We start from the raw sequence: 46,454 nt of genomic DNA, 5'->3' as shown, positions 1-46,454 counted from the left end.
TCCGTGACCGGCCGCCCGCCCATGATCGGATAGATGTCCGAAGCTAGATAGTTTTCGACCTGGTTGACCCGCGACGGCGATCGCGAAGGCTTCCAATGTACAAGCCACGCTTCGGCCGCCTCCCTAAATGTCACGTAGGGTTTGACTTCTGTCTTGCGTCGCTCCTGCACCGGATCCACACCACCCGACAACACCTTGCGCGCCTGTGCGTGACGTTCGCGCGCCTCAGCCAGTGAGACGTCAGGGTACATGCCTAGGGACATGAGCTTCTCGCGGCCAGCAAAGCGATATTTCATTCGCCAGCATTTCGAGCCACTCGGTGTGAGCAGCAGATATAGGCCGCGTCCGTCAAACAGTTTTCTGGCTTTTCCAGCCGATCTGGCGTTGCGAATTGTGATATTGGTTAGCCGCATTTTTGGGGGTATCTTCTTTATGAAAAGCACTTCGACACTACCGCTACCCCCACGCGCACCCCCAAAAAGGGCACGCTGCGAAGGTATCTCCCGGGACCCCGCCGGATAAAAAAAGCGCGACAAACGCAATAAAATCAGGAAGTTGGATTCGCCACCCGTACTTCCTTAGACGGGCTTGTATGCCCTTGAAAAGGTGCTCTTCCTTCTTCTTGGGGATGCACACGAAGAACTCCGTAATCAGCCGCCGCCCCGCTTCCGCATCATAAGAACCGAAGACACAAGCAACGAGATCGAAAACCCACTGCGCGCCAGCCTCTCCGAACGTTGGCGAGCCGGGAGCGTCAACGATCTTCAGCTGCTTGAAGATCGAAAGCGCTTGCTCGGCTTGCTCCGGAAAAATCGGCGGCGGGATGATAGACCGCCCTGCCTTGATTCGCTCGCCCCAGTCGAGGCATGAGGTACTCCATTCAGGCATCGCGCAATACCGGCGAGAACGTATGCAGTCGAGCCTTCGCCTTGAGATACGCGGCGTGCGCGTCATCCTTGGACGAATAGAGTCCGAGACTCATCTTCTTTCCCACGTGCTCGATCTGCGCTTGCCACTTTGCCCGCTGCGAATGCCAATAAACGCCCTTGAGGCCGCTGCGCGCCTTCGTCTTCGTCGATGTGTTCTGAGCATTTTGCGCAGTACTGCACTCACGCAAATTGGACCATCGGTTGTCGCTTCGATCACCATTCCGGTGATCAATAAGGTCTGCAGGCCAGCGGTTGGTCATGTATAGCCACGCAAGCCGATGAGCAAAATAGAAACGACCGTCGATCTTGATTCGTCGATAGCCACGTTCCAGCATTCCCGCGTTCGCCCCCTTACGAGCGGCTCCTACAGCGCGCCGCCAAGTGAAGGCGCCCGTGTCGGCGTCGTAATGCAACACATCTCGCAGGCGGTCTGCGGTAATATCGGCGTCAGCCATGAAGACTCCTTGGTAGTCTGAATGGACAGAAGCCCGGCAAGCGCGTCAACGCTTCCGGGCTTCGTTCTTTGTGACTCGGGGCTTACTTGCGGTTGTTCACAATCAGTTTCGGCGCAGCCAACGACGCAAATTTGCTCGCAGCCTTCTGAGCCGCTTCCGCCTTTGCATCCTTTTTCCCGCCCTCGCCGAGCTTCTGATGCATGAAAGGCATCAGAACTTGCGCGGCCGTCACGCGAAGACGCGGCTCCGTCCGGCCGTCGTTCATGGCGGCCAGAAGAAACTGCTTCGGATCTGAAAAGTGAGTCATCGCGGTCAGGTCGAACCCAGCCGCGAGCGCTGCGCTCGCCACAGCTTCGTCGGCTTTCGCCCTTGCGTCTTCTTGCAACGCAAGGGCGTCATCCTGGGTCGCCGCAGCCGCTTTCGGCGTGCGCGCAGCCCTCGCCGCAGGCTTTTTGCGGTGTTCGGTCAGGTACGCGACCACGGCAACGTCTTTAACAAGCCGAGAGCCTGCGGCAGATGCCGTCTTAACGCTGTAACCGGCCGCGACAGCCGCGTTCTTATTGGACTTGCCGGCCAAAACAGCGTCGGCAAACAGCCGTTTCTTTGCTGTTAAAGCCATTAACAAAACTCCAAAACGGGGAAATTTTCTCTGAACGACGGAACGGGCGGTCTAGCAGATTTTACCTGCTGAACTTCTTACCCACCCCCACCCTTACAATCGGTACGATCTACAATCCAGCACCGCATTGGTGCGTTTCGCGCGCAGCATCAGCCCCGCGCCTCCTGACTCTGCTTCTCGCCGCTGTGGTGCCGCGCGCACAGCGACTGCCACCGCGCACTGTCCCAGAAGACCTTCATGTCGCCGCGATGCGGGTCCATGTGGTCGACGACTGATGCGTACGGCAACGCGATGCGGCGCTCAGCACACGCAAGGATGATCGCCTCGATGCTCGTCGCCGCGATACCTGCATCACGCAGGCAGAACGCGCAAAAGGGGTGAACGGCAAGGAACGCCGCACGCGCCTTCTGCCACTTGAAGCCGTAGCCGCGCTGCGCGCTGCTCGTCTTGTCCGTGCGCCATGAGCCCGGCTGCATCGTTGCTACTCGCGGGCTAGCCTGCTGCAGGCGCGGCTTGAGAGTTTGCAGTTTCGACATTAGCAAGTTGCAACACTGAGGTTCATGAACTAGCCTCGAACGAGGCTACGTGTCAGTAATAATGGTCAACTTGAAAACCGGAGTTGACTATGACGATGACTACTTACACGCATCTGGTGTGCGAATGCGGCCACCGCGGAACGCTGAAACTGCGCGAAAACGATCAGCCCTATTCAAAGGAGTGGAGCCAAGAAACCTATATCGACGGCGATCACCGCCAACAATACTCCGGGACGAACTCCACGTTCCATGCAGCCGAACAGACTTGTCCCGCCTGTGGGCGATAACGCAAAAAGCCCGCGCGGCGCGAACCGAGCGGGCTTTTCTTTGGGCGAGCGAACGCCCCACGCGCGAAATAGTACGATACGACGGACGGGTTTACAACCCCTTCGTGCAAATAAGCCCCTTCCCGATTAATGCCGGCCGCATCAGAGCTTTCGCTTCCATATAGTCGCGGTCCTGCGTCGCCGGACTACGCGGATTCTGGAACACAACCGCGCCCGCGACGAAGTTGCGCACGGCGGTCATCACAGCGATGCGATGCGCAAGCGACAGCTTCTGGATGATCGGATCGACAGCTTTGCCGGTTGCTGCGCGCAGCTGATTGTCTACCAGATCGCTGAGCTCGGAGTGATCCATCCACTGTCGACTGATTTTGAAGTCGCGGCACGTAGAATCCGCCCGGCCATATCCGAGCGCTGGCTCATAGGCCTGACTCCACTCGTACCATTCCGTCAGCACAGCGTCGATCTCGTCCGCAGCAATGGCGCTCGTCGTCATGTTGGTCCTCTTTCCGTATTGTTCGCAGCGGTGTCCGTGATTCTTGCCAATGGCGCAGATGGTTTGCATGGAGCCGATGAATTCGAAAGTTCGTTGGTGCGGGCAGCCCTTGCAGGTGCTGCCCTCCTTGTCTATCAGTTGCCGAAGCGGATCGCGGAATGCGCGCGGCGCGCGCGGTATCACTCGGCCACCTCGTACCGAGTCGCATAGAACGCCGATTCGTCTGACGCGCGCTGAGCGGTGGTTCGTCTAAAGCCAAGGCGAGGCCGCTGAGTCAGCGCTTGCTCGAGGGACCAAAACGAGTCGATCCGAGCGGAGATCACGTAGTGTGGGATACCCGTGATTTCCGACCATTCAGCAAGCGTCCGTCTTTCGCCGCCAAACGTAATGACGCGGTTATCTCTCTTGTTTCTCGCTTGCTCGACCCGATCTGCCCATTTGCAATTCGTCTTGTCGTATCGACCATTGACGTCGATTCGCTCAAGCGTCAACCCGTCGGGCCTCTCGCCCATATCGCGCAGGAATGCGGAGAACGACTCTTTCCATTCGTCGCAAACCGTTATGCCTCGTCCGCCATAATCACGAAATGCCTTGTTGGATTTCGAGTAGCACCTGGCTCGCATATCAACCCAGGACTTCCATGTCCCAGATTCGCTGCACCCATGAATGGTCTTCGCCATAGCAACCAATTGTCGCTGGAGACATCCGCATGAGCTTGTATTGCCACGTTTCACGCGTGTGCCGTCTGCCACAAGTTCGTTCCCACAATCGCACGCCCAAAGCCAGTTGGCCTTTCCGTTTTTTGCCGTGCCAACGCGTCTAAGCGCGACCAAGCGCGCGAAACGGCGGCCAGTCAGATCATCAAATGCAGGCATCGGGCACCTCATATCCAAATTTTTCGGCAACCCTCAATCTGCAGATCGCAACCTTCGGCGATTCGTCGGTGCACATGCCGTGAAAGTCGGGATTGAGATGCGCCTCCGCAAGCCATTCGAGCTTTCCGTCTTCGCGCAGACGCGGGTATGTCAGGTAGCGCTGACGTTCGGCGATTGGCGCGGTTATATGCCAGTTCTCAGACGGCTGGTACTGGAGATAGCCGACGTGCTGCACGTCGATCTGACACCAGTCAGCCCCGCATGCGTGCTTAACTTCGGCCTGCATGCCTTCGGCTCTCGCGACCCAATAGTCGAGCTGCGCGCCGGTCAATTGATCGACGTTCATGCCCAATCCCTCATTTCGATGCCAAGCACCAGCTTGAACGCTTCAGGCAGGTTGACGGAGACGGGCGTTTCTTCTTCTATCGGCACACCACTGATCGGACGCAAACATTCGTCGGCGATGGTTCCATCCTTGGCACTGATAATCCTTGGACACCCCGGAATCAACCCGACCAGCGGCCGCGACGATTCAAAATGCCACGCCCACATGCCTTCGATCATCCCCGCAGCCTCGACGACCTCAACCACCGCGCCGATGTTTTGTTGGAACTCTGAACTAACGACATAAGCAAGATCACCAGGTTTGCAACGAAGGTTCATACATGCCTCCAAGTTTTTCCCGATTTGATTGCTCCGATTTGTGATTGAGCAACGCCAAAACTCTTGGCGATTGTCCGCTGGGGGACGCCTTTCATCAGCAATTGGCGAATTTGCGGAATATCAACCGTCCGCAACTTCGCACTACCTTGCCTCTCACCCTTCGCGCCTCGATCGCGCTCGACGCGGTCTTGCGCGTTATCGAAATGCGAGCCCAAGACCAGATGGTGAGGATTCACACACGAGGGGTTATCGCAGGTGTGTCGCACGACTGCGCCCTTAATGTCCTCCAACCCAAGACCGTGTGCATTTGCATACGCGAGCCTATGCGCGCGCACAGTCTTCCCGTCGATTCTTACTTCGCCGTACCCATCTGGTCTAAGCGACTTACTCCATGGTTTGCAGCTCATGCTGTCGCTCCTTTCGATGTCGGCGCGTCCGGCGACATCCAGATGTAATCGGTGCAGTCTCGAAATTCGGCTAGCGACTTCCAGTTCTCTGCGTACAGGCAATCGACCCAGGCGTATTCCCGATCGACCCATGCTTTTTTCGGGATCGAGCCGCGATAGCCTTCAGGAATAAATGCCAGGGCCATGCACATGTATTCCGCGCCGCTACGGTCGAGATGCCGGACGCGGCGCAGGCCGTGCACCATCGTGTCTTTCGGCGTCTTCTGCGTCATGTAGGTGTAGCGGCCGCGCATGCCCTGCTCAGTCACAAGACCAACGACGGGTATCCGCACCGTCAACTTCTTGGGCTCCATCGTGTTCATGCTGCTGCTTCCTCCGTCAAACCCATCTTTGCGGCGCGCACTGGCTCCCACCGTTCATATGCGCGATCCCACGTTGCGAACTTGAGGTCGCGCGGCGCGCTGCCTTGATCGATCCACGCGTGACAGGCCATGCAGCCCGGCACGGTGAACTCGTGCTTTGCCTTGATGCCCAGACCTTTGCCGTGACGCGCCTGGTTGCTGTGCGCCGGCACAACGGTCTGCGCGCCGATGCAGACGCCCGCTACGCGCAGATAGCACGGCTCGCCGCGGCACGCCGCCAGATATTTCGAGCCCTCAGCGGCGGTCGGCTTCTTCACGCGCGACTTCATTGCCGAGCGGCGCAGCGAGGTCGACCGATCGGCAAGCGGCCATGCGGGGCGCTTCATCGGCGTCTTGCGCACGATGGCCGTGCGCCTCATAGCTGCACCGCGACCGGCGCGCTGATAACGCCGAGCACTGACACGTCGAGAACCGGTATATCGCCAGACAGACCGACAAGACACCGTGCGGGATACACCGTCATGCGAAGCCCACGAGCAATCGCGTGCTCGAGCGTGGCGCCAGGCGAGTTTTCCCAGCCCGGCAGCAGCGCGATGCCGTCGCAGTCGACGAGCTGCTTGATGTCCGCACGCATGCACGACAGCCAATCAGGGTTTGGGCCAACATCGATTTCTGCCGGGCTGATTACGCGGAAGCCCAAGGCACGAAGACGCGCCGCTTCGGCGTGGAACGCAGGGAAGTTCAGTTCCGGATAGCCCGACATCGGGCCTGCGATATAGAGCTTCACGCCGCCTCCTGCGAATACACGTGAGACTGATAACGCCCGCGCGCCGGCCGCTTCGCTTTCTGCGTCGGCAAGTTTTGTCCTGTGACCTGAGCCATTGCGACGGCAAAGACATTGCCGATGCACTTGCCTTCCTTGATGCGCTTGTTCACATACCTGGTGCGGTTGTATTCGTAGCGCGCCTTTGCATCGGGCTTGATCGCGTCTTCACCACGACCCCACATGAAAACAGGCATATACGGGCCGCCCGGGAATGAGCGCCTCCACGATTCGATATGTGACAGACCCTCGTGATGTGCATACCGCAGGAGATGACCGGCATGGTTGACGCTACATCCGAAAAGGCGCGCAACGTCTGGCGATGCAAATTTGTAGCCCGCCACCATGCGTGCCTTCAGCGCCTTATAGGTTGCTGAGCGAGCCATCGCCGCCTTGTTTTTTCGACGACCGAGCCCAAGATCCTGCGCGCGTACGAGGATGGCCCGCTCCGTTCGATTTGGCAAAAGATGCAGGCATTCCTTCACGAGTTTGTCGCAGCCCCAGATCTCTTTGACGAGGTCGTCTTCCGCCGTCGTCCAATGCAGTTTCCGTTTCATCAGATTTCCTTCACCGAGATGTTGTGCACCGCGAGCATCTGCTTACGCTTTTGGATGTAGGTGCGGTTCTTACGCGTCGCGACAGACTTCACGTCTTCGACGACTTCCTTGTCGGCATCGACATCGAAATAGACGAAGTCGGCGACATACTTCGATGCCCGCTCCCATGAACCGTCGTCGCGCTGCGCTCGAGCGGTGAGGACATACGGGACCTGCAAGCGCAGATCGCGGATGCGGCCGGCGGCTTGCAACTGAATCAGGTGGAACCAGCGCGAACGCTCTTTCTCGCTGTCGAACTTGATGCCGTTGTGCTCGCACTTTGAGTTGCGGTACTTCGGCGGCTTCTTCGACTGCATGTGAAGCATCAGTTCGCGCGACGGCTCGAACCGCGCGCCGCAACTCGCGATCGTTTTGCCAAACGGGTCAAGCGGGTCGTCCAGCGCACTTGACTGCGGCGGATTGCCGGTGCGCTTGTAGATCTCGCGCTGGGCGTGCGTCATCTGAGGTAGAACGCTGTCGTCGCGCACGCGCGCGGTGCCGACGTTTTTCGTTCCTTCAGGCACGTACATCGGCCAGGGTGCGGAGCGCTTCGTCATGCGGCACCCATGCGTTTAGCATCGAGCTGCAGGAGCGTCGCGGCCTCGTCGCCTCCGGCGTGACCGACAGCCTTCGCGATGAGAACGTGCAGACCACGGATGCCGTCTTCGGTCGTGAGGCCGCCTTCGCGTTCGAGTCGAGTCTGTGCGATCGCACGGCGCGCGCGCTCGATCTGCTCGGTGCGCAGCGCTTCGCTCATCTCGAGGCGCGGCACATCGCTCTTCGAGATCCATTGACGCGGCATGAGCGATTTGCAGATGTCGCGGAATTCCGGAAGCGTCGGCGGGAAGGTCTTGTGCTTTTCGGAGCACTTCGCGAGCGCCTTCAGAACGATCGGCTGCGGGAATTCGCGAAGGCCATTCAGCCACACTTGCCGCGCCGACGACATGCCAACGTCTTCGCCGTTTTCGACCTGCCCGATCCGGTATTTGTCGAGCACCGCGTTTCCATACATGCCATGCAGGAGCATGAAGAGGCGGCGAATCTGCACTTCGTCGATTGCGTCAGACATCGATGTACTCCATCGGGACGTTGCTTGTCGGGAAGATCGCGGCAGCGGCGGCAGTGCGATCGTTTTTGCTCGTGGCGCCGCGTTTGTTCAGCCCAGCCCAATCGGCGCGAATGGCTTCCATGAACGCTTCGTCCCAATCGGCGTACGTGTAGCCCTTGGCTCGACATTTGCCGACGAACGAATCGAAATGCGCTTGCAGGTTGCGATGGCCTTTTTCGGCTGCCCACTGCATGACGCGCTCAGAGATCGCGAATTGAGGCGAGATAGTCGTCTTCGCCGGAGCACGTTTGCGGGTGCGCGCGGGATGCGCAGCATCCTGTACTTGGTTAATTGACGGTTCAAGGACGGTTAAGGACGGATTGGGTGTCACCGTGACACCCCGTTCGCACTCCGCTGACACCCCGTTCGATCGTGGCTGACACCCCGTTGCTTCGTCGGTGACACCCCGTTCATCTTCACGACCTGTCACGCTGACACCCCGTTTTTTGCTCATGACCATGTCGTAGACGACGGGTCGGCGATCACCACGCGAGATGTAGGCGGCAACAATTTTTTGGTTGCCTTTGACGATCAATCCCATCTCTTCGAGCAGATCCAGCTTGCGTCGAATAGTGCTTTCCGACAGCCCTGTGTCATCCGAAAGCGTCGCCGCCGAAGGAAATGCAGCCTTGCCGCTGTTGTCCGCGTAGTTCGCAAGACAAAGCAAAACGTGGCGAGCATGCGCATCCGTCACGTCCTGCTGTTCGATGGCCCATGCCATTGCTTGAATACTCATGCTCGCCCCAATACCTAGTTTCAGTCAGCCAACCGTGCTCATTTGCGCCGACACCGGCGTATAATCGAGCCCAGATTCAGCTACCTTCAGCCCGGCCGACGCCGGGCTTTTTTTCGCCTGAACTAGCTCCGACAGCGTGGCTCGAACGTCGGTCAACGTCGCCGACATGTCATTGATTTGTATCTTGGTGACGTTCACTTTCTTGAGGTCGAACACCTTCAGGCAACGAACGAAAAGATCGAGAGTCCGCGCACTGGCAATCACGCCATTCCCATGCTGCAAATAGATTGCACGCGAAATCTTATTCATCGACTCAAAGTCCGAATGGACCAGGGTTCGATAAGACTGCTTCACGAATTCGACGTCTTCGCCGATCAACATGCGGTAGATAGCAGCCGCTTGAACGGATGCAGAACTCCACATGCGCACGTTCGTTGGGCAAAACGCCATCAGGTCGAGATGGAGAGGCTTGACCAAGTCGACATAAGGCGCGACGACAGCGTCTGTCAGACCCGCGTTTTGGCTTCCGTTCCTGATTTTTGCGAGAAGACGCGCAACGGCGACGAGCTTCGTCGTCTCACCTAGGGTGTCTGAAGTCGTTCGCACTGCGCCTTTATCGATGACCATGAACGTGGCTTCGTCCATGCCGGTGGTGACATTCATCATCACGACCTCATCGTCCGGCAACTGGCTGATGAACGTCAGACGGTGTTGCCCGTCGAGCAAGCGGCCGGTCGTCGAGAAGGCAATCCCCTGATGCGTCGTGAGCCACTCTCCACGCTCCCAGGCGCCACGAAGATTCTCGACAACCATCGGACGCAAGCGGCGATTGTCGGTGTTCTTTTCTAGCCACAAGCGAGCTTGTGCAGGACTTACAGCAAGCAGTTGAGTCTTCATTGATTCGCTACCTTCAAGGTTGAAATCGACGTCCGGTCGATCGCGGTTCGCAGGTCATTCATGGCCTGTCGTTCTTCTGGTAAGAAGTCGGTTCGCGCTTCGATCGCTTTCATCGCGAGACGCGCATACATGCAGATCTGTGATTCGGTCTGAAGCTTTTTGAGTTCGGCGCGAATTGCGTCTGCCTTCGGACCGGTTTGTGGACGGCCAGCCGGTTTGTGCTTCTTTGCTTCGCGCAGCATGAATGCGGTGGTCACCTCGCCGGCGGACTGCTTTGCCGTCTCGACGGCCGTTTCGAAGTGAGTGTCAGACATTGACGCCAGCGATTGCCAACGGGACGACTGGTCGCGGGTGATGCCGATGTCGTTTAATGTCGAAGCGTTCGACATTTCAGCCGGCTTACCTTTGGCGGCACGTTCTCCGTTTTCCGCAGACTGCCGAAGCATCTCGCCAGCCTTGCGCTCGGCGCGGACCTTGATCTCGGTCGCCATCTGGATCAGGTCTTGATCCTTCGCTTGACGCGCGTAGGCGGCCATCGCTTCCGCCTTGTCGCGGATGTCTTTCACTTCATCGATGCGCTGGCATTCGGCCAGGGCGTTACGGGCTTGTTCGTATCGGACGAGTTGCATGGATTCGCTCACAGGTCGTGATCGTGACCGCACGGCAGAGAGCCGTCGGCGTTTTGCTTCGCACCGCAACCTATGCATATAGGCACCGGTTGCTCTTCGAAAACTGCCTCGTCAACCTCGCGGTCAAGCAGGTCGTACGCAGCGACCGATTCCGGAAAAGCCATGGGAATAAAATCAGGATTCATTCGCCCTTCTCCGTTTGCATTCGCGCCAGATCCTTGATCACCTCTTCGCTGAGGCCGCCGAAGGTCACCTTGCCGCGCAGCACGAACTCGCCAAATTCCAGAATCGCCGGCACAGAGATTTCTGATTGTTTGGCGCGCTCATCGACGACGACCTCGCGCACGGCCGCCGTGATCTTCTTTTGCAGATCGGCGCTCATCACGACGCCTTCCGATCGGCGATACTCGGGACCGATGCCTTGGTCGGCTCCGGCGCGCTGTAGATCATGTAAGTGAGCGCCAGCATTTCCTGAACACTGCGGTGAATCTCATGCGCGATACCGTCGAGGTCCGCGCGCTCGTTCTGATCGACCCGGCCGTCTTCGGTCGCCTTTCGATGGCAGGTCGCCAGCTCACCGACGCGCTCGACGATGCGCAGGAATTTGTCTTGGATCTGCTCGTTGTCGAGTTGATCTTCGGCCTGCGGCAATGGGATGAACATGCCGCCCGACTGGCGAGCCACTTCCTCTGCGAAAAGCGTCGTATCGCTCACCAGCTGCATCTGAATTGCCATGTCCAGATGAACGCGCTGCGGAGGCGAGCCCTTCTCGTGGACGCGATTGTCCAAGGCAGAAAGCGTGATGCCCAAGGCGTCGGCCATGTCGCTGCGGCCGCCAGCGGCGTTGATCATCTGCAGGAAAATCTGTTTGAAGCCCACGATTTCATACCTCAGTTAGTGGTTCACCCGGATTGCCAGTTGCCGGATACTCTTTCCAACAACAAAAACAACACGCCACGGGTAGAACTAAAAAATGGAAAGCAGCCCTTTCAACGACGTCTGCGGAATTGCTTCGGGTCGTAGTACGTCTTTTTCGGATCGAGGCGCGGGGATTCGCCTCGCATCCGAATTCTTTCTCTTCGATGAAGACCTGCAAGCTCTAAGCAGTCCTTCAGAAACCTTATCCAGCGTGGCTTTCGGCGGAAGTCGAGAACACTCATCAGTTACCTCGCTGCTGCTTCTGGCTTCGCTGTCGCCGCTTTTAGCGCCGTGAATTCGCGCAGCAGGCTCTCGCGAATCTCAGTGAGTCGAACTGGACTCGCGCCGCTCACCGCTGCTTGGCACAGCGCTTCCTCTATTCGCTTCACCTGCGCTGCGCTAGTTACTTGCACCGCTCTCTCCTTTTACTGGTTGGGTCTCAAGCCTCTGGCAGAATCGGGCTGCCACGCCACGAAGACAGCTTTGAACCTGAGACTCCAAACTATGAAACTGCGCGAGCGAATCGCTTTTGTGCTCTGGAAAGACCGACTAGAAATAACGTCAGACGCCGGAGACTGGGTAATGCACTACTCGGTACTTGGGCGAATCAAAAAACTCTGGCGATCAATCTGGCGGTCGAATCACTGGTTCGTCACTGGAACCTTCTCCGCTTTCTGCGCCGTCATCACCACACTGCTCACCAATGCTATTACTGGTCAGCACGGTGACGCGCCCAAGTCCGGAGAGAACAATGAATTTCACGCCGGGGCAGTGAGATTGGAATGCCGCCCGCAGCGCGGCGACCTGCTCCTTTGCCAGCGCTACGTCGGTCGAGACGATAACCGTGTCTCCAGCACTGATTCGAACGCCGCGAGCGATCATCACCCGGACAAGCAATCGACGACGAAGCCATGAAGCCGCCCTTTTCATAACCATCACGCAGCCTCTGCTGTTTGTGCTTTGTCTGTGCTGCGAAGAAAGCCCCAGTCGACGCGAGCATTGAGATGCTCGCAACGCACGCCGGTAAGGCGCTCGACCGTTGGGCAGTGCTCTGCCGGCACCCGCGCCTGTCGGCGCCACTCTTGAATGACTTGGTAACCGGAAAGGTGCAGCGCGCGCGCCATCGCCGACATCGAACCAAAGTGCTCGATTGCTTTTTCAAGTGCTGGGTTCAAGGTGGGCTCGATGGGAGAGTTCATGCACAACATACTATACAAGAATCTCTTGTGTTGCAAGCATATCTTGCATCGACACTAGAAAAACTTGCGGCTAACATCCCGCCATGAACATCCACGAAAAAATCAAACATCTACGCACCGAGGCGAAGCTCTCACAGAAAGAGCTCGGGGCCGCCCTTGGCGTCTCGTACCAGACAGTGCAGCAGTGGGAAAACGGCAAGTCAGGTCCCAGGCGTGAGCGTATGGAGGAAGTAGCGAAAGCGCTGAATACGAGCGCGGAATACCTTTTGTTCGGACCATCGATCTCAGACGCAGGCGCGGATACTTCATCGCCTGGAACAAACGAGACCACAAACGTCCCGGTTCCTCTACAGTATTCTGTAGACGTTAAGAACTTCCGCCGCGTATATGTAGTTGGCCGGGCGCAGGGCGGATTACCTGAGAGAATTTGGACGGACGGGGACTACCCAGTGGGAGCTACAGACGAATACGCGGAGATCGCCACAACGGATCCGCATGCCTTTCTTTCACCCATCCTCGGAACATCAATGGTTCCGAAGTTCAATCCTGGTGATTTTGTTTTTGTCGAGCCAGGGACGCCAATCGAAGTCGAGGACGACGTGCTGGTTCGCCTAGGCACTGGCGAAACGATGATCAAGCGCTTGATTTCGAAGCGTGGAGGGATTCAGTTAGGGTCATACAATGAGCCAGGCACCATGCTTTTTAAGCCCGAGGAGATCACTTGGATGTATTACATCGCGCACTACGTGCCAGCCCGAAAAATCAAACAGCGGATGTGATGAGGCGAGCAATGTTTACAAGGTTTGCGGTGGGGACGATCGCAGCACTAGCGTCAACGTGTTTGTTGGCGTCTTGTATGGCTGACACGGCACAGCGGATCGCCGAACGGCCGCCGATCATCACAAAAACATCGCCGCGACAGGTAGATGCTGTGAGCGGTTGTTTAGAAAATCGCTTTCTGTCCTTTGGAAGCGACCTTAGGGTAATTCGCGGAGAAAACCGCGCCGACCTGCTTTTTGCAATCCCGCAGATGGGCGCAGACCGTTACCCATGGAAGGTGTCCGTGAGGAAGACGGGCGGCGGAGCAACCACCGAGGCGCGCCGATCCGACATTCCTTTCCCGCGCCTGCCAGAAGCGGAAATGCGCGAGGCCATCGAGGACTGTGCCGCTTGACCCGTCTTCGGCGAGCAGAAGTACGTTGATGTGGTGCGGCGGTGTCTCTAGTCGCCTAACTATGAGGGGTTGATATGCACCGTATGGACGAAGGCGACGACGGCGCCCTTGATCAACCAGTAATTGACGCTGGAATTTTCGCAAGATTTGCCGGCGTCAAAGGGATAACCCTAAAGTGTCACAGCTGCGGTCAAGAAGATAAAGGTTGGACGGTCTACAACACGAGCGGCATTCCACCCTCCCTAATCGGAACGCGTCGTAGGCAGATGCTGATCTCGCCACCAGTGATTCAGGTGATTCCCGTGCACTGTAACAACTGCGGCTATGTTCGCGAGTACGACCGGGATGTGATCGTCCGATGGGTTCTGGAGAATTCGAATGGCTAACCCCTATCTGGCATTCAAGGACGGGAATAGAATCGGAGGGAACGACGGCGAACCTCCAAATACGGAAATGGACATCTCCCAACGACTGATCGCGATCGAAACCGTAATGCCGACACTGGCTACCAAGGCTGACCTCGACGTGGGGATGGCCGAGATACGTGCTGATGTCGCTGACATTCGCGTAGACATTCACAAAGCGATCACGGAAAACGCCCGCTGGACCCATACGGCGACAATCGGGATGTTCACAGCGTTTGTACTTGGTGTGCTCGGCCTCTTGTTCACGATTTGGAATGCGACAAAGCAGTCAAAGGAATCCGGCCCAGGTCCCTCGCAGCCACCGATCATAATCAACGTTCCTGCGCCGGCTGCTATTCCTGCGCAAGTACCGCCTTCGAAGTAGCAGCGCCTTTCTTAAACCCTCTTCGCGGCGTTTTCTGCAGCCTCAGTCTTGCCTTCATCGAAACGTCTCCTACACTTGAATCGGCCATAGCTCAACTTCAGTCGTCCACACGACTTGAGGCCATCCCGCACCACTCTCCCCGGTGCGGGATTTTTTTTGCGTGTGCTCTCCTGCGCTGGCAACTCCGTCTCAGGCTCACAACAGCACGCACATCGGGCAAAACGCCGACGTCGAATAAATCCGCCGGCAAATGCAAGATTGTCTTGCATCACAAGAACGTCTTGTGTATTATCCATCTCATGCACTCACCCACCGATCTCGGGAGACGAACATGGGAAAGCTCGCAGCATTAGTAAGCGCCGGTCTCGTCGTTGGCATCCTCGCGACGGCGGGTGGTCTTTGGCTCTTGACCTCTAACCGGGGATAGACGATGGAACGCGCAATCAACGACAACGCTCTGCTCGACATTGCTCGACTGAGCCGCGTTGATCAGATCTACAAGACGATCGGCATGGGCTCGGCCGTCGCAATCTCGATTGGGATGGTTTGGTTCCTCTGTGTCGCAGTTCCGGCCGGCGCGCTCTGGAAATGAGCCTGCTGAAGATCTGGGGTGTCGTCCTCATCGTCGCGGCCGTGTTCCTGGTCATAGATTCCGAGACGTCTCACCGCAAAGCTGAAATGGAACGCTGCGCGCATACGCGCTGCATCTGATAACGCATCCCGAAAAGGCTCACCCTCATGTCCACTTTGCCGATAGTAGTCCTCACCGTTTGGTCGCTTGCCGCAATTATTGCCCTTCTCTTCAATCGCGGCGCCGCTGCTTTCGAAAAGCAGCAGAAGTGGCTTGACTCGGTGCAGATCCAGCGGCCCATCTCGAACTGAATTCCAACCCCCCGCGTGCCGGCGCGTAATCCGGCCGTATCTAGGAGATCGACATGAGCAAGTGGTTCGAAATGAAGGTCGAGACTTGGCAAGTCGTTCTCGTCGAAGTTGAAGACACCGAGGGAGAAGAAGAAGCGATGACGGCTGCTCATGACGAGTTTATGGGCGGCAAAGACGGCCAGATCACTGACGCCATCGAGATCGCCGACGACAACCTCGCATCCGCAAAGAGAAACGCTGACGAAGTGTTGCCTCTCGATTAAAACGGCCGCACGTCCGCCACGTGCATTACACGAGGAGCACCAGAAATGAAGAAGCAAATCGCATTGGCAGTCGTCGCAGCAGCATTCGCATCGTTGTTCAATGTCGCGCACGCCACCGGCGTCGAGGGTGGCATCGTCGTCGGCGCCGGCGCATCGGCATTCGGCGGCAGCGTGTCGGGCTCGGCTGCCAGCATCAGCAACGGCAACGCAGTGACGGCCGCGCAGGTCGGCGGCACGGGCGCTTCGTATCAGAACGCGTTCAACAACACGGGCGGCACGGCAACGATTGGCGGTGGCGTGAATAGCGTCGGCGCGACGGTGGTCACCAACACGACGCAGTTTTCGAACTCAGGTGTAACGGGTTCGGCGGTCGGCAATGCCCCGACGAACGTCGGCAACAGCATCGCGAATGGCGGCGCGGCATACGGCAATACGACGACCGCAGCACAAGGCAGTGGGCAGTTCGCGACCGGCGCTATCGGTGCAGTCGGTGCAATTGGCGGTATCGCAGGAATCAGCTTCATCCACTAAGCGCGGAACATCGGACAACAAGATGCGGGCCGGATGGAACCCGGCCCGCTTCCCGGAGCCACAAATGAAAACGAAATTCATCGCCCTCATAGCGCTCTTCGCGGTTGCACCCGCGATGGCTCAAGTGTCGGGCAACGCAGAGAACACGTCAACCACGTCTTCCGTGGCCGGCGCGACGAATCAAGGCAACGCTCAACAGATCACCTTCAACAGCCCGAACAAGGTCGAGTACAGCGGCAGCTATACGGCGCGCACGACCGGCAATGCGGTCCTCCCTGGCTTCGCAGGCTCGTTCTCTGGTGACTATTGCGGCGGAACGGCTGGCCTTGCCGCTGGCGGACCGGGTTTCGCGGTAAGCGTTGGCGCGCCAAAGATCGACGAGGCGTGCGTGATGCTCCGCACCTTCGAACGCGTGCAGCAAGCCGCGGTATCTGATCCCGAAAACGCAAAAGAACTCCGATCGGCAGCGCTGGACATCCTCGCTTCCATCGACCCGAAAGTCCGCTCGATCTTCGTGAAGCACAAGCTGCTGAAGGGCGAGACGGAAACGACAACGACGAACGCCGATGGCCAGCAAGTCTATGCGGTAGCGCAGCCTGAGTCGACGCGCACTGCATCAGGTAACTGAACAGGAGACGCCGTGAGCACGCTTAAGCCCTACTCCGTCGAGATCAGCATCGTGACCGTCGTAATGGCGACTGATTCGACGCACGCCATGCAGGTCGCTGAGGAAACCGCGCGCGAATCGCTCGGCGACGTGAGCCATACCGACTACGACTATGGATTCGGCCGCGAGATCAAAAGCGAATCGCAGCTTTCGTCGATCGGTTGGGACGGTGATTGCCTGCCCTACGGCGGCGATGGTCGCACGCGGCTTTCGATGATCCTCGGAAACCTGCAGGCGGATGCCGAGGCTGAGCGCGACACGAAGACCATCGACATGTTCGAGGAGAAGAAAGCGTGAGCACGAAACACACTCGCGGCCCATGGATGCTGCTGCCCGATGAAGCCGATAAGCCGTATGTGCGCATTCGCGGCAGCATCGCCGGCACGCGGTTCAAGATCGCCAACGTCCTGAAGCCGATCTATGAAGGGGCGCCCGATTGGGAAGTGGAAGAAACGCGCGCGAATGTCGCTCTCGTCGCCGCTGCGCCTGACCTTCTTGAATTCGCCGAACTGGTGCTTCGTGGCATCGACTCCGGCCATATCAAGGCTGCGCCATTTCTCGATATGAACGCCCTTGTTGGCGATAGCATCCCAATGCGGACGATCGGCGAAGCAGCGCGCGCTGTTATTGCCAAAGCAACCGGAGAGGCACTGTGAGCAGAAGCGGATACAGCGACGATTGCGACGGCTGGGCGCTCATTCGTTGGCGTGGCGCAGTGAACTCGGCAATCAGAGGCGAACGCGGTCAAGCATTTCTGCGCGAGCTCGCGGCAGCGCTCGACGCCATGCCGGAAAAGCGGCTCATCGCCGACGAACTTCAGACGGCAGATGGCGAGTTCTGCACGATCGGCGTGCTCGGCGCCGCGCGCGGCATCGACATGTCGAAGCTCGATCCATATGACCGCCAGTCTGTCGCGGAGGCATTCAATATCGCGCCCGCCCTCGCCGCTGAGATCGTCTTCGAGAACGACGAAGGTCTCTATCCGTGGGATTGGGTAGACGTCGAAGTGTGCGGTCCTTTGCGGCGCTGGGATCAGCGAATCAAATCGGTACGCGTGCCTATACAGCGCGCCGAAGAGCAGCGCTGGCATCGCATGCGCCAATGGGTCGAAAGCCATATCCAGGCAACCGGAGAGAAAGCATAAGACCACCGGGCGCGTATCGCACCCGCGCCCATCAAGGAGAAGAACGTGAGTATGTCGTCGCATCAATCACCGGTCATGATTTCTGACGAGTGGCTAACGCCACCCGAAATCATGGCGAAGCTTGGCGCGTTCGATCTTGATCCGTGCTCGCCGTTGAATCGACCGTGGGATACCGCACGGCGCCACTTTACTGTGGCCGACGACGGCTTGGGCAAGGAATGGTTCGGCCGCGTCTGGATGAACCCGCCGTTCGGACGCGAGGCTACACGCTGGATGAAGAAGATGGCAGATCACGGGAATGGTATCGCGCTGATTCCAGCGCGGACCGAGACGGCGATGTTTTACGAAAGCGTCTGGTCGCGCGCTGACGCGGTGCTGTTCATCAAGGGGCGGCCGCACTTTCACCGCGTAGACGGAACTCGGGCGAGCTTCAACAGCGGCGCGCCGATCTGTTTGGTGGCCTATGGTCAGCGAAATCATGCGGAGTTGCTGAAGAGCGGTCTCGGCGTAGTTGTCGCTGTTCCGCGAAACGCGGCTTGATACGCGCCCATAAAGGAGAAGAACGTGAGATTCGAACGAGGAAGTAATGAATGAGCTGGCTCTTTTCGCGGGCGCTGGTGGAGGAATACTCGGCGGCCATCTGCTTGGATGGCGAACCGTCTGCGCAGTTGAACGTGATGCCTACGCCGCACAGGTTTTGGCACAACGGCAAAACGATGGAGTACTCCGGCCTTTCCCGATTTGGTCTGACGTCACGACTTTTGACGGAACAGCATGGCGCGGAATTGTTGAGGTCATATCTGGCGGCTTTCCGTGCCAAGACATCAGCATCGCCGGAAATGGAGCCGGGCTCGACGGAGCCCGAAGCGGACTTTGGGTCGAAATGGCGCGGATCGTTTGCGAAGTACAGCCAGGCGTCGTGCTCGTGGAAAACAGTCCAATGCTCACTTCTCGCGGACTTGGACGAGTTCTCGGAGACTTGGCCGAGATGGGGTTCGATGCTGAGTGGGGTGTCATATCTGCGGCCGATGTCGGCGCACCACATCTTCGAGAGCGCATCTGGATTGTGGCCTACGCCCGTGGCGAGCGATACCGGATCGCGGCAAAAGCGCTATGCGCAAGGTGGAATGCCTCTAAGCCTCGCGGTGAAGCTTTGGCCTACGCCGACGGCGATGACCAGGACGGGAGGCGCAGCGCTGTGCAAATGGGGCGGCTCGCGATCGAGAGAGAAGCTCCGAACGATGGTGACGCCGGAAGAGTTGAATGGCCCGTTGAACCCGCAGTGGGTCGAATGGCTAATGGGGTGGCCCATCGGGTGGACCGACTTACAGCCCTTGGCAATGGACAAGTACCGCGAGTGGCTGCAGCAGCATTCACCCTGCTCGCCCGATGACACCTAAGGAGAACAAGATGAGCACGAAGACGCAGAGCACGCGCAATCATTGCGGAGATGAATAAATGACGGTTGTATTGGATTTTGATGCGGGCGTGATAGTCGGAGCGCTTGGCGTGATCTTTATTGCATTAGTGACGTGGGCTTGCGCTCACTTCTTTAGCTAAGGATTTGAAATGACAAATGCACTTACCTTGTGGCGAGCAATAGCAGAAGAAGCAGAATGCGTTGTTCAGCGCGGCACTAAGTATCTGATGCTGACCGAAGAAATGTGCGTCCGGCTTGGGACTGCACTTGAAGATATGAGCGACAAGCAAGAGGCGGCACAGCCGATTAGCGATGCCATGATGGATTTAGTAGACCGGCTCGGCAGCGAGGCTAAGAACGTCGATCCGCGCGCGTGGGATCACATGCTTGTATATGTCCCGAAAGCGGAAACGAAATCGCCTGACGGCATCAGCTACGAACACCTGTTCGAACTGGCGAACATGTGCGGTCTTATCGGCGCGTACAGCGTAAAGGAAGTGAACGACAAGGTCGTCGGATATGCGCGGGTCGTTCTCAACGACAGCGCCGTACAGGAAGCATTCGTTCGAGCAAACCGACGTGCACTTGTCACATCTCCCGACAAGGATTTGAAATGACTAAAGAGCAGAAATATGCGTTGCGAATGGCAATAGCGGCTTTCCAAATCGCTGATATGCGCAAATACATTCCGCATATCGAGTCCATCCTTGCCGAGACGAGCGACAAGCAAGAGGCTCCGTATAGCGCGCCATTCACAACGGACGTTCCGCATTGCTGCGGTGATCCTGAGAACTGCAACGATCCGTGTGGACCATTCGAAACGAGCGACAAGCAAGAGGCGGATGATAACGAGATTGCGTGCTCTTCGTGCGGTCTTACGATGAGGGAAGCCCGAATTATTGTCGCCCACCCCATCGCATCCGCTGATGATGCATTACGGCAAGCAAGGATTGAAGCGTTGAAAGAAGCGCGGGATTTAGTTAGCAACGATACCGCCGCTTATCACATTCTTTGCAAGCGCATCGACGCCGCCATCGCAGCTAACCGCGCATCTGAGGAAGGGGAGAAATCGTGAAGAGATACACATTTACCGTCGATGTGACTTCCGTTAGCGGCTATCAAGTTTATTACGTAGACGCGGACAACGAGGATGATGCGCGCACAGAAGTTCAACAAGGCGGCGGTGTTTTTGTATTCGAAGAATTCAGCGTTGAAGACCTTGGAACGTTCGAGCTATCTGACGTTTCAGACATTCCGGAAGACGAGAGCGCATCCACCGACACGAAGGAGAAGACGTGAGCGATAGATACACAGACCCAGCAACATGTTGGTTCAGCAAAGAACAAGCACTTAAAGAACTTGTTGACCTTGGATTCGCTTTTTCCGCAATTGCAGACATGTTGCCAAAAGGCTCCTACGAACGCGAAATGGCAATGAATGCTAGCCGTGGGGTTGATCGCAGAATAGATTATCTGCACGACTCTTTGGTTAAGCTTTTGAATCGCATCGACACGAAGGAGAAGTAGATGAGCGACCGATGCGGAAACATGAATATTTGGAGGCAGTGATGCGCGGATATATCGCAGAGTTCGGCGGCAAGTATTGCATCTGGAGCGAAGACAAACCGCAGACCGAACTGATGGACGAGCCGGATCTCATCGACTCGCTTCGTGCCGACTTGCAGAGGGACGGTATAGATCTCGACATGGCCTTGCACGACTCGCGCATGGCGCGCGTTCGCCAGTATGGCTGCAGCGGCGGTTTGTACGGCCCGACGAAAGCCGACCTGCTCGCGGACAACCGCGCTGGTCCAGACGGATCGCACGTCGCTACCGAAGAAGAAATGGTGCGGCTTTACACGATGAAGGACAGCAGCATGGAATGATCCGCAACATCGAAGAATTCATGCGCGTGGCGCGCGCGTATCTCGGAGTCGAGAAATGGCGAAGCTAGTCTCCCTTGAGCAGTGGGCAGAACTGCTGTTCGGAAAAGAGAAGCCGCATCGGAACACGCTGCGCAACTGGCGTAAAAATGGCCGTATCGTGCCGCAGCCCATCAAATGCGGCGCCAAGTATTTTGTCGAACCGACCGCCGTTTATTACGACGACGCAGGCGAGATGCAACGGAGATTTGGGAATGGCCGCAAGGCGTCGTGAAGCAAAGCGCCGGCACTGGCCCGCGAACCTGTATCAGAACAGCACGGGCTATTTCTACTGGCGCAATCCTGACACCAAGAAGGATTACGGTATTGGCCGCGATCAGGCGAAGGCGTTTGGCGAAGCGCGCGCCGCCAACGCAGAGCTCGAACAGAGTCGAGGCCATCGATCGATCGTGCAGCGCATGACTGCACCGGATGACAGGACGCTGCGCGCCTGGTCGGCAGAGTACGCTGTGATCTATGCGGAGACTCGCAATCCGACACCGAGCACGATGAAGACTGTTCGCGCCGGCATCCGAGCCGTTTGCACCGCGCCGTTCGTCGATAGGCTTCTGAGAGAAGTGAAAACAAGCGAGGTCGCCGACTTTATCCTGACCGCTACCACGGCACGCGGCGCGCCTATGGCCGCTCTGATACGCAAGACCATGCACGACATGTTTCGCGAGGCTGAGACGAAAGGCTTGATCGATGGAGGGAAGAATCCTGTTTCCGTCACGCGGCGGCCCGACATTGAAGTCGTGAGATCGCGGCTCACCCTGGAGAACTTCCTCGCCATCTATAAGCAAGCGCAGAAGTCGCCTGATCCGTGGATCGCGCGAAGCATGGAGTTGGCACTCATCACTGCGCAGCGCCGGGAGGATGTCTCGAAGATGCAGTTTGCCGAGGCGAAAGATGGATTCTTAGCGGTCGTTCAGACCAAGGGACGAGGATCTGTGCGGCTGCGCATTCCGCTGTCGCTTCGACTAGGGGCGATCAAACTGTCGCTTGACGACGTGGTGAAGCGGTGCAGAGACGACGCCGTATCCGCGTACATGCTGCATTACACCGAGACGCGCGGCGGCCAGAGAAGAAGCGCCCGCGTAACAGCTGAAAAACTCACACGAGCATTTGCAGACACCCGCAACTCGACACCGGGTTTAACGTGGGAGGATGGTCGCACACCGGCCTCGTTCCACGAGATTCGGAGTCTTGCGGCACGTCTCTATACCGAGCAGTACGATGCGAAATTCGCTCAGGCGCTCCTCGGTCACAAGTCGGCGGAAATGACGTCTTTGTACCGCGACGTGCGCGGCGCGGAATGGACTGAATTGAAAATTGCCATATAAATACAAATAGACGGATAGTAGACGATTCTAGACGGTGGGCCGCCAGCAAAGGCTTAGCGGGCCGCAACGATTACATGGCATGTAATCATTCACAAGACTTGCGCTTCAATCGCCGCCTTATCGATGACCGACCACACCCGCTCGATACGCTCATCGCGAAACCGATAAAACACGTTCTCGCGAAAGCACACGCGCCGGCCGTTCACGGGCACGCCGAGGAACGTCCCTTTCGGCGAGCAATCGAACAGCAGGCGCGCCGCCACCGTCTGCGCATCCTCAATGAGCAGTTCGATATTGAAATGCAGATCGGGAATCTGCTCGTAATCTCGCTCCAGCATGCCGATATAGCCCGCCAGCGTGCCTGGCACGTCGTTATACGACACCTCGTCGTGAACGAACTGCCCGAGCTTCGTCCAGTCCTTGTCGTTCAGGCAGGCAATGTAGTCGCGGTAAATGAGTGAGAGCATGGGTCGGGCTCCTTGGGGTTGCTGGCAAAGATAACATCGGCTCCTTGCGGCCGTGTTTCGATGCGCGGTGTTTTACGCACTAGGCAAACTTAGCGACGTTTTGTAAAGTCAGCCGAACGCGCATCTCCCTTCAAACTCATCGAGAAACCCGTCCATGACTCAACTCGCATCGAAATCGCTCGGCGGCAAGACCGCGCTCGTCACCGGCTCGACGAGCGGCATCGGCTTAGGCATTGCCACGGCGCTTGCGCAAGCCGGCGCGAATCTCGTGCTCAACGGCTTCGGCGATGTGAACGGCGCCCTCGCGCAGATCGAAGCCATCGGCGTGAAAGCGGTGCATCACGACGCCGATATGACCAAGCCCGCCGAAATCGAAGCCATGCTAGCCTTCGCCAACGAAACCTTCGGCGCGGTCGATATTCTCGTGAACAACGCGGGCATCCAGCATGTCGCGACCATCGACCAGTTCCCGGTGGAACGCTGGGACGCGATCATCGCCATCAATCTCAGCTCGGCGTTTCACACCATGCGCGTCGCGCTGCCCGGCATGCGCGAGCGCGGCTGGGGACGCGTCATCAACATCGCTTCGGTGCACGGACTCGTCGGGTCGGTCGGCAAGTCCGCTTATGTGGCGGCCAAGCACGGCATCCTCGGACTCACGAAGGTCGCCGCGCTCGAAAACGCGCGCAGCGGCGTGACGGTCAACGCCATCTGCCCCGGCTTCGTGCATACGCCGCTCGTGCAGAAGCAGATCGACGATCTCGCCGCACGCGAATCGCTCTCGCCTGACGACGCCCGCGCGAAGTTGCTCGGCGAGAAGCAGCCGTCGGCGCAATTCGTGACGACGGAGCAGATCGGCGATCTCGCCGTGTTCCTCTGCTCCGACGCCGCGAGCGAAATGCGCGGTTCGGAGTTGAAGATCGACGGCGGCTGGAGCGCGCAATAAAGCGCCCGGCGAAGCGGCGCCGATATCGGCACGAAACGCATGCCTCGTCACGCGCACGACGCGCCAATGCGTGCTATCGACGAAGCAGTGAACCGCGTATGACGATCATCATGGAAGTGGCGAAAGCCAGCAGCGAGCAGGCGGATGGATCGCGCAAGTGAATCAGGCAGTCTCGCATCTCGACGATTCGACCCAGCAGAACGCGGCGCTGGTCGAACAGGCGGCGGTGACGGCCAAGCGCCCGGCGAAGCGGGCGGTGGTGCTGGAGGAAGCGGTAAGATTGTTCACGGTCGCCGGCCCAAAAGCGACGGCTTGAGTCGGAGTTGGACCGCGAAGGCTTCCGCGCTTGATAATATCGGGCATTGTCAACAAGGAGTGCCCCACATGACCGCAGAAGCCAACCGGCAAGAAGAAGCGCGCGCGATGGAACGCATCGTCAACGCGACGCGCCAGGTTCAATCCGCCTTTCTTGCCTTGCAGAAGCAGTTCGCGCCCGAAGGCGACGGCCGCCCGACGCAACTCGCGCTGACGGCCTTCGACGCCGCCCTGCAAGAGCTCGAAGAGGCGCAAGCCGCATTCGACACCATGCTCAACGACTTGTTCGACGGCAACCGCTAAGGCGGCGGCAGGCTTCAGCCGTTGCGCAACGCCGGCGCGTCCTCTTCGGGCGCGGACGGTCCTTCGAGCGCGGCTTCGCCATCCGAGGGATCGAGTCCGGTCCATGAGACGCCATCGGTCGATTGACGGCGCGCCGCCGCCACGCATGCCTCGACCAGTTCCTTGAACGACACCGCCGCCGAACTCGTGCGCACCAGCGCTTCGCCCTGCAGCGGACTTTCGGGGAACACGAGTCCCACGATCAGCTCGGCTGCCGGCGCACGCTGATGCAGGCGGCGCAAGAGATTGCGCAGATATGGCGGCGACTCGGCGGCATCGAACGAGACCACGCAGATGATCGACACGCCGTGCAGGTTCACTTCGCCGAAGCGTCCGCGCGAGAAGCGTTCGTAGCCCGCCAGATCGGCGCCCAGCCCGTGCTTCCTAAAGAGTTGCACCGCGATTGTCGCGGCCAGATCGTCCAGTTCGCTGCGCCCTGCAATGCACAACACCGACGCCGTGTGACCTTCCGCTTGCGCATCGAAATGCGGCGGCGGCGCTTCGTAGGCGAGCGGCACCGCTTCGTCCGGCGACTCCAGACTCGCGGGCGGATCTTCGCGATGAGGCGGCGGCAGCACGGCGGTATCGTCGGTTTCCTCCAGCCCTTCGATGATGTCGAGCGCCGACTCGTTGATGCGCCGCAACTGATCCACCGTCACCACGCCGCGCAGCACGTCGTTATGCGCGAGCCGCAAGCCCTCGAGCGCGACTTCGTCGTAGTAAGCGATCAGCGAGCGTTCCGTCAGCAGCGATTCCGCTTGCGCCAGCGCTTCGTCGGGATCGTTGGCAAGCAGGCGCTGATAAAAATTTTCCGCAGGGGTGAGCGCAGGCCGGTCGCCAAACAGCACATCGAGAAATTCGAGGCGATCCACATGGCGCCCGAGAATCACGAGGCACAGCGTGAGCGGCGTCGACAGCACGAGACCTATTGGCCCCCAGATCCAGCTCCAGAAGATTGCCGCGACGATCACCGCGAACGGCGAAAGCCCGGTGCTGTGACCATACAGGAGCGGCTCGACGATCTGTCCCGCCACGATGTCGGTCACGCCGAACAATACGATGGTCCAGATCAGCATGGTCCAGCCGGGGCCAACCGCCGCCGCGAACACCACCGCGACGAGCGCGGCGATCCACGTCCCGACATACGGCACGAAGCGCAGAAGCGCCGTCATCACGCCGAACAGCAATGCGCCCGGCACGCCGATAACCGCGAGCCCAATCGAAATGATGATGCCCACGCTCACGTTGATGCCGAGCTGCGCCAGAAAATAGCGCGAAAGGCGGCGCGCGGCTTCGTCCATCGCGGTGGTTGCCCGATGCAGATCGCGCGAGCCGAATAGGCGTATCAGCCGGTCGCGCAGATCTTCACGCTGCAACAGGATGAACACGGCGACCACCAGCACGATGCCCGTCGTTTCAAGCGGACTGATGACCGGCGAGAGAAAGCGCTGCGCCAGTTCCAGCGGCGACGGCGATGGTTCGTGCACTTCCACCGGCATCGGCTGATCGATCGGCGAGGCGGCGGGATTGTTTTCGGCGGTGCGCTGCTCCTGCTCGCGCGCGGGCGAAATGCGTTTGAGCGCACGCGATGCGCGCCCGAGAAATTCGTCGGCGCGACCGACTGTCAGGCGCTGCACGGAGTCGATCTTGCGTTCTACCGCAACCTGATACTTCGGCAGATCGCCCGCAAGTTGCGCGACCTGCGCGCCGATCAGCGCGCCGACAGCCGTCAGCACCGACAACGCCAGCAACACCGCGACGATCACCGATGGCACTTGCCCGAAGCGAATGCGCCGCAACATATCGACGAAAGGCGCGAGCAGAAAGCTCAGCAGAATCGCGAGGATGATCGGAATAAGTACCGCGCGCCCGAAGTACAAAGCGCATATGACGATGACACCAGTCACCAGCGACGCCAGCGCGCGCAGGCCAGGCGCGTCGGGCGGCAGTATTTTGGCGGGTGGACGGCGCGAGCCGGGTGCGGGAGGCATTTGAATTATTCGCTCGCTCGTGAGGAGGGAAAAGCGTCATCGGCGCAACGGACGTGTCACGCATTTGTCCGCATGAAGCAAGCGTCATGCCGCAATTCGGGTCAAAGGTGAGGGTTTGCGGGGCACCGCTTGGCGGCGCTATGAGGATCATCGAAACAATCAGTTGGCGACGCGGGCACGCAGCGTGCGAAATTGTTGGCCCACTGTCACGCCCATGCGGCACTTTCACGGATAAATCATGGGAGTCGATTCGCCCTGCATCAGCATCTGCAAGTTCGATGAAAAGACGGGCTTCTGCATTGGTTGCCTGCGCACGAAGGAAGAATGCAAGGAATGGAAGAAGATGAAGGACAAGCATCGCGTGCGGATAATCGATGAGCGCGGCCAGCGCAAAGCCAAACTCAAGAAACACAAGAAATAGCGCGCGCTTGAGACAAACGCTGGACTGGTCGACGGTAGGGAGATCAGCGTTTGTGGCACGGCGCGGGTCTAAACTCAAGCAATGCGGACCGCTTCGCGCCGCCACCTCGGGAGTTTTGTCATGAACGTTCGCCTTTGTGTTTTTACGGGCTTGTTGGTCGCGGCGTCGAGCGCGTTTGCGCAGTTGCATCCGCCGAGTGCGGAAACGGATATGAGCGCGCCTCAGAACAACCCCAAGCTCATGCCGGATGCGCCGCTTGGAAGCCAGTACCCGACGCACGGGAATGCGCAGGCGGGAGAGTTGAATTTGAATCCGAGCGATCCGCGAGCGCAACTAGTCAATGGACTGCCTAACAACGCGAATAGTGGCGGGTATGGGTCGCCGCTGGCGGGGAACAAGGCGAATGTGCCGCCCCAGAATTAAGGTTGCGCGTGGCCCGCGGCGCCTGGTGCGCGTAGCAGTCTCGTCAACAATGAGCGCGCTTGCCCGGTAACTATTCCAAATCGCAGCTGATACGACCGTTCGCTTCGTTGGCTCGGCCACACGGCGCAAGGCGCTGTGTTTATCGCGTGCTGATGGCACTGTCCTTGCATAGGAAGCTAGCAACTCAACCAACGCGCGAACGGGGCGACTTATGCAAATTCTGGTGTTGGACGACGATCGCGATTTCGCGGCAGGCATTGCTTCGCTGATCGGCAAACTGGGGCATCAGGTTCAGCTTGCTCACGATTGCGGCGTCGCACGCGAACTTGCGCATGCACATACCTTCGATGTGATCCTCGCGGATGTCGAGCTACCCGATGGCGACGGCCGTGAAATGTGTGAGGGCTTGCGGGCCGAAGGCGCTTCTCACGATGCATACATGATCGCGATGACAGGGCGCACGGAATTGGGCGACAACGACTTTCCGTCGTTCGATGGCTATATGCATAAGCCGGTGACGTTTAGTGGTCTCGAACGAGCGCTGGAGGAGTGGCAGGCTGCAGCGGGGCTGGATTGATAGCGTAGGCGCGGCGGCGCGATGCTGAACAGAACGCGCACTCGCCATAAACGAACATCTATCCGACAGTTCCGGCATAGTCGCGAAGACGTTGCTATCGGTCGTGCAGCGGCATAGATCGACTTGCGCTTTAGGCGCTCGTTACTAGCTTAGGGCTCGGCTCATTTCGCTCAGCGGCATATGTTGGATGCTGTCCAGGAGCCGAATTTCACCGGCGCTAGGCTGAGCAACAATGTTGACCTCTGCGCGCGTTCGTCCAATGGCGCCGGGCAGTTCAGCGAGCATCTTTTCCAAGTCCTTCTCCGCGCCCGACGCACGCATTCCGAGTTCCTCAGCAAACGCCAGCACATTTGCACGCGATATCTCGGCAAAGCGCCTTGCGTTGCCGATGGGCATGGAGAGCTCCACATGAGGCCAGCGCTCGCCGTGTTCATGGTGCGAGGGCGTGTTATAGACGACTGTACTGACGAGATCATAGAAGGGTGCAAGTGCGTAGCCGGAAGAACGCGAGAAAAACGAAACGTTCTTCAGATGTGCATCCGCATTGCCCACGAGGACGTTGAACACAGTCCATCTAAAAAGCGCGAGTCGGGCCAATGCTTTCGTTCCGAGCAGGGACACACATTCTCCAAGCGCTTTGGCGCTGGCGTTGTTGTATTTGAACGCTTTATCCTTGTTAAGCAGTTGGGTCGCATCGAGCGTGTGAATTCGCGACATTGGTGCGCTCGCGACGTCACGATCAAAGCGGTCGATGACGTAACACGCCGAAGGCACGCGCAGAAAATGGGTATTGGGTATGGGCAAGCTCAACTGGCGCGCCAGCCGCGCGCAAAAGAACTCGTTGATGGCCGAATGAGGATAGCCGGCCATCCGCATATCCGGCTTGAGTAGATGCATGGAAGGCTCGGCGCCCACTGGCTCGAACAACTCATGTTTAGGGTGCTCCCCCGTCAGAATGATGAGCAGCTTTTGCTGAGCACCTGCCGCCGACATTCGCTTCGGCGAAGTCGCAGTCAGCGCGTGTGTCGGCATTGCCTGAATGCGCCTCTCGAGTTCTTCCAGCGCCAGCGGGGCCCGGTCAGCTCTAGGCTCGGTTTCACCCTCGGCCATTAGCGAAAGCGCACCGGCGGTTTCGCGACCGTAATAAGCGAGTAATCCCCATGCGTCGCTGGCATCCATCGACGCTTCCTTTGCGAGCGCCTCGCGCATGGCTTCTTCTGGAAGCAGGTTGTCGAAGAACCATTGCACAGGGCGCTTTGACGAGCCATCGACGACGCAGTCGCTGCTTAAAGGTAAAGCCGGCGATAGAGGAAAGGCATCCTTCGCTGCGACCCAGTGAGGATCATAGCCAAAGCTCCAGACACCGTTTTCATCGATTAGCGTACCAACGCGTCGCCCGTTGGCATAAGCAATCAAAGTTCGAGACGTCACGATCAGGTTGCCTCAGGTGGAGTGTTTCGGCGCGACCGGCGTCGCTTCAATGCGGATTCGAGGCTTTCTTTTGTAAATGTCGTGCCGGGCGTTTCCAGGTAGAGATGCATGCCGAGTTCACTCAGCAACTGAAGCACCTTCCCGACCTGAGCCGTTTCCTTCCCCAACTCAATTTGAGTGATGAATTTGGGCGATAGGCCAGTCGCCGTTGCCAACTCGTCGCGCTTGAAACCTTGCGCGATGCGTACGGCCCGCACTAGCGCACCTAATGCGACAACATCCGTTATTTGGTTGCGTTGTTCAGTCATGGCTGGCCCTCTCGTTCCCGCTCGGGAACATTATGCCACGCTGGCCTCAAACAGGCTGCCTTGGTATCCGCTCGGGAACGAAGGCCCTCAACAACTTATAAAAATCGCATCTCGTACCCGCTCGGGAACGCAGGTTACGGCGATGCATGCATTTCCGATATAAGTCGCACGATTTTGCAAATAGGAAACAGCTTGCACAAGCGTGAATCCCAGCCTCTAAAATACCTCACCGTTCTCCAAACAAGAACAGTGATTTGAATCTATCTGGTATTCAACTCAGCAGGGCAAATCCCCATACTTGGTTCGTACACGGAGAGACCCTCCGTAAAGGTCAGCAAAACGCGCCTCCGCGTTAGAAGACTGTCAAGAACCCAACATAAGGACTGAAGCCCGCCATGAAGCTCTATCACCATCCCCTCTCCGGCCACTCCCACCGGGCGCGGCTTTTCTTGCACCTTCCTGCCCTCGATCACGAAGAAGAAGACGTCGACCTCGCCGCCAACGCGCACAAGTCGCCTGAATTCCTGCGCCTGAATCGCTTCGGCCAAATCCCGGTGCTTACCGACGGCGATCACGTCATCGCCGATTCGAACGCCATCCTCGTCTACCTCGCGAAGAAAAGCGGCGATGCCCGCTGGCTCCCCGAAACGCCCCTCGAAGCGGCCCAGGTGCAACGCTGGCTCTCCGTTGCCGCAGGCCAGATCGCCTACGGCGCATGCGCGGCGCGTCTCGTCACCGTGTTCGGCCGGAAGTTCGATACCGAAGAAGTCATCGGCCGGGCGCACGCTTCGCTCGAAGTCATCGACGAAGAATTGCAGTCGCGCGACTGGATCGCCGATATCGGCAGCTCGCATCCGACCATCGCGGATGTCGCGCTCTACAGCTACATCTCCAGCGCGCCCGAAGGCAACGTCGATTTGTCCGGTTATTGCCATGTGAACGCGTGGCTGGCGCGCGTGGAAGCGCTGCCCGGATTCATCGAGTTCCAAAAGACGGCGGCCGGGCTGCGGGCCTGAGACGATCATGTCCTTCTCCAGTCCCGTCACGATGGACGCGCCGTGGCATCGCGGCGAAATCACGCTGCAGAAAACCGCGGGCGTCTACGAGCGCATGCAGGAACAAGGGCGGCGCGTGGTGCGCAGCTTCATGCCGGAGCAGCATCGGCAATTCTTCGCGCAGCTGCCGTTCATCGTCACGGGCGCGGTCGATCGAAACGGCGACGCCTGGGCCACGCTCCTCGCGGGCCGACCCGGTTTTCTGCAAACGCCTGACGCGACGACTCTCGCCGTCAGGCATCCGCGCGACAAGAACGATCCCGCCGATGCCGGCATGAACGATGGCGCATCGGTCGGCATGCTCGGCATCGAACTGCATACGCGGCGGCGTAATCGCATGAACGGCGTAATACATCGCCATGGCGACCGCGCGTTCGAAGTGGCCGTCGAGCAGAGCTTCGGCAATTGCCCGCAATACATTCAACTGCGCGATTTCGCATTCGTGCGCGAGCCTTCCGAGCCTTCGAGCTCGAAGCCGGTCGAAGAAGATCCGCCCTCGCCACGCACAAGGGCGATGATCGAACGCGCCGACACCTTCTTCGTGGCATCGTATTTCGACCGCGAAGACGGGCATCGTCAAGTGGATGTGTCGCATCGCGGCGGCAAGGCGGGTTTCGTGCGCATCTCCGACGATGGCGTGCTCACCATTCCCGACTTCGCGGGCAACCTCTTCTTCAACACGCTCGGCAATATTCTTGTGAACGGACGCGCCGGTCTGCTCTTCACGGACTTCGAAAGCGGCACGCTGCTGCAACTTACGGGCGACGCCGAAGTGCTCACCGATTCACCCGAAATCGCCGCGTTTCAAGGCGCGGAAAGGCTGTGGCGCTTCACGCCGCGTCGTGTCGTGCTGCGCGAGAATGCGCTGCCCTTGCGCTGGGCGCTGCGCCGCGAAGGCTTTTCGCCCAATGCGCTGATGACGGGCGACTGGGCGGAGGCATCCGAACGCATGAAGGCGGCCGCGCTCGCCAACGCGTGGCGGCCGTTCAGGGTGAGCCGCATCGTCGATGAAAGCGATGTCATCCGCTCTTTCCATCTGCAACCGGCGGATGGCGCGGGCATCGTGGCGCACGCGGCCGGCCAGCATTTGCCGATTCGCGCGCATCTTCCCGGCGAAGCGAAGCCGCTGATCCGCACGTACACGCTGTCGGTGGCGCCATCGGACGGGATGTATCGCATCAGCGTGAAGCGCGAAGGACGCGTGTCCGCGCATCTGCACGACACATTGAAAGTGGGCGATGTCGTCGAGGCGCGCGCGCCGGCGGGCAACTTCACCATCGACGCGCTGGAGCGACGCCCGGCCGTGCTGATCGCGGCGGGCGTCGGCATAACGCCGATGATCGCGATGCTGCGGCACGTCGTCTACGAAGGCCTGCGCAAGCGCCGCATCCGCCCGACGTGGCTGATCGTATCGGCGCGAACGCTCGCCAATCGCGCGTTCGCCGCCGAGATCGATGCACTCGTGCAAAGCGCGGGCGGCGCGGTGCGCGTGATTCGCGTGCTGAGCGACCCGCAAGGCGCGACCTTCAAGGAAGATTACGAGGTCTCGGGGCGGATCGATATCGACTTGTTGACGAGCTTTCTGCCGTTCAACGACTACGACTTCTATCTGTGCGGACCGGGCGCGTTCATGCAATCGCTCTACGATGACTTGCGCGCGCTCAACGTGGCCGACACGCGCGTCCATGCCGAAGCCTTCGGTCCCGCATCGCTGCGACGCACGGCCGATCGCGGTATCGAGACGAAGCCGATGCCGCCAGCGGCCACGCAAGCCGTATCGGTGAGTTTCCTCAAGTCGGACAAGCGCGTGCAATGGTCGCCCGAAAGCGGCTCGTTGCTCGATCTGGCCGAAGCAAACGGCGTCGACGCGGAGTTCAACTGTCGCCGCGGAACGTGCGGCACGTGCAGGACGCGCATCAGGGAAGGCGCGGTGACCTATGCAAGCGAGCCCGCGTTTCATGTCGGCGACGACGAAGCCTTGATCTGCTGCGCGCTTCCCGCGGAACAAAGCGCGCCGCTGCTACTCGATCTCTAGATTGCGCGGCGCGCCAGCATGCCCGAGAATGCACGGCAACTTCCCAGCCCGCAGGCCGTGCGCCCCAACATGGATCGTTTCCAGGCAATGTCGACCTTCGTCACCGTGGTCGAAACCGGAGGCTTCGCGTCCGCCGCGCGCAAGCTCGAAGTGTCGCCATCGGTGGTGAGCCGCGTCGTCACGGAACTCGAAGAACGGCTTGGCGTGCGGCTGCTCACGCGCACCACACGCGTCGTGCGTCTCACCGACGCAGGCCGTGGCTACTTCGAGGACTGCCGCCGCATTCTCGGCGAACTCGACAGCGCCGACCTCGCCGCGACCGGCACTCATTCGTCGCCGCGTGGCGTCCTCGCCATCACCGCACCAGTCATGTTCGGCCGACTGCATGTCATGCCGGTGATGCTCGACTACCTTTCGCGCTATCGGGAAGCGGACGCCAGTTGCTGGTTTGTCGACCGCGTGGTGAATCTCGTCGACGAAGGTATCGACGTGGCGGTGCGGATCGCGGAACTGCCGGACTCGTCGCTGCAGGCGATTCCCGTGGGTCACGTGCGGCGGGTGCTGTGCGCGTCGCCCGAATATCTCGATGAACACGGCACGCCGCAACATCCCGCCGACCTCGATGACCATACGATCATCACGTCCACCGGCTCCTCGACGCCGCCCGAATGGCGTCTTTACGAGGGCGAGCGGCATATCGTCGTGCGCGCGCGGCCGCGCCTTTCCACCACGACCAACGACTCGGCGATGGAAGCCGCGCTCGCGGGCTTCGGCATTGCGCGGCTGCTTTCTTATCAGATCGCGTCGCATCTGAACGAAGGCGCGCTCGTCACCCTTCTCGCCGATTTCGAACCGCCGCCGCTGCCGGTGCATCTCGTGCATCGCGAAGGGCGCCATGTCGCACAGAAGGTGCGCGCGTTTCTCGATCTCGCCGTGCCTGCGTTGCGCGCGAATCCATCGCTGAACTGGCGTTAGTTTTCGGTTGCGCGCGGCGGGCAAGACACGCGCGCTTCGAAGCTCGTCCGCTCGAATCGAACGGCCGTTAGCGCGCGCCCCGTGCAAAATGCCGGCAAACCATGCAACATAGCTCTCTCGACCGGATGTCACGGTCGCCGCGCTTCGGCTTTTCTGAACCTTCAACGGCTCACGCACCATGACGAATCAAACATCTTCCTCGAATGAACGCCCGCTCGACATGATCATCTTCGGCGGCGGCGGCGACCTTGCCGCACGCAAGCTGCTGCCCGCGCTCTACATGGCTCATTCGCATTGCAATCTGCCGCCCGACACGCGCATTCTCGCGATCGGCCGCAAGGACTGGACGCGCGAAGACTATCTGAAGAATTTCATGGAGAAGCAGTCGCGCCCGTTCATCGACGAAAAAGGCTTCGATGCGCAGTCGTGGGACAAATTCCTCGCGCTGTTCGACTACGTGCGCGTGGATGTCGAAAACCCGGACGACTTCCGCCGTCTCGCCGAAGCATCGCGCGAAAACGCGCAGCGCGTGTTCTATCTTTCGACCTCGCCGGAACTGTTCACCACCATCTGTGACAATCTCGCGGCAGCGGGTCTCGTGGACGAGCAGTCGCGCGTCGTGCTGGAAAAGCCGCTCGGCCACGATCTCGCCTCGGCGGTCGAGATCAACAACGCCGTCGGCAAGCGCTTCAAGGAAGAGCAGATTTATCGCATCGACCATTATCTCGGCAAGGAGACGGTCCAGAACCTGATGGTGCTGCGCTTTGGCAACGCCATCTTCGGTCCGCTGTGGCAAGCGCCTTATATCAAGAGCGTGCAGATCACGGTGTCGGAAACGGTGGGCGTGGGCAGCCGCGCGGGCTTTTACGACCACACCGGCGCGCTGCGCGACATGGTGCAGAACCACTTGCTGCAACTGCTGTGCATCGTGGCAATGGAACCTCCCGTCTCGCTCGATCCCGACGCCGTGCGCGACGAAAAGCTCAAGGTGCTGAAGTCGCTGCGGCCCATGTCGGTCGCGGATATCGCCCGCGACACCGTGCGCGGTCAGTATGCGGCGGGCGCGGTCGGCGGCGAAGCGGTGAAGGGCTATCTGCAGGAAGACAACGTGCCCGCCGAAAGCCGCGCCGAGACCTTCGTCGCATTGCGCGCGCATATCAACAACTGGCGCTGGGCCAACGTCCCGTTCTTCCTGCGCACCGGCAAGCGCATGCAGAACCGGCGCTCGGAGATCGTCATCGACTTTGCCGACTTGCCGTTCTCGATCATTCCGGCGGGTCCGCGTCATTACGGCAACCGGCTCACCATCACGTTGCAGCCGGAAGAATCAATCCAGTTGCAGATGATGGCGAAGGAACCCGGCAGCGGCATGCAAATGCTGCCCGTCAATCTGAACCTCGATCTGCAGCAGGCGTTCACCGAGCGCCGCGCGGAAGCGTATGAGCGTTTGCTGATCGACGTGATTCGCGGCCGTCTCACGCACTTCATGCGCCGCGACGAACTCGAAGCGGCTTGGGCGTGGGTCGAGCCCATTCTCAACGGCTGGAAGGAACTTGGCGACAAGCCGCGCGGTTATACGGCGGGAACGTTCGGCCCGGCGGCTTCATCGGCACTGATGGCGCGCGAGAATCTCGCGTGGGCCGAGGAAGCGTGATGCGTTGACTTCACGCTGACTTCGCGGCGGGCGCTTTATCGCATCATCGAGCGAGCGCCCTGCCGCGCGGACCACGCCGTGCCGACCGCCATCACCCACGCGAGCACGACGATCCCGCACAGAATGCCGGACAGCCGCAGCACGGCGGGCATCGGGTCCGACGACCAATGGTGGTCCTGCACGAAGACCATGATGAACGCGATGCTGAACTGCCGCCCGACATAGCTCGCGCCCTGCGAGCCCGTCTGCACGTGACAGCCGAGCCACACGCCCGCGCACAGCGCGAGCATGCAGGCGAACGCGTTGTCGCCCAGCAGTGGCAAAAGCGCTAGGCTCACCGCTCCCGCCAGCAGACAGCCGACGAGCCGCTGCACCATGCGCTGCGTGACGGGTTTTTTCGTCGGCTTGTCCAGTGCGGATGCGGGCAAGATCAGCACGGCAACGGCCGTTACCATCGCCTGCGCGAAGCCGGGCAGATTCCACGCATACGCGAGCGCCGCGAGAATCATGATCGACCACGCGGACTGCCATGCCAGGCGCTTGCGCATGACGTTGGCAACGTGCTGCGCGTGCGCGGCTTCGAGCGCTTGCACGGCTTGCGCGGCATCGGAGGGAACGAGCGTGATGGCATGCGTGACGGCGAGGCTGTTGGCATTCACCCTGTCGGCCGTGGACGACGCCTGCGCGCCCGGCACGAGCGCCGCGCCACGCTTTTTCCGATAATGCTGCACGCCCGCGTGAAAGAGCGCCGACACGGCCACGCACGCCACGGTGCCGACGATCACCTCGACCACGCGCAGCACCGCGAACGAAGCCGTCGCCGATGCCGAATCGAGCCGATGCGCCTCGAACGTCACCATCAGCGCGGTCACCGCGCCGAGCACCCAGGCGTAGCCGGCATCCGAGACGAGCGCGCGAAACACCGAGAAGCCTGCGATCAACCCGAGCAGCGGCACGAAGAGCCACGGCACATCGCCGATGAGCGGCCCGGCCACCGCCCCGAGCAACGCGCCCGCCACCGTGCCGAGCACGCGATGCACGCCGCGTTGCGCGCACGCGGAGAACTTGGTCTGCATGACGGCGAAGCCGCTGATGGCGGCCCACCAGATGTGCGTCAAGTGAAACGCGTAGGCCAGCGCGACCGCGAGCGCCACCGAGAACATCGCCTGCGTGGCGAAGAGCGCGCGCTCGGGCGTCGGTTTGATCGCGATGAGTTCGCGGCCCAGCGAGACGAAGGCATCGCGCAGAACGGGCGCGAGCGCGTCCACGCCGCTCAGGGCGTCACGTTCGAGCGGCGGGGCGGCTCGGGTCGAGTTTTCGTTGGGCATTGTCCGAGCGTCTTCGAGGATGCACTTTGCAGCGTAGTCGCGATGCGGCCCGAGCGCAAAGGCAAGACAAAAAGACGGCGGATTGCGTCAGACCCGCGAAGTCAGCAGTCGAATGCCTGCGACTGCGAAGACGAGCGCGAGCGCGGCGTCGAGACCGCGCTGGATGCGCGTGTAGATGCGGCGCGCCGATGCCATCGAAAAAAGCGCGGCATAGCCGCCGAACACGCATACGCCGATACACAGACAGCCCGCGACGACCGCGAGCATGTGCGCGGTGCCCTCGCCCGCCGATGAGCCGAGCGCCGCCACCGACATCCATACGAGAATGGCCTTCGGATTGGTCAGATGCAGCAGCGCGCCGCGCGCATAGAGCTTGCGCGTGTCTGGTTGCCCAGTCGTTTCCACCGACGATGCACGGCGCGCCGGCCGCCACGCCGAGCGGCCCGACTTGAACGCGAGCCACAAGAGATACACGCCGCCGCACAGCTTGACCGCGACGAGAAAGCCCGTGTATGCCGTCAACACGGCGGAAAGGCCGAGCGCGGCGAGCATCGCCCAGAAGAAGGAGCCGGAGATCACGCCCGCCGCGAAAGCGAACGCCGCGCGCCGGCCGAAAGTGCTCGCAATCGACATGATCGCGAGATTGCTCGGGCCGGGGCTTGCCGTGCCGACGAAATAAGCGGAATAGGCCAGCAGAAGGTTGGCGCTGACAAATGCGTGAGCAGACATGGAGTGGCTCCGGCGAGTCGAGTGTTTGCCGATGAGCGCGAGCTTTCGCGCCCGCCGATATTCTCGCCGACCGAAGCACCCCCGCACATGCACGATTCCCACGTGAACCGGCAGGCCAGTGCGTGATCAGTCCGCATAGCGCTCGATGCCATCCGCCAGCGCGTCGAACACGGCGCGGCAGCGCGGACTGCCGCGCAGATCTTCGTGCATCGTCACCCAGGTTTCGAGCTGAAACGTGAATACTTTCGGCAGCACGCGCACGAGCGACTCGTTGCGCCGGGCGAGCGCCACCTGACACATGCCGAGGCCCGCGCCCGCGCGGATCAGCGCAAGTTGCGCGAGGTCGCTGTCCGAGCGCAGGGCGAACGTATCGCGCGAAAATTCCGGCAGCGACTTGCTCGCTTCGCGTACGAAGGCGTTCGGCTGATCGAAACCGATGATCGCATGCCGATCCAGCGCCGCCACGTTGCGCGGCGTGCCATGCTTCGCGAGATAGTCGCGATGCGCGTGCAAGCCCACTTCGATCCGCCCGACGCGCCGCGCGACGAGTTGCGTTTGCTTCGGCCGCACCATGCGCACGGCGATGTCGGCTTCGCGTCTGAGCAGGTCCTGCACGCGATTGCTGAGGACGAGTTCGATCACGAGACGCGGATGCCGCTCGCGCAACGCCGCGAGAATAGGCGGCAACACTTCGACGCCCACGACTTCGCTCGCCGATATCCGCACGGCGCCCTGCACGCTCGCGCCATCCGCATGACCCGTCGCGGCGCGTTCGAGCGATGCGGCCGTGCTGTGCATCGCCTCGGCATGCGCGCGCAGGTCGAGCGCGACATCGGTCGGTTGCAGGCCGGTTTGCGAGCGCGTGAACAAGCTTACGCGGAGCGCCTTTTCGAGCGCCTCGACATGCCGTCCCGCAGTAGGCTGCGTGATGCCGAGCGAACGCGCCGCGCCCGAAAGCGAACCTTCCTGCAAGACCGCCAAAAAAGTGCGGTACAGCTCCCAGCCAATACTCTCTGCCATACGAATTTGTATATCTGCTCAACGAGGTTAGGCAATTTTATTGTATCGCCGCACGGCACAGAATAAGGTCTTCGATCCATAAGAGGCGCAAGACATGACACACGGCGAACAGGCATTGGTGCTCGGGGCGAGCGGCGGAATTGGCAGCGAAGTGGCGCGGCAGCTGCGCGATGCGGGCTGGCGCGTGCGCGGCATGAAGCGGGGCGCACCCGACGCGCGGCCCGACATGCATGGCATCGAATGGATTCAGGGCGATGCCATGAACCGCGCGGATGTCACGCGCGCCGCACGGGGCTGCGCGGTCATCGTGCATGCGGTGAATCCGCCGGGCTACAAGCGCTGGGCCGACTTCGTCTTGCCGATGATCGATCACACCATCGCCGCCGCGAAAGCCGAGGGCGCGACCATCGTGCTGCCGGGCACGGTGTACAACTTCGGGCCGGACGCGCTGCCCTTCATCGATGAGCGCGCGCCACAGCGTCCGCTCACGGAAAAAGGCGCGATACGCGTGGAGATGGAGGCGCGACTGGAACGCGCGAGCAAGGAAGGCGCGCGCGTGCTGATCGTGCGCGCGGGCGATTTCTTCGGGCCGAAAGCGGGCAACAACTGGTTTTCGCAGGGACTCGTGACGCCGGGCAAACCGGTCAGGAAAATCAGTTGTCCCGGTGCGCGCGGTGTCGGACATGAATGGTCGTATCTACCCGATGTGGCGCGCACGATGATCGAGTTGCTTCGACGCCGCGATACGCTCGCACCCTTCGCGCGCTTTCACATGGGCGGACATTGGGACGAAGACGGCATGCAGTTCGCTCGTGCTATCCAGCGCGTCGCCGCGCGCAACCGGCCGCGCATCGTCGGGTTTCCGTGGTGGTTGCTCGCGCTGGCATCGCCCTTCAATACGACGTTTCGAGAGCTGCGCGAGATGCGCTACTTATGGCGCACGCCGGTGCGCATGAACAATGCCTTGCTCGTCCATACGCTCGGCCACGAACCGCACACGCCGCTCGATGAAGCCGTCGAAGCCACGCTCGTCGGACTCGGCTGTCTCGATCTCGGCGAGCGCGCCTGACCGAAGCGCGGACTACTTCTGGGCGCAATGAAGCTCGGCTTCGTAAGCAGCCGAAGACGACGGCTCCCGAAAGCGCTCACCTTTAGACGCTCGAAAGCCGCCAAATCGATGGAAAAGCCCTTTGTTTTCAAGGCTCCGTGCCAACCGCGAGCATGCCTCCCGAATACCCTCACCTTTCGCGCTGATACACGTCATCCGCCTCGCACGCGCTAGCGGCTTTTTGCCTGCGCTATGCTGCCTTTCCTTCCAACGGCGATTGCAGGAGACAAGTCCATGAGCATTACCGCGCCCGCGCCCAAGCAGCAAAGCGACGCTTTTCCGCCGCAAGGTCTCACGCCCACGCGCGAGCAGATCATCCGGCATCTGCGGCATTCGAGCGTTATCGCCGAGCGTGCAACCTTGCTCGGTCATCATCCGTTCGGCGCGATCCTCGTCGGTCCTGACCAGGAAACCGTGTTGATGGAGCAAGGCAATGTCGATACCGTGAATCACGCGGAGTCGGTGCTCGCGCGCGTCGCGGCGCTCAACTTCACGCCAGAGTACTTGTGGAGCTGCACGCTCTATACGTCCGTCGAGCCGTGCTGCATGTGCGCGGGAACCGCGTATTGGGCGAATATAGGACGCGTGGTGTATGGACTGACGGAAGCGCGTCTGCTGGAAGCCACCGGCAATCACGAAGAGAATCCGACCATGAGCGTCTCGTCACGCTACGTGTTCGATCACTGCCAGAAGCCCGTCGAACTGATCGGCCCGGTTGCCGAAGTAGAAGACGAGGTGCTACGCGTGCAACGCGAGTTCTGGGCCAAACGCTAGACAAGCCTCTTGCAGTGCAACATGAAGCAAGCAAGATGGATTGGCCGTCATGCGTTGACTGCATACATGAGCCGGGTTCATGCATGGATGAACATCGATCGTTTGTCATCGGATCGCGGCGGGGAGACTATAACGATAACGAGGCAACAAACATTGGAGACCCGCCATGAACGAAGTGCTCGAAAAACCCACATCGTCGATCGTCAAGGAAGGCAAGGTATCGATCTATCAGCCGGAGCAGGAAGGGCTGATCTTTCCTGAATTGCCGGAATTCAAGAATGCGGCCGAACATCGGCAGTATTTGAAAGAGCGGCTAGTGGGTGCATGTCGCGCGTTCGCGCTGCAAGGCTTCGATTACGGTTTCGCCGGGCATCTCACCGTGCGCGATCCGGAAAACCCGGGCCTGTACTGGACTAATCCGATGGCCATTCACTTTTCGCAAGTGAAGGTGTCGAATCTGATCTGCGCGGATCACAAGGGCACCGTCGTCGAGGGCAATCACGCGATCAATCGCGCCGGCTTCGTGTTGCATGCGGCCGTGCATGAGATGCACCAGGATATCGTCGCCATGTGCCACGCGCACACGCTCTACGGCACCGCGTTCGCGTCGCTCGGCAAAGCGCTCGAACCGATCTCGCAAGACGCCGCTGCTTTCTTCGAAGATCACGTCGTGATCGGCGAGGAAGCGGGCAAGGTTGCGGTGGAAGTCAAAGGCGGCAACAAAGTCGCGCTCGCCTTCAAGGGCGTGAAAGCCGCGATCCACCAGAACCACGGGCTGCTCACGGCGAGCCGCCACAGTATCGACTCCGCGGCGTTCTGGTTCATTGCGCTGGAGCGCTGCTGCCATCAGCAACTGATGATCGAGCAAACCGGCATCACGCCTAAGCTCGTCACGCCGGACCGCGCGCGTTACAGCCGCGAACACGTGGGCAGCGACTATATCGGCTGGCTGCACTTCCAGACTATCTGGAACGACCTCGTCGCCACGCAGCCGGACATGTTCGACTGATCAGATCACGTTGAGCATGTTCAACGCCGTCTCCTGAAGCGGCGGCAAGACCCGAGCGAGCGCAGCCTCGCTCGTTTCTTTTCCGATAGGCATATTCGCCGACAAAGCCGCGACCACTTGCCCGTGACGGTTCTTCATCGGCACGGCGATCCCGCGCACGCCCACCTGCAATTGCTGTTCGATTGCAACGTAACCCTCCACGCGCGCCGCGCGAATCTTTTCGTACAACCTTTCCTTGTTGGTAATGGTGAGCGGCGTGAACGGCTTGAATTCCGTGGCGTCGAGCCACTTGCGCACCGCTTCCTCGTCCGGCTTGTGCGCGAGCAGAACGATGCCGCCCGACATCAACGCCGCCGGCACGCGCGCGCCGAGCACGAACCCGGTGGTCATGACGCGCGTCGAGCCGTTTCGCGCGATGATGACGAGATCCCACTCGTCCAGCACACTCACATACACTGATTCGTGGATCAGCGCGCTCAACTGCTGCAGATAAGGCTGCACGATACGCGGCAGCCGCGCCGAGTCGAAGTACGACCAGCCCACGCGCAACACGCGCGGCGTCAGGTTGAATAGCTTGCCATCGGTTTGCACGTAACCGAGATGTGCCAGCGTCAGCAAATAGCGGCGCGCGGCCGTGCGCGTCATCCCGGTGCGCACGGCGGCTTGCGTCGGCGTCATGCGAGCGTGCTGGTCGTCGAAGGCTTCGAGAATGGCTAGACCTTTCTCCAGTCCGGCGATCCAGTCGCGCTTGTCGAGTGTCGATGTTTTCGTCATGTTCGTTGCTCGAATGGGGCAGCCGGCGTGCGCTGACAAAGCCGAAAGGTCAGTGCTAACCCCCAATTCGGTCGATTATCGGACACACGCGTACGATTATCGCGCAAAATGCGTCATAAGTCGTTGCCGCGATCAGCCAGCGCTCTTATGCTCGAAACACTTCTGAGCGAGGCGTATTCCGGTGATCCGAATGCCCTGCCGCTCGGCCACGAGCAGCAGGCCAGAAAGCGGCGGCCTCGGTGGCAAACGGGTTCTACTCATAACCATTGTCGGAGACATTACATGGCTAGCCTTCAGGACGAAGCACACGGCGGCCGCCAGGCGAAGAAAGCGACGGCGAGCGGCTGGATCGGCTCGGCGCTCGAGTACTACGACTTCTTCATCTACGCCCAGGCGGCAGCGCTCATCTTCCCGCAGTTGTTCTTTCCCTCGGGCAATCCGAAGGTGGCTATCGTCGCGTCGCTCGCGACTTACGGCGTGGGTTATGTCGCGCGTCCTATCGGCGCATTCGTGCTCGGCCATCTGGGCGACACCCACGGCCGTAAGAACGTCCTGCTGGTCTGCATGTTCCTGATGGGCTTCTCCACCATGGCCGTGGGCCTGTTGCCGACATATCACAGCGTCGGCATGCTCGCACCGACCTTGCTCGTGATCTTGCGTCTGGTTCAGGGCTTCGCCGTGGCCGGCGAAATCTCCGGCGCAAGCTCGATGATTCTCGAACACGCGCCTTTCGGACGACGCGGCTTCTTCGCGAGCTTCACGTTGCAAGGCGTGCAGGCGGGCCAGATTCTCGCCGCCGCCGTGTTCCTGCCGCTCGCGTACTTCATGCCGGAAGACACGTTCAACTCATGGGGCTGGCGCATTCCGTTCCTGCTGTCGGCGGGCGTGCTGGTCGCGGGTTACATCATCCGTCGCGAGGTTCACGAAACGCCGGCGTTCACGGCAGAAGGCAAGCACGGCGATCTGCCGAAGTCGCCGATCAAGGAAGCGTTCGCCAACAGCACGCCTGACATGCTGCGCGTGATCTGCATGGCGCTCATGAACGTCATTCCCGTGGTCGCCACGATCTTCGGCGCGGCTTACGCGGTGCAGGCTTCCTACGGCATCGGTTTCTCGAAGAGCGTGTATCTGTGGATTCCGGTCGCGGGCAACATCCTCGCCGTGCTGGTGATTCCGTTCGTCGGCAATCTGTCGGACAAGATCGGGCGCCGTCCGCCGATCATCGTCGGCGCTATCCTGTCGGGGCTGCTGTCGTTCGCTTATCTGTGGGCGATCAGCATCCACAACGTGCCGGTTGCCATCGTCATGTCGCTGCTGATGTGGGGTCTCGTGTATCAGGGCTATAACGCGATTTTCCCGAGCTTCTTCCCGGAACTGTTCCCGACGCGCTCCCGCGTTTCGGCCATGGCGATCGCGCAGAACATCGGCACCACCATTACCGCGCTCTTGCCCGCCCTCTTCGCAGCGGTCGCGCCGCCGGGATCGAACAATATTCCGATGACGGTCGGTTGCATCACGCTGGTGGTCACGATCATCGCGGCGCTTGCGGCATGGTCGGCTCGCGAGACCTTCCGCGTTCGCCTGAACGATCTGGGCAAGCCGGACGCCGTGCCGATGACCCAGCAGGAATACGACCGTCAGCGCGCCGACTCCATGGCCGTGGAAAAAACCGCCAAGGCGCACGCCTGATCAGAAAGAACACGCGATGTTGGAGTGATTGCCGGGCTTTTCGAAGCCCGGCTTTTTTTCGTCCGGCACGAACTCATCTGTCGATACGCACGCCCGACAGACGCTCGCAAATGCCGATCAGGCGGTCCTGCATGGCTTCGTCGCGCGCGGCCGGATCGCACGAGCGCTCACGCAGATGGAAGAAGTAGCGGCCCGATACGCGCGCCTTGTCGTCGTCGCTGGCTGCGAGCCACGCTTGCGTGCGATGCGCCTTGTCCATGTCGTCGGGCGCGGAAGCGCCGCCCATCTTCGTCGGCACCCAGCCGGGTTCTAACGCGTTGGACAGCACATCCGGCCAGTAGCGCGCCACCGCCAGCGCGAGCAGCACGTCCATGAACTTGCTTTCGGCATACGCGAGCGAGCCGTTCCAGCGGCGTTGCGTCCATTCGATGTCGTCGAGATTCGCGGGCGTGCCGTGATGCATGCCGGAACTGAGATACACGAGCCGCGATGGCTTCTCGATCAGCGCCGTCAGCACGTACGGCGCGAGCACGTTGATGGCGAAGACATGCGGCAGGCCATCGACGGTTTCGATACGGTCCGGCTCGCGATACCCCACGCCCGCGTTATGAATGACTGCATCGAAATGTCCCAGCCGGTTGACTTGCTCCGCCACGCCGCGCGTGGCTTCCAGACTCGCGAGATCGCCCGTGACGACGCCTTGCGCTTGCGGCAGGACAGTGCGTGCGTCCTCGGCGCGCGCCGCGTTGCGCGCATGCAGCACCACGGCATGCCCTTGTTCGATCAAGAGACGCGCGGCCATGAGACCGAGCCCGTCGCTCGATCCGGTGATGAAAATTCGTGACATGCAACGCTCCTATGGCGATTGATCCAGAGCCCATTCTGCGCGTGAAGGCGTCGCTTCGCGATAACATGAAAGCCATTTCATCGATGACGCGGAGGCATGAATGGCGGGCTTCAACGAACGCATCCTGAACGGCATCAGCGTGTTCGCGGCTATCGTCGATGCAGGCACGTTCGCCGCCGCGGGCAACCGTCTCGGCATGTCGCAGCCCGGCGTGAGCCGCGCCATCGCCCGCCTGGAAGCGCGTTTGAGAGTGCGGCTATTCGATCGCACGACGCGCAGCGTGTCGCTCACCGACGACGGCCGGCGCTTCTTCGAACAAGTCATGCCGCATCTGAACGGACTGGAAGAAGCGGCGGCCACCGCTTCGGGCGGCGCGACCGCCGTGCGCGGCCGGTTGCGCGTGAATGTCGATCCCATTTTCTCGCGCCTCGTGCTCGGGCCGAAGCTCTACGCGTTCATGGACGCGCACCCGGAGATCGAACTCGAACTGATCACGAGCGACCGCCTTGGCGACATGATCGCGGACGGCTTCGATCTGGCGATCCGTTTTGGCGAGCCGCGCGACTCGAGTCTCGTCGCTCGCAAGCTGCTCGACACGCCGGTGCGCACCGTGGCCGCGCCTTCATACATCGCGCGATGCGGACGGCCCGCGACACCGCAAGCGCTGGAAAGCGACGCGCATACGTGCGTCGAGTTTCGCGATCCTGAAACAGGGCGTCCGTTCGTGTGGGAGTTTCACCGCAAGAAGAAGCGCATGACCGTCGATACGCGCGGCCGCCTCACGCTCAACGATGTCGGCACCATGTTGAGCGCCAGCCTGTCGGGCTATTGCGTCGCGCAGATTCTCGAACTCGGCTCCGAACATCTGTTCACGGAAGGCAAGTTGATCGACCTTTTTCCCGACTGGCCCGACGAGCGCTTCCCGCTGTACGCGTACTATCCGTCGCGGCATCATCCGCCCGCGAAGACGCGGGCGTTTCTCGATCTCGTGATTTCGCTTGCGCAGACGAAGTGAGGCCGTTCGTCATTCAGGCGAGCGCCACGGACTTTCCAGTGCGAGCGCTTTCGATGATAGCGGCCAGCGTCGCCGCGTTATCGAGACTCGCCTGCGCGTAGAACTCGATGGCCGCCGTATCGTGCGTGGCGACCATGCGCGCGAACGCTTCCGCCGTGAAGAAGAAGCCGCTGCCCGTGTCCGACTGCACTACTTTGAACGGCACCGAATTGGGAATGCCGCGCCGCACGCGCAACTGGCTCGGCAGATAGCCATACGGATGCCCGTGCGTCAGATCGCTCGTATGGTTGAGATACTCGGTATCGATCGTGCCTTCGGAACCGATGATCGTCGCATATCGATGATTCGCGCCATCCATTGCGCAGGAGAGTTGCGCGCGGCGGCCATCGGCATAGATGAGCGTCGCCATGAGGCTGATGTCGACCTTGGTATCGGCCCACGTCGCCACGGCCTGCACGCTTTGCGGTGCGGTTCCGGTCACGAGGCGAATCAGGCTTAGCGGATAGCTGCCTGCATCGAGCAGCGCGCCGCCGCCGAGTTCCGGCTTCATGCGGA

General features: G+C 60.2%; 69 protein-coding genes and 1 pseudogene (1 of these 70 running past the window's edge). 38 read left to right on the top strand and 32 right to left on the bottom strand.

What is annotated here, in order from left to right:
* The 21 genes from QCE79_RS31020 to QCE79_RS30925 all read right to left on the bottom strand — a co-directional run.
* The coding region (locus tag QCE79_RS31020) for an Arm DNA-binding domain-containing protein (protein WP_309850519.1) at positions 1–413 on the bottom strand (413 nt) is incomplete at its 3' end.
* Positions 414–456: 43 nt separating this feature from the next.
* On the bottom strand, positions 457–888 hold the full coding sequence (locus tag QCE79_RS31015; protein WP_309850516.1) for a hypothetical protein: 432 nt from the start codon (positions 886–888) through the stop codon (positions 457–459).
* On the bottom strand, positions 881–1,384 hold the full coding sequence (locus QCE79_RS31010) for an HNH endonuclease (RefSeq protein ID WP_309850513.1): 504 nt from the start codon (positions 1,382–1,384) through the stop codon (positions 881–883). The genes QCE79_RS31015 and QCE79_RS31010 overlap by 8 nt, the downstream gene beginning before the upstream one ends.
* Positions 1,385–1,466: 82 nt before the next feature.
* Positions 1,467–2,003: a terminase small subunit gene (locus QCE79_RS31005; protein ID WP_309850510.1), complete on the bottom strand. Its 537-nt coding sequence runs from the start codon at positions 2,001–2,003 to the stop codon at positions 1,467–1,469.
* Between the two features lie 149 nt (positions 2,004–2,152).
* Positions 2,153–2,479, bottom strand: a complete 327-nt coding sequence (locus tag QCE79_RS31000) for an HNH endonuclease (protein WP_309850508.1) — start codon at positions 2,477–2,479, stop codon at positions 2,153–2,155.
* Between the two features lie 438 nt (positions 2,480–2,917).
* Positions 2,918–3,502 (bottom strand): hypothetical protein, encoded by a 585-nt coding sequence (locus QCE79_RS30995; RefSeq protein WP_309850505.1) that lies wholly within the window; start codon positions 3,500–3,502, stop codon positions 2,918–2,920.
* A gap of 678 nt (positions 3,503–4,180) precedes the next feature.
* Complete coding sequence (locus tag QCE79_RS30990; RefSeq protein WP_309850502.1) at positions 4,181–4,540, bottom strand: phage protein NinX family protein; 360 nt, start codon at positions 4,538–4,540, stop codon at positions 4,181–4,183.
* Complete coding sequence (locus QCE79_RS30985) at positions 4,537–4,857, bottom strand: hypothetical protein (RefSeq protein WP_309850499.1); 321 nt, start codon at positions 4,855–4,857, stop codon at positions 4,537–4,539. The genes QCE79_RS30990 and QCE79_RS30985 overlap by 4 nt, the downstream gene beginning before the upstream one ends.
* Positions 4,854–5,264, bottom strand: coding sequence for an HNH endonuclease (locus QCE79_RS39415; RefSeq protein WP_404989435.1), 411 nt, complete (start codon positions 5,262–5,264; stop codon positions 4,854–4,856). Before QCE79_RS39415 ends, QCE79_RS30985 begins: the two co-directional genes overlap by 4 nt.
* Positions 5,261–5,626 (bottom strand): hypothetical protein, encoded by a 366-nt coding sequence (locus QCE79_RS30980; protein WP_309850496.1) that lies wholly within the window; start codon positions 5,624–5,626, stop codon positions 5,261–5,263. Before QCE79_RS30980 ends, QCE79_RS39415 begins: the two co-directional genes overlap by 4 nt.
* A complete protein-coding gene (locus QCE79_RS30975) occupies positions 5,623–6,045 on the bottom strand; it encodes a nuclease domain-containing protein (RefSeq protein WP_309850494.1) in 423 nt (140 codons plus the stop codon). The genes QCE79_RS30980 and QCE79_RS30975 overlap by 4 nt, the downstream gene beginning before the upstream one ends.
* The gene (locus tag QCE79_RS30970) at positions 6,042–6,413 is read right to left on the bottom strand and encodes a DUF4406 domain-containing protein (protein ID WP_309850491.1); all 372 of its coding nucleotides are present in this window, start codon (positions 6,411–6,413) and stop codon (positions 6,042–6,044) included. Before QCE79_RS30970 ends, QCE79_RS30975 begins: the two co-directional genes overlap by 4 nt.
* Positions 6,410–7,006: a hypothetical protein gene (locus QCE79_RS30965; protein ID WP_309850488.1), complete on the bottom strand. Its 597-nt coding sequence runs from the start codon at positions 7,004–7,006 to the stop codon at positions 6,410–6,412. The genes QCE79_RS30970 and QCE79_RS30965 overlap by 4 nt, the downstream gene beginning before the upstream one ends.
* Positions 7,006–7,602 (bottom strand): DUF1064 domain-containing protein, encoded by a 597-nt coding sequence (locus QCE79_RS30960; protein ID WP_309850485.1) that lies wholly within the window; start codon positions 7,600–7,602, stop codon positions 7,006–7,008. Before QCE79_RS30960 ends, QCE79_RS30965 begins: the two co-directional genes overlap by 1 nt.
* Positions 7,599–8,114: a hypothetical protein gene (locus tag QCE79_RS30955; RefSeq protein WP_309850483.1), complete on the bottom strand. Its 516-nt coding sequence runs from the start codon at positions 8,112–8,114 to the stop codon at positions 7,599–7,601. The genes QCE79_RS30960 and QCE79_RS30955 overlap by 4 nt, the downstream gene beginning before the upstream one ends.
* Positions 8,107–8,889 carry a helix-turn-helix domain-containing protein gene (locus QCE79_RS30950; protein ID WP_309850480.1) on the bottom strand — a complete coding sequence of 261 codons (783 nt, stop codon included), beginning with the start codon at positions 8,887–8,889 and terminating at the stop codon, positions 8,107–8,109. The genes QCE79_RS30955 and QCE79_RS30950 overlap by 8 nt, the downstream gene beginning before the upstream one ends.
* A gap of 24 nt (positions 8,890–8,913) precedes the next feature.
* Positions 8,914–9,786, bottom strand: a complete 873-nt coding sequence (locus tag QCE79_RS30945) for a hypothetical protein (protein WP_309850477.1) — start codon at positions 9,784–9,786, stop codon at positions 8,914–8,916.
* Positions 9,783–10,427: a hypothetical protein gene (locus QCE79_RS30940; RefSeq protein ID WP_309850474.1), complete on the bottom strand. Its 645-nt coding sequence runs from the start codon at positions 10,425–10,427 to the stop codon at positions 9,783–9,785. Before QCE79_RS30940 ends, QCE79_RS30945 begins: the two co-directional genes overlap by 4 nt.
* Positions 10,424–10,600, bottom strand: a complete 177-nt coding sequence (locus tag QCE79_RS30935) for a hypothetical protein (protein WP_309850472.1) — start codon at positions 10,598–10,600, stop codon at positions 10,424–10,426. Before QCE79_RS30935 ends, QCE79_RS30940 begins: the two co-directional genes overlap by 4 nt.
* A complete protein-coding gene (locus QCE79_RS30930; protein ID WP_309850467.1) occupies positions 10,597–10,797 on the bottom strand; it encodes a hypothetical protein in 201 nt (66 codons plus the stop codon). Before QCE79_RS30930 ends, QCE79_RS30935 begins: the two co-directional genes overlap by 4 nt.
* Entirely contained in the window at positions 10,797–11,294 is a 498-nt protein-coding gene (locus QCE79_RS30925) for a YmfL family putative regulatory protein (protein WP_309850464.1), read from the bottom strand. Before QCE79_RS30925 ends, QCE79_RS30930 begins: the two co-directional genes overlap by 1 nt.
* A 94-nt stretch (positions 11,295–11,388) precedes the next feature.
* Here QCE79_RS30925 and QCE79_RS30920 point away from each other — a divergent pair, with 94 nt between their 5' ends.
* Together QCE79_RS30920 and QCE79_RS30915 are read left to right on the top strand one after the other, a co-directional pair.
* Positions 11,389–11,628, top strand: a complete 240-nt coding sequence (locus QCE79_RS30920; protein WP_309850461.1) for a hypothetical protein — start codon at positions 11,389–11,391, stop codon at positions 11,626–11,628.
* 188 nt (positions 11,629–11,816) lie between these two features.
* The gene (locus QCE79_RS30915; protein WP_309850458.1) at positions 11,817–12,248 is read left to right on the top strand and encodes a hypothetical protein; all 432 of its coding nucleotides are present in this window, start codon (positions 11,817–11,819) and stop codon (positions 12,246–12,248) included.
* Between the two features lie 20 nt (positions 12,249–12,268).
* Here the strand turns inward: QCE79_RS30915 and QCE79_RS30910 are convergent, their stop codons facing one another.
* Complete coding sequence (locus QCE79_RS30910; protein ID WP_309850455.1) at positions 12,269–12,508, bottom strand: YdaS family helix-turn-helix protein; 240 nt, start codon at positions 12,506–12,508, stop codon at positions 12,269–12,271.
* Positions 12,509–12,615: 107 nt separating this feature from the next.
* Here QCE79_RS30910 and QCE79_RS30905 point away from each other — a divergent pair, with 107 nt between their 5' ends.
* From QCE79_RS30905 to QCE79_RS30805, 21 genes are all read left to right on the top strand, one after another.
* The gene (locus QCE79_RS30905; RefSeq protein ID WP_309850453.1) at positions 12,616–13,311 is read left to right on the top strand and encodes a helix-turn-helix domain-containing protein; all 696 of its coding nucleotides are present in this window, start codon (positions 12,616–12,618) and stop codon (positions 13,309–13,311) included.
* A 77-nt stretch (positions 13,312–13,388) separates the two neighbouring features.
* A complete protein-coding gene (locus tag QCE79_RS30900) occupies positions 13,389–13,706 on the top strand; it encodes a hypothetical protein (RefSeq protein ID WP_309850450.1) in 318 nt (105 codons plus the stop codon).
* A gap of 378 nt (positions 13,707–14,084) precedes the next feature.
* Positions 14,085–14,495, top strand: coding sequence for a hypothetical protein (locus QCE79_RS30895; RefSeq protein ID WP_309850448.1), 411 nt, complete (start codon positions 14,085–14,087; stop codon positions 14,493–14,495).
* Between the two features lie 430 nt (positions 14,496–14,925).
* Entirely contained in the window at positions 14,926–15,087 is a 162-nt protein-coding gene (locus QCE79_RS30890) for a hypothetical protein (protein ID WP_309850445.1), read from the top strand.
* Positions 15,084–15,206, top strand: a complete 123-nt coding sequence (locus QCE79_RS30885) for a hypothetical protein (RefSeq protein ID WP_284509394.1) — start codon at positions 15,084–15,086, stop codon at positions 15,204–15,206. Before QCE79_RS30890 ends, QCE79_RS30885 begins: the two co-directional genes overlap by 4 nt.
* Positions 15,207–15,233: 27 nt before the next feature.
* A complete protein-coding gene (locus QCE79_RS30880) occupies positions 15,234–15,377 on the top strand; it encodes a hypothetical protein (RefSeq protein ID WP_309850440.1) in 144 nt (47 codons plus the stop codon).
* A 53-nt stretch (positions 15,378–15,430) separates the two neighbouring features.
* Positions 15,431–15,640 carry a hypothetical protein gene (locus QCE79_RS30875; protein WP_309850437.1) on the top strand — a complete coding sequence of 70 codons (210 nt, stop codon included), beginning with the start codon at positions 15,431–15,433 and terminating at the stop codon, positions 15,638–15,640.
* Positions 15,641–15,685: 45 nt separating this feature from the next.
* Positions 15,686–16,171 (top strand): hypothetical protein, encoded by a 486-nt coding sequence (locus QCE79_RS30870; protein ID WP_309850435.1) that lies wholly within the window; start codon positions 15,686–15,688, stop codon positions 16,169–16,171.
* 64 nt (positions 16,172–16,235) lie between these two features.
* The gene (locus QCE79_RS30865; protein ID WP_309850433.1) at positions 16,236–16,799 is read left to right on the top strand and encodes a hypothetical protein; all 564 of its coding nucleotides are present in this window, start codon (positions 16,236–16,238) and stop codon (positions 16,797–16,799) included.
* A 12-nt stretch (positions 16,800–16,811) separates the two neighbouring features.
* A complete protein-coding gene (locus QCE79_RS30860) occupies positions 16,812–17,135 on the top strand; it encodes a hypothetical protein (RefSeq protein ID WP_309850430.1) in 324 nt (107 codons plus the stop codon).
* Positions 17,132–17,494, top strand: coding sequence for a hypothetical protein (locus QCE79_RS30855; protein WP_309850427.1), 363 nt, complete (start codon positions 17,132–17,134; stop codon positions 17,492–17,494). The genes QCE79_RS30860 and QCE79_RS30855 overlap by 4 nt, the downstream gene beginning before the upstream one ends.
* Positions 17,491–17,982: a hypothetical protein gene (locus QCE79_RS30850; RefSeq protein ID WP_309850424.1), complete on the top strand. Its 492-nt coding sequence runs from the start codon at positions 17,491–17,493 to the stop codon at positions 17,980–17,982. Before QCE79_RS30855 ends, QCE79_RS30850 begins: the two co-directional genes overlap by 4 nt.
* A gap of 51 nt (positions 17,983–18,033) precedes the next feature.
* On the top strand, positions 18,034–18,522 hold the full coding sequence (locus QCE79_RS30845; protein ID WP_309850671.1) for a DNA N-6-adenine-methyltransferase: 489 nt from the start codon (positions 18,034–18,036) through the stop codon (positions 18,520–18,522).
* A 46-nt stretch (positions 18,523–18,568) separates the two neighbouring features.
* Positions 18,569–19,375 (top strand): DNA cytosine methyltransferase, encoded by an 807-nt coding sequence (locus tag QCE79_RS30840; RefSeq protein ID WP_404989434.1) that lies wholly within the window; start codon positions 18,569–18,571, stop codon positions 19,373–19,375.
* Positions 19,376–19,551: 176 nt separating this feature from the next.
* Positions 19,552–20,019 (top strand): hypothetical protein, encoded by a 468-nt coding sequence (locus QCE79_RS30835; protein ID WP_309850418.1) that lies wholly within the window; start codon positions 19,552–19,554, stop codon positions 20,017–20,019.
* Positions 20,016–20,477: a hypothetical protein gene (locus QCE79_RS30830; RefSeq protein WP_309850416.1), complete on the top strand. Its 462-nt coding sequence runs from the start codon at positions 20,016–20,018 to the stop codon at positions 20,475–20,477. The genes QCE79_RS30835 and QCE79_RS30830 overlap by 4 nt, the downstream gene beginning before the upstream one ends.
* Positions 20,474–20,701: a hypothetical protein gene (locus QCE79_RS30825; protein ID WP_309850414.1), complete on the top strand. Its 228-nt coding sequence runs from the start codon at positions 20,474–20,476 to the stop codon at positions 20,699–20,701. The genes QCE79_RS30830 and QCE79_RS30825 overlap by 4 nt, the downstream gene beginning before the upstream one ends.
* Positions 20,698–20,928, top strand: coding sequence for a hypothetical protein (locus QCE79_RS30820; protein WP_309850412.1), 231 nt, complete (start codon positions 20,698–20,700; stop codon positions 20,926–20,928). The genes QCE79_RS30825 and QCE79_RS30820 overlap by 4 nt, the downstream gene beginning before the upstream one ends.
* Positions 20,929–20,969: 41 nt before the next feature.
* Complete coding sequence (locus tag QCE79_RS30815; RefSeq protein ID WP_309850409.1) at positions 20,970–21,287, top strand: hypothetical protein; 318 nt, start codon at positions 20,970–20,972, stop codon at positions 21,285–21,287.
* Between the two features lie 55 nt (positions 21,288–21,342).
* On the top strand, positions 21,343–21,558 hold the full coding sequence (locus QCE79_RS30810; RefSeq protein WP_244828932.1) for an excisionase: 216 nt from the start codon (positions 21,343–21,345) through the stop codon (positions 21,556–21,558).
* Positions 21,539–22,666, top strand: a complete 1,128-nt coding sequence (locus tag QCE79_RS30805) for a tyrosine-type recombinase/integrase (protein ID WP_309850404.1) — start codon at positions 21,539–21,541, stop codon at positions 22,664–22,666. Before QCE79_RS30810 ends, QCE79_RS30805 begins: the two co-directional genes overlap by 20 nt.
* An 89-nt stretch (positions 22,667–22,755) precedes the next feature.
* Here QCE79_RS30805 and QCE79_RS30800 read toward each other — a convergent pair whose 3' ends face one another.
* Positions 22,756–23,133, bottom strand: coding sequence for an ester cyclase (locus tag QCE79_RS30800; protein ID WP_309850401.1), 378 nt, complete (start codon positions 23,131–23,133; stop codon positions 22,756–22,758).
* A gap of 154 nt (positions 23,134–23,287) precedes the next feature.
* On the opposite strand from QCE79_RS30800, the gene QCE79_RS30795 reads away from it, so the two are divergent.
* The 3 genes and pseudogenes from QCE79_RS30795 to QCE79_RS30785 all read left to right on the top strand — a co-directional run bounded on the left by QCE79_RS30795 (position 23,288) and on the right by QCE79_RS30785 (position 24,697).
* The gene (locus QCE79_RS30795; protein ID WP_309850399.1) at positions 23,288–24,079 is read left to right on the top strand and encodes a 3-hydroxybutyrate dehydrogenase; all 792 of its coding nucleotides are present in this window, start codon (positions 23,288–23,290) and stop codon (positions 24,077–24,079) included.
* Positions 24,080–24,145: 66 nt separating this feature from the next.
* Positions 24,146–24,395, top strand: a pseudogene (locus QCE79_RS39410) (chemotaxis protein); the annotation flags it as partial.
* Positions 24,396–24,463: 68 nt separating this feature from the next.
* On the top strand, positions 24,464–24,697 hold the full coding sequence (locus tag QCE79_RS30785; RefSeq protein ID WP_244828936.1) for a hypothetical protein: 234 nt from the start codon (positions 24,464–24,466) through the stop codon (positions 24,695–24,697).
* A 14-nt stretch (positions 24,698–24,711) separates the two neighbouring features.
* On the opposite strand, the gene QCE79_RS30780 is transcribed toward QCE79_RS30785, so the two are convergent.
* Positions 24,712–26,727: an AI-2E family transporter gene (locus tag QCE79_RS30780; RefSeq protein WP_244828937.1), complete on the bottom strand. Its 2,016-nt coding sequence runs from the start codon at positions 26,725–26,727 to the stop codon at positions 24,712–24,714.
* Between the two features lie 238 nt (positions 26,728–26,965).
* Here QCE79_RS30780 and QCE79_RS30775 point away from each other — a divergent pair, with 238 nt between their 5' ends.
* From QCE79_RS30775 to QCE79_RS30765, 3 genes are all read left to right on the top strand, one after another.
* Positions 26,966–27,148: a DUF1289 domain-containing protein gene (locus QCE79_RS30775; protein WP_309850393.1), complete on the top strand. Its 183-nt coding sequence runs from the start codon at positions 26,966–26,968 to the stop codon at positions 27,146–27,148.
* A 120-nt stretch (positions 27,149–27,268) separates the two neighbouring features.
* The gene (locus tag QCE79_RS30770) at positions 27,269–27,571 is read left to right on the top strand and encodes a hypothetical protein (protein WP_404989433.1); all 303 of its coding nucleotides are present in this window, start codon (positions 27,269–27,271) and stop codon (positions 27,569–27,571) included.
* A gap of 211 nt (positions 27,572–27,782) precedes the next feature.
* A complete protein-coding gene (locus tag QCE79_RS30765; RefSeq protein WP_244828939.1) occupies positions 27,783–28,148 on the top strand; it encodes a response regulator in 366 nt (121 codons plus the stop codon).
* Between the two features lie 144 nt (positions 28,149–28,292).
* Here the strand turns inward: QCE79_RS30765 and QCE79_RS30760 are convergent, their stop codons facing one another.
* Entirely contained in the window at positions 28,293–29,579 is a 1,287-nt protein-coding gene (locus QCE79_RS30760; RefSeq protein ID WP_309850390.1) for a HipA domain-containing protein, read from the bottom strand.
* A 2-nt stretch (positions 29,580–29,581) separates the two neighbouring features.
* Positions 29,582–29,887, bottom strand: a complete 306-nt coding sequence (locus tag QCE79_RS30755) for a helix-turn-helix domain-containing protein (protein WP_244828941.1) — start codon at positions 29,885–29,887, stop codon at positions 29,582–29,584.
* 395 nt (positions 29,888–30,282) lie between these two features.
* Here QCE79_RS30755 and QCE79_RS30750 point away from each other — a divergent pair, with 395 nt between their 5' ends.
* The 4 genes from QCE79_RS30750 to zwf all read left to right on the top strand — a co-directional run bounded on the left by QCE79_RS30750 (position 30,283) and on the right by zwf (position 35,606).
* On the top strand, positions 30,283–30,903 hold the full coding sequence (locus QCE79_RS30750) for a glutathione S-transferase (RefSeq protein ID WP_309850387.1): 621 nt from the start codon (positions 30,283–30,285) through the stop codon (positions 30,901–30,903).
* 7 nt (positions 30,904–30,910) lie between these two features.
* On the top strand, positions 30,911–32,977 hold the full coding sequence (locus QCE79_RS30745) for a pyridoxamine 5'-phosphate oxidase family protein (RefSeq protein ID WP_309850383.1): 2,067 nt from the start codon (positions 30,911–30,913) through the stop codon (positions 32,975–32,977).
* A 69-nt stretch (positions 32,978–33,046) separates the two neighbouring features.
* Positions 33,047–33,952 (top strand): LysR family transcriptional regulator, encoded by a 906-nt coding sequence (locus QCE79_RS30740; protein WP_250526532.1) that lies wholly within the window; start codon positions 33,047–33,049, stop codon positions 33,950–33,952.
* Positions 33,953–34,130: 178 nt separating this feature from the next.
* Complete coding sequence (gene zwf / locus QCE79_RS30735) at positions 34,131–35,606, top strand: glucose-6-phosphate dehydrogenase (RefSeq protein ID WP_244828944.1); 1,476 nt, start codon at positions 34,131–34,133, stop codon at positions 35,604–35,606.
* Positions 35,607–35,641: 35 nt separating this feature from the next.
* On the opposite strand, the gene QCE79_RS30730 is transcribed toward zwf, so the two are convergent.
* The 3 genes from QCE79_RS30730 to QCE79_RS30720 form a co-directional block, all read right to left on the bottom strand.
* Positions 35,642–36,934 (bottom strand): FUSC family protein, encoded by a 1,293-nt coding sequence (locus tag QCE79_RS30730; protein ID WP_250526453.1) that lies wholly within the window; start codon positions 36,932–36,934, stop codon positions 35,642–35,644.
* An 87-nt stretch (positions 36,935–37,021) separates the two neighbouring features.
* Positions 37,022–37,663 (bottom strand): LysE family translocator, encoded by a 642-nt coding sequence (locus QCE79_RS30725; RefSeq protein WP_309850378.1) that lies wholly within the window; start codon positions 37,661–37,663, stop codon positions 37,022–37,024.
* Positions 37,664–37,789: 126 nt separating this feature from the next.
* Positions 37,790–38,683, bottom strand: a complete 894-nt coding sequence (locus QCE79_RS30720) for a LysR family transcriptional regulator (protein WP_309850375.1) — start codon at positions 38,681–38,683, stop codon at positions 37,790–37,792.
* Positions 38,684–38,777: 94 nt separating this feature from the next.
* Between QCE79_RS30720 and QCE79_RS30715 the strand changes: the two genes are divergently transcribed.
* The 3 genes from QCE79_RS30715 (at position 38,778) to QCE79_RS30705 (ending at position 41,574) form a co-directional block, all read left to right on the top strand.
* Entirely contained in the window at positions 38,778–39,752 is a 975-nt protein-coding gene (locus QCE79_RS30715) for an NAD-dependent epimerase/dehydratase family protein (RefSeq protein WP_250492993.1), read from the top strand.
* Between the two features lie 273 nt (positions 39,753–40,025).
* On the top strand, positions 40,026–40,565 hold the full coding sequence (locus tag QCE79_RS30710) for a nucleoside deaminase (RefSeq protein WP_250467687.1): 540 nt from the start codon (positions 40,026–40,028) through the stop codon (positions 40,563–40,565).
* A gap of 166 nt (positions 40,566–40,731) precedes the next feature.
* A complete protein-coding gene (locus QCE79_RS30705) occupies positions 40,732–41,574 on the top strand; it encodes a class II aldolase/adducin family protein (protein WP_250492994.1) in 843 nt (280 codons plus the stop codon).
* On the opposite strand, the gene QCE79_RS30700 is transcribed toward QCE79_RS30705, so the two are convergent.
* On the bottom strand, positions 41,575–42,348 hold the full coding sequence (locus tag QCE79_RS30700; RefSeq protein ID WP_244828951.1) for an IclR family transcriptional regulator C-terminal domain-containing protein: 774 nt from the start codon (positions 42,346–42,348) through the stop codon (positions 41,575–41,577).
* Positions 42,349–42,630: 282 nt separating this feature from the next.
* Here QCE79_RS30700 and QCE79_RS30695 point away from each other — a divergent pair, with 282 nt between their 5' ends.
* The gene (locus QCE79_RS30695) at positions 42,631–44,037 is read left to right on the top strand and encodes an MFS transporter (protein ID WP_250467689.1); all 1,407 of its coding nucleotides are present in this window, start codon (positions 42,631–42,633) and stop codon (positions 44,035–44,037) included.
* A 73-nt stretch (positions 44,038–44,110) separates the two neighbouring features.
* Here the strand turns inward: QCE79_RS30695 and QCE79_RS30690 are convergent, their stop codons facing one another.
* Entirely contained in the window at positions 44,111–44,884 is a 774-nt protein-coding gene (locus QCE79_RS30690) for an SDR family NAD(P)-dependent oxidoreductase (RefSeq protein ID WP_309850368.1), read from the bottom strand.
* A 100-nt stretch (positions 44,885–44,984) separates the two neighbouring features.
* Between QCE79_RS30690 and QCE79_RS30685 the strand changes: the two genes are divergently transcribed.
* Positions 44,985–45,899, top strand: a complete 915-nt coding sequence (locus tag QCE79_RS30685) for a LysR family transcriptional regulator (RefSeq protein ID WP_250492997.1) — start codon at positions 44,985–44,987, stop codon at positions 45,897–45,899.
* 13 nt (positions 45,900–45,912) lie between these two features.
* On the opposite strand, the gene QCE79_RS30680 is transcribed toward QCE79_RS30685, so the two are convergent.
* A protein-coding gene (locus QCE79_RS30680) for a Gfo/Idh/MocA family oxidoreductase (RefSeq protein WP_309850365.1) crosses the window boundary here: on the bottom strand, positions 45,913–46,454 show its 3' portion. The gene runs 508 nt beyond the window's last position; 542 of the gene's 1,050 nt are visible here — the last part of the coding sequence; its start codon lies off the right edge, out of view; it ends in the stop codon at positions 45,913–45,915.

Origin of the sequence: Caballeronia sp. LZ003, assembly GCF_031451465.1 — a bacterium.
GTDB lineage: Bacteria > Pseudomonadota > Gammaproteobacteria > Burkholderiales > Burkholderiaceae > Caballeronia.
Note: the sequence above shows the minus strand (reverse complement) of the source record. Positions and strands in the feature narration are given on the sequence as shown.

Excerpts from the sequence above, each read along its gene's own strand:
- QCE79_RS31015 (WP_309850516.1), bottom strand. The coding sequence starts at position 888 with ATGCCTGAATGGAGTACCTCATGCCTCGACTGGGGCGAGCGAATCAAG.
- QCE79_RS31010 (WP_309850513.1), bottom strand. The coding sequence starts at position 1,384 with ATGGCTGACGCCGATATTACCGCAGACCGCCTGCGAGATGTGTTGCAT.
- QCE79_RS31005 (WP_309850510.1), bottom strand. The coding sequence starts at position 2,003 with ATGGCTTTAACAGCAAAGAAACGGCTGTTTGCCGACGCTGTTTTGGCC.
- QCE79_RS31000 (WP_309850508.1), bottom strand. The coding sequence starts at position 2,479 with ATGCAGCCGGGCTCATGGCGCACGGACAAGACGAGCAGCGCGCAGCGC.
- QCE79_RS30990 (WP_309850502.1), bottom strand. The coding sequence starts at position 4,540 with ATGAACGTCGATCAATTGACCGGCGCGCAGCTCGACTATTGGGTCGCG.
- QCE79_RS30985 (WP_309850499.1), bottom strand. The coding sequence starts at position 4,857 with ATGAACCTTCGTTGCAAACCTGGTGATCTTGCTTATGTCGTTAGTTCA.
- QCE79_RS39415 (WP_404989435.1), bottom strand. The coding sequence starts at position 5,264 with ATGAGCTGCAAACCATGGAGTAAGTCGCTTAGACCAGATGGGTACGGC.
- QCE79_RS30980 (WP_309850496.1), bottom strand. The coding sequence starts at position 5,626 with ATGAACACGATGGAGCCCAAGAAGTTGACGGTGCGGATACCCGTCGTT.
- QCE79_RS30975 (WP_309850494.1), bottom strand. The coding sequence starts at position 6,045 with ATGAGGCGCACGGCCATCGTGCGCAAGACGCCGATGAAGCGCCCCGCA.
- QCE79_RS30965 (WP_309850488.1), bottom strand. The coding sequence starts at position 7,006 with ATGAAACGGAAACTGCATTGGACGACGGCGGAAGACGACCTCGTCAAA.
- QCE79_RS30960 (WP_309850485.1), bottom strand. The coding sequence starts at position 7,602 with ATGACGAAGCGCTCCGCACCCTGGCCGATGTACGTGCCTGAAGGAACG.
- QCE79_RS30955 (WP_309850483.1), bottom strand. The coding sequence starts at position 8,114 with ATGTCTGACGCAATCGACGAAGTGCAGATTCGCCGCCTCTTCATGCTC.
- QCE79_RS30950 (WP_309850480.1), bottom strand. The coding sequence starts at position 8,889 with ATGAGTATTCAAGCAATGGCATGGGCCATCGAACAGCAGGACGTGACG.
- QCE79_RS30945 (WP_309850477.1), bottom strand. The coding sequence starts at position 9,786 with ATGAAGACTCAACTGCTTGCTGTAAGTCCTGCACAAGCTCGCTTGTGG.
- QCE79_RS30935 (WP_309850472.1), bottom strand. The coding sequence starts at position 10,600 with ATGAATCCTGATTTTATTCCCATGGCTTTTCCGGAATCGGTCGCTGCG.
- QCE79_RS30930 (WP_309850467.1), bottom strand. The coding sequence starts at position 10,797 with ATGAGCGCCGATCTGCAAAAGAAGATCACGGCGGCCGTGCGCGAGGTC.
- QCE79_RS30920 (WP_309850461.1), top strand. The coding sequence starts at position 11,389 with ATGGAAAGCAGCCCTTTCAACGACGTCTGCGGAATTGCTTCGGGTCGT.
- QCE79_RS30905 (WP_309850453.1), top strand. The coding sequence starts at position 12,616 with ATGAACATCCACGAAAAAATCAAACATCTACGCACCGAGGCGAAGCTC.
- QCE79_RS30900 (WP_309850450.1), top strand. The coding sequence starts at position 13,389 with ATGGCTGACACGGCACAGCGGATCGCCGAACGGCCGCCGATCATCACA.
- QCE79_RS30895 (WP_309850448.1), top strand. The coding sequence starts at position 14,085 with ATGGCTAACCCCTATCTGGCATTCAAGGACGGGAATAGAATCGGAGGG.
- QCE79_RS30890 (WP_309850445.1), top strand. The coding sequence starts at position 14,926 with ATGGAACGCGCAATCAACGACAACGCTCTGCTCGACATTGCTCGACTG.
- QCE79_RS30885 (WP_284509394.1), top strand. The coding sequence starts at position 15,084 with ATGAGCCTGCTGAAGATCTGGGGTGTCGTCCTCATCGTCGCGGCCGTG.
- QCE79_RS30880 (WP_309850440.1), top strand. The coding sequence starts at position 15,234 with ATGTCCACTTTGCCGATAGTAGTCCTCACCGTTTGGTCGCTTGCCGCA.
- QCE79_RS30875 (WP_309850437.1), top strand. The coding sequence starts at position 15,431 with ATGAGCAAGTGGTTCGAAATGAAGGTCGAGACTTGGCAAGTCGTTCTC.
- QCE79_RS30870 (WP_309850435.1), top strand. The coding sequence starts at position 15,686 with ATGAAGAAGCAAATCGCATTGGCAGTCGTCGCAGCAGCATTCGCATCG.
- QCE79_RS30865 (WP_309850433.1), top strand. The coding sequence starts at position 16,236 with ATGAAAACGAAATTCATCGCCCTCATAGCGCTCTTCGCGGTTGCACCC.
- QCE79_RS30845 (WP_309850671.1), top strand. The coding sequence starts at position 18,034 with ATGTCGTCGCATCAATCACCGGTCATGATTTCTGACGAGTGGCTAACG.
- QCE79_RS30840 (WP_404989434.1), top strand. The coding sequence starts at position 18,569 with ATGAATGAGCTGGCTCTTTTCGCGGGCGCTGGTGGAGGAATACTCGGC.
- QCE79_RS30835 (WP_309850418.1), top strand. The coding sequence starts at position 19,552 with ATGACAAATGCACTTACCTTGTGGCGAGCAATAGCAGAAGAAGCAGAA.
- QCE79_RS30830 (WP_309850416.1), top strand. The coding sequence starts at position 20,016 with ATGACTAAAGAGCAGAAATATGCGTTGCGAATGGCAATAGCGGCTTTC.
- QCE79_RS30815 (WP_309850409.1), top strand. The coding sequence starts at position 20,970 with ATGCGCGGATATATCGCAGAGTTCGGCGGCAAGTATTGCATCTGGAGC.
- QCE79_RS30810 (WP_244828932.1), top strand. The coding sequence starts at position 21,343 with ATGGCGAAGCTAGTCTCCCTTGAGCAGTGGGCAGAACTGCTGTTCGGA.
- QCE79_RS30805 (WP_309850404.1), top strand. The coding sequence starts at position 21,539 with ATGGCCGCAAGGCGTCGTGAAGCAAAGCGCCGGCACTGGCCCGCGAAC.
- QCE79_RS30800 (WP_309850401.1), bottom strand. The coding sequence starts at position 23,133 with ATGCTCTCACTCATTTACCGCGACTACATTGCCTGCCTGAACGACAAG.
- QCE79_RS30795 (WP_309850399.1), top strand. The coding sequence starts at position 23,288 with ATGACTCAACTCGCATCGAAATCGCTCGGCGGCAAGACCGCGCTCGTC.
- QCE79_RS30785 (WP_244828936.1), top strand. The coding sequence starts at position 24,464 with ATGACCGCAGAAGCCAACCGGCAAGAAGAAGCGCGCGCGATGGAACGC.
- QCE79_RS30780 (WP_244828937.1), bottom strand. The coding sequence starts at position 26,727 with ATGCCTCCCGCACCCGGCTCGCGCCGTCCACCCGCCAAAATACTGCCG.
- QCE79_RS30775 (WP_309850393.1), top strand. The coding sequence starts at position 26,966 with ATGGGAGTCGATTCGCCCTGCATCAGCATCTGCAAGTTCGATGAAAAG.
- QCE79_RS30770 (WP_404989433.1), top strand. The coding sequence starts at position 27,269 with ATGAACGTTCGCCTTTGTGTTTTTACGGGCTTGTTGGTCGCGGCGTCG.
- QCE79_RS30765 (WP_244828939.1), top strand. The coding sequence starts at position 27,783 with ATGCAAATTCTGGTGTTGGACGACGATCGCGATTTCGCGGCAGGCATT.
- QCE79_RS30755 (WP_244828941.1), bottom strand. The coding sequence starts at position 29,887 with ATGACTGAACAACGCAACCAAATAACGGATGTTGTCGCATTAGGTGCG.
- QCE79_RS30750 (WP_309850387.1), top strand. The coding sequence starts at position 30,283 with ATGAAGCTCTATCACCATCCCCTCTCCGGCCACTCCCACCGGGCGCGG.
- QCE79_RS30745 (WP_309850383.1), top strand. The coding sequence starts at position 30,911 with ATGTCCTTCTCCAGTCCCGTCACGATGGACGCGCCGTGGCATCGCGGC.
- QCE79_RS30740 (WP_250526532.1), top strand. The coding sequence starts at position 33,047 with ATGGATCGTTTCCAGGCAATGTCGACCTTCGTCACCGTGGTCGAAACC.
- zwf (WP_244828944.1), top strand. The coding sequence starts at position 34,131 with ATGACGAATCAAACATCTTCCTCGAATGAACGCCCGCTCGACATGATC.
- QCE79_RS30730 (WP_250526453.1), bottom strand. The coding sequence starts at position 36,934 with ATGCCCAACGAAAACTCGACCCGAGCCGCCCCGCCGCTCGAACGTGAC.
- QCE79_RS30725 (WP_309850378.1), bottom strand. The coding sequence starts at position 37,663 with ATGTCTGCTCACGCATTTGTCAGCGCCAACCTTCTGCTGGCCTATTCC.
- QCE79_RS30720 (WP_309850375.1), bottom strand. The coding sequence starts at position 38,683 with ATGGCAGAGAGTATTGGCTGGGAGCTGTACCGCACTTTTTTGGCGGTC.
- QCE79_RS30715 (WP_250492993.1), top strand. The coding sequence starts at position 38,778 with ATGACACACGGCGAACAGGCATTGGTGCTCGGGGCGAGCGGCGGAATT.
- QCE79_RS30710 (WP_250467687.1), top strand. The coding sequence starts at position 40,026 with ATGAGCATTACCGCGCCCGCGCCCAAGCAGCAAAGCGACGCTTTTCCG.
- QCE79_RS30705 (WP_250492994.1), top strand. The coding sequence starts at position 40,732 with ATGAACGAAGTGCTCGAAAAACCCACATCGTCGATCGTCAAGGAAGGC.
- QCE79_RS30700 (WP_244828951.1), bottom strand. The coding sequence starts at position 42,348 with ATGACGAAAACATCGACACTCGACAAGCGCGACTGGATCGCCGGACTG.
- QCE79_RS30695 (WP_250467689.1), top strand. The coding sequence starts at position 42,631 with ATGGCTAGCCTTCAGGACGAAGCACACGGCGGCCGCCAGGCGAAGAAA.
- QCE79_RS30690 (WP_309850368.1), bottom strand. The coding sequence starts at position 44,884 with ATGTCACGAATTTTCATCACCGGATCGAGCGACGGGCTCGGTCTCATG.
- QCE79_RS30685 (WP_250492997.1), top strand. The coding sequence starts at position 44,985 with ATGGCGGGCTTCAACGAACGCATCCTGAACGGCATCAGCGTGTTCGCG.